The sequence below is a fragment of the Bartonella sp. B1099 genome (genome assembly GCF_944801835.1).
Classification (GTDB): Bacteria; Pseudomonadota; Alphaproteobacteria; order Rhizobiales; family Rhizobiaceae; genus Bartonella.
Genome location: NZ_CALYLN010000001.1, coordinates 1 through 57,671, shown reverse-complemented (window position 1 = coordinate 57,671; position 57,671 = coordinate 1). Strand labels below are relative to the sequence as shown.

Genomic DNA, 57,671 nt, shown 5'->3' with positions numbered 1-57,671 from the left:
TAAGGAAAAGGATAAAACAACGGTTATTTATAACAGCAATATCATAATGACAGATATCCCTCTTGAAGCTTATGAGTATATCGTTAATGGCAAGCCTGCTCTTGAATGGGTTATGGGGCGTCAATGCGTTAAAACTGATAAAAAAAGTGGTATTGTTAATGATGCCAATCGCTATGCTGTTGAAACCGTTGGAAACCCTGCCTATCCTCTAGAATTGTTTCAAAGGGTTATTACTGTAAGTTTAGAGACAATGAAGATTGTTAAGAACCTACCAAAATTAGAAATTAGAGAAACTGAATAGACTTATTAAGGTATGCTCATATAATGGGTATGCTATCTTATAAGGGGTATAGAGCCTTATAATCTATACCTCTTTTATTAAGTTGATTAGATACAATCTTAAAAGGAATAATTTATATGCGTTCTTCTAAAAAAAGAAGCTTTACACTTTTAAACACCCTTATTTGGATTACCTTTAAAAGATTATACCGTAATTTAAAGTGATAGCTTTATCCTTTTCAAAAGCTCTGTTTAAAAAGAGTTACATATATTCATTTTGCTTATAAGTTTTTAAGGTTTCTAACACTCTCAAAATACCTTCAAAACATATTATGAGTTGTGTTTATAGCTTTATAATATCACTATAGGTTGTTATTTTTAAACTTAATAAAAATTAAGGTATTGAAATATAATAACTTTTATTTTTTTGATTTAAAAAAAAATATTATAAGGGGGGGCTAAAAAGAACCTTCAAAATCTTCAAAATACTCAAAACTCATAACCATAATGATTTTAATAGCATGCCTTATGATTATAGGCTGTCTTTTAAAAAGCTTTAAAGGATCACATGCTTTCATAAGACATGTTTTAATCATTTTCTAAAATTATAAATTTATCTATTAAAGTGAAGTGATAAAAATACATTAAAGGGATTTTGAAAATATAATCAGTTTTCACTTTCATGCGCTTTTCATAAAGCACGTTTTAATCACTCACTAAAATGATCACTTGTGTCAGTTCAATTTACTGACAGATAACTGACAGGTTTTAATCAATTTACATCATTGGTTATCTTTAAAGATTGCACTATTGATATGAGTTGTGTTTTAAAGTCATTAATCTATTGAAATATAATAACTTTTATTTTTGATTAAAAAATATATATAAAGGGGGGGCTAAAAAGAACTGACAAAACTGACAACACTGACAAAAGTCTATTAAAAGGGATTTTGCTCATCTCTATAATTAGCAATCTCTCTTTAGATGTTTTCATAAGAAACTATAAATCTCAATTATCCTATTTATCATTTCTCTTATAAACATGAAAAATAATGATGCGGTGGCTATAAAGCAGATAACAGCTATAAAACACCCGTGAAAACAGCAGGCTTTCATAATAAAAATGCAAATGAAAGCATGATTATAAAGACAGTTCCTATAAAAGGCTGTTAAGTTGCAAATGTGTTATTAAAAGAAATTAACAGAAATCTTTAAAACCATTTAGTAAAAAACAAATACGTTATAAAGTTAAAAATACGCATGATGAGAGCGTTTCTAAATATTATAAATGTATAGATTCAAAAAATAACGCAATCGTTTAAGAAAGCCCATAATATATCTTTAAAAGCACATAATACAAAAGAAGAAATTAATAAGCATATGATAAATATTTGCACATAATGCATTTAAAAAAATCATAAAAAATATCAAAAAAGATAAAATATTATTTGACAATAAATAGGTATTTTGTTATATAAATATTCAAGTGATCAAAACACTAAACCATTAGCGAATAGGTTACGATAAACCTAATCCTACTATAAAAACTGACTATCTTTTATGCTCTAGTTAGCGTATATGATGATTTTGTCGGGTGTAGCTATGTTATACAATACCCTTTCGAGGGAAAAGCATAGCAACAGACTAATGGCTGTGTTTTGAGCGCCCGACGCCCTTATAGGGTGTTAATTTCAAAACTCAAACCATTAGGTGTAAAAATGAATTCTATTGTTAATAAACAAAAAACATCTCCAAAATACGAATTTATTGATGATTGTGAATATATAGATGGTCATTTCTTAAAGCGAATTAGAGCTTTAAGAGATTTTGATGATGTCAAAAAAGGCGACCTCGGGGGGTATATTGAAAGTGAAGATAATCTCTCTCATGATGGCAATTGCTGGGTTTATGATAAAGCACGCGTTTTCCAAAATGCTAGGGTTTTTGAGAATGCTAAAGTAAAAAGCTTTTTTGTAGATGTTTATGGCAATGCTAAAATTTATGGCAATGCTATTTTTCAAGGCATGGCAATAAATGATTATTGTGAGGTTTATGGCAATGCTCATATTGAAAATGCCGTTATAATTGAAGGGAATGTTAAAATTTATGATAACGCCCGTGTAAGTGGGCATGCGCATATTTCTGATGAGACTGTCATTTGTGATAATGCTCATGTCGGTGGCAATGCAAAAATAAGTGATGGTGCTTATATATGTGATTATTCTTATGTTATTGATGATGCCGTGGTTTGTGGTTCTTATGTATCAGGTTCTTCTTGTGTTCATAGCGCTGCCTCTTTAACTTCTGATGATCAAATTCATGATGAAGCAATTCCAAGATTTGGTAGTAAAGATGATTATTATCGTCATGAATATTATGATGATTATGGCTATGATGATGACAGCGCATATGAAAGTGACGCTGCTTAAATAAAGCACGGGCGCGGCGGGGGCGCCTGCTTTCTAACCAAATTCTTTCATTTTAAAAATTGAATCTTCTTTATAAAGGAATTGTGCTATGCAAAAAAAGTTTGCACTCACAAATGAGACACGTGTATTAAATAATCAAACTCTTTATCGTATTAAAGCATTAAGAGACTTTGCTGATGTTAAAGCCGGCTCTTTAGGTGGCTTTATTGCAAATGAAAGCAACCTTTCTCATGATGGCAATTGCTGGGTTTATGATAATGCTCTTGTTTTAAATACTGCCTATATTTATGAAAATGCAAAAGTTTCTAATAACGCTATTATCATGGGCTTTGTTTATGGCAATGCGCATGTTTGTGACCGCGCCCGCGTTTATGCAAATGCTCATGTTTATGACAATGCGCATCTTTCTTATAACGCTTGGGTTTATCAATATGCAAGGGTTTATGGGAATGCAAAATTATCAGGAAGTGCTCGTATTCATAGCAATGCCGTGGTTTATGATCATGCTGTTGTGAGTGGCGCTGCAAAAATATATGGCAAGGTTTATGGTAATGCTAGCGTGGGGTCTCATACTGATGTTTATGGCTCTGTTTATGGGAATGCGAAAATCTCTGATTATATCGTGATTAGAGGCAAGGTCTATGGCAATGCAAGGATAAAAAGACATAGCGGTTTATGTTGGGTTCCCATAAATTGTGAGGTTTATGAAAGCGATCACGTTGTCAAGATTATTGAAAACAAAGCAGCATAAATAAAAGCAGCGGCGCGGCGGGGGCGCCCCTTCTTTAAACATTTCATTTAAAAATTTAAATCTCTTTATAAAGGAATTGTGCTATGCAAAAAAAGTTTGCACTCACAAATGAGACACGTGTATTAAATAATCAAACTCTTTATCGTATTAAAGCATTAAGAGACTTTGCTGATGTTAAAGCCGGCTCTTTAGGTGGCTTTATTGAAAAGGAAGCTAATCTATCCCATGATGGCAATTGCTGGGTTTATGATGAGGCTCTTGTGTTTAAAAATGGTCACGTTTATGAAAATGCAAGGGTTTTTGGCAATGCTATCACTTGTGGTCGTGTGTATGGTCATGCGCGGGTTTATGATAATGCTATCGTTGCTGGTCATGTCTATGATAGTGCTCATGTCTATGGCAATGCTGTTATTTCTGATAATTCCCATGTCTATGGCAATGCTCATGTTTATGGCAAGGCTATTATTTATGATAAAGCCTCTGTTTATGATAATGCTAGGGTTTATGACAATGCTCGTATAGCAAATAACGTGCATGTTTGTGAAAATGCTCATATCCATGGCATTGCTGTTATTCGTGAAAATGTCGGTGGGTCTACTGAGATTAAAACCTATATTGAACGGCTTTCCCCTTATGGAGAATTAGAGATTGTCTATGTCTCTCCAAAAATAAAGCAGCATAATTGAATGCTCGGGCGTTGCGGGGGCGCCCTTCTTTTAAATTTTCCATTCCAAATTTTAGCAAACGTTTATCACATTAGATTGTGAGGGTATTCTTATGTCTAAAAAATATGAATTAACCAATCAAACAAAACAAATTAAAGATAGATTAACAAAACAAATTACAAACCTTTATCGCATTCGGGCTTTAAAAGATTTTGATGATGTCAAGGCTGGCGATCTAGGTGGCTATATCGAAAATGAAAGCAACTTATCACACTATGGCAATTGCTGGGTTTATGATGAGGCTCTTGTCTATGGCTATGCTCATGTTTCTGATCATGCTAAAGTAAGGCATCTTTCTCATGTGCGGGGGCGTGTCTATGGCAATGCTGAGGTTTATGGCAAGGCTGTAATCACTCGATATGCAAAAATTTATGACCATGCTTGTGTCTATGACAGTGCTCATGTCGCAGGGAATGTTTATGGCAAAGCTCATGTGAGTGGTTGCGCCCGTGTTTATAGCAATTCCCATATTTATAATCATGCGCGCGTTTCTCATGATGCTTTTGTTTATGATCATGCAAGGATCTATGGTCATTCAAAGGTTTCTGGGTCTGCTTGTATTTACAGCAGTGCAAAAATTTATGGACAAGCTGCTATCAAAGGCTTTGCAAAGATTTATGGCAAGGTCTATGGCAATGCTATAGTGAGTGGTCGTGCCGCGGTTTATGGCTCTGTTTATGGCAATGCGAAAATCTCTGGTTATGTCAAGGTTTGGGGTCGTGCCTATGGAAGAGCAAAAATAGATACACAAAGTAAAATAAGATTGGTTCCCGATAATTATGAGGTCTATAAAAGCGATGAGGTTGTAAAGATTGAGAAATAAAACAAATAATAGTGTGTGAGTGCCTTCTTTATGGCTATAAATGCATTATAAGCATTGTTTAAAACGTATCATAAAAGAGAGAATTCAAAAAGAAAGCCGTGCCATTAATATGACGCGGCTTTTCAATAGAGGTATGTGCAAATAATTCATACAAACGAAATTAACAATGAATGCCTATATACAAAACGTATTATATTGCAAGCGCTTTCTTGTCTTTATGAAAACTTATCAAAAGAACCTTAAATGATGGCTATAATTTTGATAGCATGCATTTAAATGAGAGAGTGAATTTAGAAACTATAAACATTTGTTATAGCTATCAAACGTATAATCATAACGTCCATTTCTTAAAGAGATTCATTTGAAACAAAGCACATTATCAAAACGCTTCTTAAAACGTTTTAATATACTACTAAGCTCAAAATTGAGTTGAGTGAATTCAAATAACGCATTGTCTAAAATCAAAACATATTAAATAAATCAAAACGCTTTTATCAAATCTAAGGCTTTTAAGATTTGCTCTGCTGTGAAATCTAGATCTTTGTTTTTTCGTAAATGAAACGTTCTTAAAAACAAATGATAACTGTTATAAAACATCAGTTTCAAACGTTTAAACATTCACTTAAAGAGGTCCTTATAAGCGTATTTTTACTTTTCATTAAAACCTAATCTTTTTAAAAATTAGCCGGCTCAATTTTGAGTTGGCAAAATCAACCAATCCAATTTTGGAGGCGTTATCTTTAGAATAGAGCATTCTTTAAACAATATCGCTTTTGACTCCAAATTTAGAAAAATCCCATGCCTTTATGATCTTACAATGGTTTTTAACTTTGCTTGCTTACCTTTATCTAAATAGCTGCCCCCAATTTTGGGGTGAGTGCTTTTAAACGATAACTTTTAAAACGTTTTTTATTACCATGTCTAAGGTATATAGTATTCTACTTCTATGGCATTATGCGCCTCCATTTTTTTATGGAAGCGAATATAGTTCTGTTCTTCAAAAAAAAACTGCACTTAATTCATTAAAAGGTTTTCGCATCATAAGACATAACGTTTTGAATTTCATATCTGTTGTGATGATAGTATCTGTATAACGCCTGCCTATCATTTTCTAAATTTTTAGAAAGCGTTTTAAAAACGATTTTGTCTTTAAATCTTTTTATGCGTCCTTAATAAATGAAAATCTATAAGCTTATAAAAGTTTTAAATGATTACTTTTTTAAGGTTACTATAACATTTTTAGATTTTGCGCTCGCCAATTTTGGCGAACGTTAATTTGTTCCCTTTATGTGATTAGCAAACCAATCTTTAAAACAAGCTGTGCTCTTTAAACGTATGTTATTGAAAATTTCAAACGATTAAATTTTAAAACAATGCGATTTTTGAGTGATAAAAACGTATCATAAAATTTATGAACTGTTATGAATGATAACGGCTTTTCATTTCATTTAAATGACGCATGCGTTATAATATTTGCATCATGATTTGCTTTTTATGCTCTATTCATACGTGACAATCCTATATAAAAAATGGTCAAATGAATCACGTATAAAAGTGTGGATTCTTAAGTGGATTCATATAAAATAATTACACTCAACCTATTGACTTTATTGTGTTTTTTGGTATTATACTGCGTATAATTCCAACGGATTTCTAACATGGTTTATTTTCCTATAGCCGATTATCGACCGGATATTTCGGTTGTCAATGGCAGCTTTACAGATAGCCTTGTGAATGTTTTACCGGCAGATGGCGGTTACATTCCTATGCCGAGTGCAACGATTGTTTCTAAGGTTCCTTTGGAAGAAAAGCCGTTGGGTTGTATAGCTTTTAGAAGTGGCAATGGTGTTAAGATTATTGTTGGAGGTAAGCAAAAGCTTTATAGTTATGACAGTCAAACGCAGGGTTGGAAAGACATCAGTCAAAGTGGTGTGACGTATCATGCGCATGAAGATAATCAATGGTCATTTGCTTTGTTTGGTCAAAGAGTTATTGCGGTGAATAAAAATGACAAACCGCAAGTCTTTAATACCCACAGTTCTGAAAGATTTGAAGATTTAGGGGGCAATCCACCGAAAGCCGGATTGGTGAAGGTTTGGGGACCTTTTGTTTGTTTGATGCAATTGACAGATAATCCCAATCGCATTCATTGGTCTGGTTTGGATGATGCAACCCATTGGACTGTTAAGCAGAAAAATTGTGATTTTCAAGATTTTCCGGATGGAGAATATGTCCAAGGGGCAACAGAAACGACCAATCCGCTCATTTTTATGCGTTCTGCTATTTATGCAGGAACCTTTGTTCCAGGTTCTAAGATAGTGTTTACGTTTCAAAAGATTCAAGACAAGCGAGGCGCGCGCAGTGCAGCCTCTATAGCTTGTCGAGGCAGTGACACCTTTTTTGCGAGTGATGGTGGCTTTTATCAGATGAGTTTGGATGGTCAACTTTTGCCGATAGGCTTTGAAAAGGTTGATAGAACGGTTTTTAAAACATTTGATAAGTTTGCTCTTGATGAGATGCAAGGGGTTATAGACCCCGTTGATAACCGGATTTACTGGTCTTTAAAGAGAGGTAACAACGAGCAAACTACCTTTATTTATGATTGGGGTTTGCAAAAGTGGTCGACGATACAAGGAAAGCCTTTCACATTTTTTCCAGTCTTTACGACAGGTTATACTTTAGAACAATTGGATGAGATTTCGATCAATCTTGAGTCCTTACCGGCTTCTTTAGATAGCCCTCGTTGGCAAAGTGGTGCGCCTATCCTTGGGGCTTTTGATGATCAAAATCATCTTGTTATGTTTACAGGAGCCCCAATGGAGGCAACGGTTGTTTCGCAAGAGATGGGGGCACCGGATGGAAGTTTTAGCTTTATCACGAAGATATTTGCAGAGGTTGATACGACGCAAGGTCTTTTAAGTATTGGTGAGAGAAGATTGCGTAATCACGATACGCCGATCACATGGCATAAGGAGAGGATATGTTCTTATGTCACAGGTGCTTATCATGGTCGCTCACGCAATCGTTATCACCGCTTTAAATTGCGCATTCCCGAATATGAATCTTGGACAATGATTACGGGTTTTAATGTTGATTTACGTCCTTTAGGCAGAGGATAATGGCAAAAGTCTATTTGACCAGTTCTTGGGATCTGGAGCGTATAGCGCCGTATTTTGAAGAGATCATTGCGTCATTGAGTGATTATGTAGAGCGTTTCAAACATGAAGTTACGTTACAAGAACTGATTGAAGCCATTTGCAGTGGCAAGAAACAGTTGTGGCTTGTTTTGGATGATGACGAGCGATTTTTAGCGGCTGTTACGACCCAGATACAACAGACAGTTTTAGGAAAGAAGCGCGTTTTGATTTGTGAATGCAGTGGCAAGGGCGTTCTTGATCAAATTGATAATTTAAAAGTTGCAGAAGATTGGGCGCGTGAGAATGGCGCTTTCGAGATAGAAATTTTAGGGCGCTTAGGCTGGAAACGCGCATTGGACAGGCAAGGTTACGGCATAACGATGCTTTATTACAGGAAGGAATTATGACATGGGGAGCAAGACACCGACAACACAAGAACAGAAGCAGGTGCAGACGAGCGCCCCGCCTTCTTGGATGCAGAATGTCTTTAAGCGTGGTGGTGCGGATGCTTATAAAATGTATAACACAGGGATGGGTGGCAATGTTTATGGGGGACCGCGTGTTGCGCCGTTAAGTGATCAGACGCGCTATGCCATTGGTGGACTTGGAAGTATACCTCATCATTATCAAAACCGTTCTTTGATGAATACGATCTACAATCCAACGTTGGCAGCAAATAATCTTGGAAGAATGGCTTCTGGCGGTATGGTTGGACAGAATCCCTCTTTTAATGCCGCTCTTCAAAATAGTTTAGACCGTGTAAGAGATACGATTAACAGTTCTTTTGCAGGTGCAGGTCGTTATGGATCTGGTGCACATACAGATGTATTGGCAAATGAACTTGGTGCTTTGTCTACAAGTGCTACAGCAAACCAGTATAATCAAGATGTACAGAACATGATGCAAGCCAATGCAATGATTGATCAAGCCAATCAAAACCAGTTGGGAGCTTCGAATAACTTCTTACAGGGTTATGGCAATGCCTATTCTAATGCCATACAGGGAGGAGGCGTGCTTGATAATTATAATCAACGGCTTGTTGATGCCAATCGCGAACGTTGGCTGGAGCAAGACAATAGCGGTTGGAACAGACTGAACATGTTGATGAATGCCGGTCATGGTTTTGCAAGAAATTACGGTACGACGACGAATAACAGTACGAATTCTCTGGTGCAAGGCAATAATCCTTGGAGGAATGTAGGAACTGTAGGTTCTCTAGCGCTTCAGGCAGCACCAATGGCTTTTGGTTATATGATGGGTGGTCCAGCAGGAGCGGCAGTAGCAGCAGGAATGTCGAAAGAAGTCATCGAACTTCTTCGTAAGAAACAATAACTGAAGAATAATTAAACAATAGCTTTGTAGGAGAGTGTGATGGTTGCACCGATAATCCCAATGGCTTTAGTGGCAGGAGCGAGATTTGCACCGCATATTATGCGATATCTTTATCCCAGATTGGCTCCAAAAGCGGTTACAGGGGCGCAAAGATTGGGACAATTCATGAAAGCAAATCCAAAGAGTGTTATATCTACTGCTGCGGGGATGACTCTCGCCCCTTTGATGGCACCAGAGGAGGTTCAAGCCCCCTCCAACCCCTATTTACAAAATATGCAGCAGCCATATGGACCATTTATGCCCTCTACGGCTCTTAAAACGGAAATGCCTCTTGGTGTAGGCAATCATCCACCTATGCCAAATCCACTGGAGGAATCCTTACAAGAACTTACACCTAAAGTTGATGTTCCCCAAACACAACCATTGCCACCTACATCACAAACACCGCCTTCTGAACCAACAGATTTAGAAAAGTTTTTACAATCCAATACTTATAAGTTTTTTCAATCAGATGCTTATAAAAAGCTTCAAGATCTTTTTGCAGGCATGTCGGCAGCACCCTCCGGTGGTTCTGGATGGGATGCGCTTGCAAGTGGTGTGAAGCATCTTAATGAAGGCGATAAACAAAGAGGGCAGGTTAACCAAACCGTCGAGTATCTAAAATCCAAAGGCTACAGTGAAGAAGAAGCTGCTGTCATGGCACGTAACCCTCAAATGCTTAGTGCACTGCTAACAGGTGGTGATAAACCTAAAGTTTCTGTTGATTACCAGTTGATTACCAATCCTGAGACTGGAAAGTTTGAAGCAGAAGTCATCAAGGGATCTAAGGCATATCAAGAGATACAACAGCGTGAACAGTTGAAAAAGTTACAAATAGTAGATGCCAAAATTATGAGAGAGAGTACAGCGTATACGATAAATGAAGCACTTGAGATACTTAAGAAAAATCCTAAAGCATCTACTGGTGCTATTGGTCAGTTTTTACAGTATTTGTGGAATACACCCGCATCACGTTTAAAAAATCATCTTGAAGCTATCAGAGGGGGAGTGATGCTTCATAAGTTAGAGAGGATTAAGGCACTATCACCTAATGGTGCTTCAGGATTGGGTAATTTGACTGATAGGGAAGGTAAGACTTTAGAAAGTGTTTATGGTGCTTTGCAACAGAGTTCATCTCCTGAGGATCTTATAAAGAATTTGCAACGTTTACAGGAGATTTATAACAAAGCGACAGATGCTCAAATAGCTATTTTGATGAATGATAATATAACAGCTGCGGATGTGGATGAAGCATTTGGAAGTAGCGCGCAGTATTCTATGGATTCGCGAATGTCACAAAGAGGTAGTGCAAATATACCTAAGATGAGTTTAGAAGAGGCATCTATTAAGGATAACGTACCTTATTTTATCGATAGTTCCAGTGGTAAAATTCTGGTTAAGGAGAAATAGAAATGAATCCTTATAAGACTTCTGGATATGTATACGCTAAGAATGGGACACGTTTTCGCGTGGTTGAAGATGCAGCTGAGATTGAAAAAATTATAAAGCTACATGCTAATAATCCTTCTTCATCTTCTTCTCAATATGTATACGCCAAGAATGGAACACGTTTCCGAGTAGTTGAAGATCCTGCTGAGATTGCGAAATTATCCAATAACTTTGTTGAAGGACTACAAAATACAGCAAATCAATCAAGAGTAACAGATGATTTTTCATTTGATGATAAAGATCTTACGTGGTGGGATGCACTTAGAAGTCATGGTACATCTGGTTTGACAGCAGGATATAGTGATGAGATACAAGCGGCGAATGAAGCGGGTTTTAAGGATTATTGGAGTGGCGATAAACGGGCAGAAGAGATTTACAATAGAAGGGTAGCAAAAGAACGCGCTTACCAAAAAGCCTTGGAAGAAAAACATCCATGGTTGTCTCAAGCTGCTTATCTTGTTGGTTCGCTTGTACCAACAGCACTTTCATTTATTCCTCCGCTTGGACTTTTGAGAGTAGGTGCTGCGGCATCAACATTTGGAAATATTGGTAAGGCGGCAATTTTAGGAGCGGGTTCTGGTGCTTTACATGGTTCTGGTGCGGGAGATGGTCTTTATGACCGCCTTGCTTCGGCAGGGATTGGTGGTGGTATTGGAGCAGTTGCTGGTCCTGTTGGTTCTCTTGCTGGTACAGGAGCTTCTTGGGGATTAAGAAAAGCGGGACATGGATTGCAACAGGTTCCTTTTGTAAGAAGGCATTTTAATCCTGCTTATAAAGACGTTCAAACCAAAGCGGTTAGAGAAGTTGCAAAAACATTATATGATGATGGTGTTGAGAATGTTGCAGAACGCCTTGCAAGTGCGCCGCGTCACGCATTTTTGACAGATATTAGTCCGAATTTAGAAGTATCACTTGCTAATATGGGAAAAACAAATACGCGCGTTTCTGAACTTTTGAAACATGCTCATGGGGAAAGGGTACAGAACGCTATCCGCCGTATTGGTCAATCGGCAGATGAAAACATTACTCCTCTCCAAGATACGAAAGTTTTAAAAAGGTTGCTTGAAGAGCAAGGGAAAAGAGAATATCAACCTATTTATGCGCAAGTGTATCGTACTCCAGTAGGAAAAGAGCATTATCCAGCTCTTAATGATCTTTTTGAACATGAAGCATTTCAAGAAGCAGTTGAACGAGCCGTTAAAATCTTAAAGAAAGACCGTCGCAATGCAAAGCCAGAAATGTTTTATTCTAAAGATTTTCGCCATATTAATTATAAGCCTACGATGGAGTTATTAGATGAAATTAAGAAGTCTCTCGATGACCTTCGCGACAAATATCATAATTCTGGTGATAAACGCATGGCTTCTGTATATCAGTCGCTTAAGAAAGATTTAGTAGAGATAGCGGACCAGATTGCTCCTACTTATAAAGTAGCACGTGGTAGTGTAGCAAAATATGAAGGTTTTGAAGAAGCAATACAACAAGGCAAAAAAATTGCAGAAAGAGATGTATCTGGAGAAGGAATTGCAGAAGGTCTTCGTAAAGGAGCGATGCCGGATGGTCTCAATACCTATCGCGTTGGGATGAGAGATTATATCGATGACATATTAGAAAAATCCCGCCCTATTAATACACTTTCGGATATTTTACAAACAGGTAGCATGTCTAAAAATCTTAGCAGGTCTTTAAGCCCTAAAAACGTTAAAGCGTTCAGAAAAGCTGTAGATGATGAAAGATTTTATGAAGATGCGGCGAAAAGAGCACTAAAGCCATTTCAAGGAACACCAGAGGCTTCTCCTTTAACAGGTGTTAACATTCCGTACGGAAAAGTTAGTACAGCACGTGCTGGGGCAAAAATTACTCAAAATATTTTATCTGATACGATTAGAAAATTGCCTCAAAAAGAGAGACAAATATTTGAAAGTGATATAGCAAAGTTAGCAACTTTTGGCGTTAAAGGTATGACCCAGCAAGAAGTAGCTCAAATGTTACAAAGGTTCATAAATTGGCATAAAAAGGGAGTTTTGACTGAGAAGACAATGCATTTCATTTCTTCGATATTGATGGGAGAAGCGGGCAGATTTGCAAGGAGCAAAATCTATGGCTAGATATAACCCTTCAGTTGATCAAGCGATACGTCAAGCAGCGGTGCGGTATGGCTTGCCGGAAAGCTATTTATACCGTGTTGCGCAAGTTGAAAGTGGCGGTAATCCCAATGCAAGGAATCCCCGTTCTTCTGCGGGTGGGTTGTATCAGTTCATAGACAGCACCGCTAAGCAATATGGCTTACAAGACCGTTTTGACCCCATGCAGGCAGCCGATGCCATGGGGCGGTTTACGCTTGATAATCGCAACCATTTAAGCCGTTTGTTGGGAAGGGCGCCTACAGATGCGGAACTGTATTTAGCCCATCAACAAGGAGCAGGGGGAGCAGCGCGGCTTTTGCAAAATCCCCATGCCAATGCAGCGCAATTGGTTGGGAGCAATGCGGTTGGTTTGAATGCAGGCAATAACGCAATGCGCGCAAGTGATTTTGTTAATCGTGTATTTCAGATGTATGGTGGACAGCCTTATAGAGCAAGCCCTATCGCACGGGGTGGTATGGGCGATAGAGAGAACTTGCTGGAGGTTTTACGGGTATTACTAGCGTCACAGGAAGAGCCTTTGGAAGAAGAAGAGCGTGAAGATGATAATCCTTTGATGACGCAATTCATGCGGGCATTTTACGGAGTTTAGGGGTCACAAATATGTCAACGATTTATGATTGGTCGCTAAGAGCGGCGGATAACACGCGCGCAGATGATTTGATTGATTGGTCAGAGGGACAACACCCTAACACAGTCAATAACAGTGCGCGTGTGATGATGCAGCGTGTCAAGGAATACTTGTTAGACATGGGTGGAACACTTGAAGGGATTGTGACGAATGATCATGTCCAACGAATAAGTACGATAAGGCTTGAAAGCCAATCACAGTTTTTAGAATACAAGAATGGTATCGTTTTACGCTTTATGGCGATGGATAAGAATATTGGAGCGACGACAGTTTTTCTGAATGCTTTAGAGGGCAAGCCGGTTTATAAAGCGACCGCCTTAGGGATTGGTCCTTTATCGGGCGGCGAAATCCAACAGGGATGCATTTATACATTGGTATTTAGTGGAGATCATTGGCACCTTGTTAATCCCACCTCTATCCCTTTAGAAGAAGAACTCAGTCTTTATCCTACTGGTTTTATCGGAACGTTTGCGATGCGTGATCTTCCAACAGGTTGGTTACTCTGTGATGGAAAGGCTTATTCGCGGACTGATTATAGTGATCTGTTTTCTGCGATAGGGACGGTTTGGGGAGAAGGGAATAGTGTTACGACGTTTAATGTTCCGGATTTTCGGGGGATGTTTTTACGAGGTGTTGATAGCGGTCGTCATATTGATGAAGGGCGTTCTTTTGCAAGTGTGCAAACAGATTTAATGGAGTCACACGAACATCAGGGGCAAAGTCTTTCCTTTCCCCATTTTACGAGCAATGAAGATTTTTGGGATGGGAATACGACGGCTGTTTTGGGGTACCGTCTAGGATTGTTTGGAGGGGGGGCTCTTGCAAACTTTATGGGAATAGAGCGTGAGAATTTAGGGAGCTATATTGCAAGCCCCTATGCTCTTGATGAAGATCAAGAGGTTGACTTGAGAAACTCTGGTGAAGGAGAGACGCGTCCAGTGAATGTTTCTGTTCTGTATGCGATTAAGACATGAGGTTTTACGATGTCGACGATCTATGATTGGTCTTTGAGAGCTTCTGAGAATGCCTATTGTGATGATTTGATTGATTGGTCAGAAGGACAGCGTCCTAGCAGCGTGAATAATAGTGCGCGTGTGATGATGCAACGCGTAAAGGAATATTTATCCGATACGAGTGGTATGATTGCAAATACCTTTACGGTTGATGCGGAACAACAAACGACGTTGATAAGACTTGAAAGCCACTGTCAGTTTTTAGCGTATAAGAATGGTATCACGGTTTGTTTTAAAGCGAAGGGCAAGAATGTTGGGGCAACAACAATTGCTTTAAATGCTTTACCCGCCAAGCCTCTTTATAAGGCGACGGAATTAGGCATGCGTGCTTTGACAGGAGGCGAGTTTCAAAAGGGGTGCATTTATCGTTTGGTTTATAGGGATAATGGTTGGCATGTTTTGAATCCTACCCCCTTGCCTTTATTACAAGAACCAATGATTTCAGTTTATCCTACCGGTACGATAGGGATTTTTGGAATGCAAGTTTTGCCAGAAGGCTGGTTAGTCTGTAATGGGGCTGCTTATTTGCGCAGTGATTATCCAGCACTTTATGAAGCGATAAGAACAAGATGGGGTGGCAGTGATAGTTGGACGAAGTTTAATGTTCCCGATTTGCGTGGCGTGTTTTTGCGGGGTGTTGATGATGATCGCGAGATAGACCGTTTTCGTTATCTTGGCACATTACAGCATGACACTATGAGAAAGCATGAACATGGAGGTCAATCGGTTACGATTTTGAATGATGCCAATGAGGAAGAGAGTTGGTATGGAAATATGATGATTATCTGGGGGTATGTGCTGAATGAGCAGCAAAGGGAAAAGCTTGCCGAGCGTTTGGGTGTGCGTGCAGAGGATATACGGTTGCATCATGTGCTTGCCTTTCCCCATTCCCATCTTCACATGCGTGATGTTGTTTGGGCTCGTTCAGGTGTCAGTGAAACACGCCCGATTAATATGAGTGTTGTGTTTGGGATTAAGACGTGAGGTCAAGATGTCAACGATTTATGATTGGTCTTTGAGCGCCTCTGAGAATGGTGGGGCAGATAGCTTGATTAATTGGTCAGAGGGACAGCACCCTAACACGGTCAATAACAGCGCGCGTTTTATGATGCAAAGAGTCAGTGAGTATTTATCCGATACGGGGGGGGGTATTGAGGGTATTATTACAGTTGATCAAAAACAAAAGACGAGTGCGATACGTCTTCAAAGTCAATCGAAATTTTTAGCGTATAAGAATGGTATCACGGTTTGTTTTAAAGCGAAAGGTAAAAACGTTGGGGCGACCACGATTGCTTTGGATAATTTGGCTGCTAAGCCCGTTTATAAGGCGACAGAAAGCGGTTTATTAGCCTTATCGGGAGGCGAGATCCAAGAGGGCTGTCTTTATACTGTTATGTATGATGAAGAGATAAGCGGTTGGCAAATTCTCAATCCAACAAGGGGAAAAGCGTCTTCTTTAAAACGCCTACCGTCTGGTTTTATTGGTCCTTTTGCAATGGAACGCTTGCCGGAAGGCTGGTTAGTCTGTGATGGGCGTGCTTATTTGCGAAGCAGTTATAGAGCGTTGTTTGACGCGATAGGAACGACATGGGGCGCGGGAGATGGCGTTTCGACATTTAATGTTCCCGATTTTCGGGGGATGTTTTTACGGGGCACAGATTATGAACGTGGTCTAGACCCTTGGCGTTTTTGCCAGCCAGCAAGCGTGTTCTTTAAAAGCGCATGAACATTTAATAGGACCGGCTTCTTCGGTTGACCGTTCTTCACGCAAGAAACGAGATGTTTCTTCTTCTGAAGCTTCTTTGCCAAGGCGAAAGAGATCACTGGATGAAGAGGAGTGTTTAGGGTTGAGTGGTGATGCCTTGGAAATGTGTAATCAAGAATTTGATCAAATCGCAGGAAGTTCACAAGTAGAGGTTCCCTTTTGGTTTACCGATAAAGATAAGCCGCCGCGCTTGCCTTGGTTTATTCGAAGCCCCTTTGCGAACTTTTTATATTATTCGACGCCTCTCAAAGAGGGCATTCATGATAGGGCGCATCATGATCATCATCTTATGTCAGAGAGGGTTGGTGGCGCTGAAACGCGCCCCGTTAATGTGAGTGTAATTTATGGGATTAAAACATGAGGAGTTGAAATGACCTTAAAACCGTTTGCGATATCAGAGCTTAGCGACCCGTCCCAAGTACGGGTCGTTTTGTATTCAGGGGGAGGCTTTTTGCATACGCCGCTTCAAGGGATTGTTGATTTAGTGACAACAGCTTTGAAAACAGAGTTTGATGGTTCGCAGAAAGAGATGGAGAAACGCTTAGAGAGCTTAAGCGCAGATCTTGAGGATTTGAAAGAGTGTTCTTTGGATGAAGCTCTTTAGAGGGAGTAAGGAGGAAAGCAGATGAAGATCCCCGATCATAGTCATGAATATTTGATACCGGTGGCAACTGAAGAGGAAATCAGAGAAGGCACCTCGCAAAGTAGCGTTGTTGTTCCGAAGATTTTAGGGACAGCCTCTTTGTATTCGTATGAGACTTTTGCACCGTTAGAACAGGTTGTGAATGCAAGGCAAGAGGCAGAAAAAGCGATGGCGCGTGCAAATGGTGCGCAACAGGTTGCAGAAGAAGCTAAGAGGGGCTCAGATCAAGCGCTCACAGAGGTAACAAAAACGGTTCAAACGGTTAATGTAGCGCTTACAACCTCCAGTGAAGCGAAGGAAGCGATTACAGCAGCAACAGCAATCGCCAATGAAGCAAAAGAGACAGCGGATAGCGCCAAGGGCTTAGCCGAAGAAGCCCAAAATGCCTCTGATGCTGCAAAGCACATAGCAGAAGAGACCAAAGCAGCGGTTGATAGAGCTTCAGGGGAAATCAGTGGTACGAAAGGTTCACTGGCTACGGCATTGGAAAGTTTTGCAGAGGTCAAGCAGGTAAGTGACAGTGCAGTGAATGTCTCGACAGAAGCCAAGAAGTTAGCTGATGAATCGAAATCGATTGCTGAACGTGCAGAACAAACAGCGCGAGAAGCTTCCCAAACAGCGACAGAGACGTCCCAAGTAGCCGCGACAGCGGTAGCAACGTGTCATGAAGTCAAGACGGTAGCGACCCAAGCCAGTCTTAAGGCAGATGGAGCCAAACAGACAGCCGATGATGCCAAGGATATGGCGGAAGAGGCAAAAGGTTTATCGGAACGTGCGACGGCTTCAGTTACAGAACTGACAAAAACAGCAGAGCAAATCCAAACGCGTTCTAATGAAGTGTTGAGGAATGCAAAAGAAGCCAAGAATAAAGCAGAAAGTTTAGAGACTATTGCTAATGCAGCAAAACAAACGAGTGATGATGCAGCACAAACAGCGACAGCAGCAAAGAGTCTATCAGAAGAAGCAAAACGAGAAGCCGGTGTTGCAAAGACCACAGCTTTAGACGCTAAAAGCGCGGCAGATAGTGCAAACACGAAAGCCGAGCAGGCACAACAGGCAGCAACAACGGCATCTCAAATAGCTTCTGAGGCTAAGACAGTTGCAGAGCAAGCCTTACAAGCCGATAGACAAGCGGTTCGTGAAGGGAGTGAAGCATCCAAAAGTTTAGCAGAAGCCGTTCAGAAGAAAGCTGAGGCAGCAGAGAGAGTTGCACAAGAAAGTAAGAGTGTTTGTGAAGAAGCCAAACAGCTCGCAACAGAAGCTAAAAATGCCTCTACAAGTGCGCTTAGAGAATCGAGTGATGCGAAGGAGAAAGCTTCTACAGCGCTTACATCAGTCAATGATGTCAAGGGGATTTCTGAAGAAGTTAAAGGTTTAGCAGAAAAAGCAACGACATCATCTACAGAAGCGCAAAAAACCGCCGATGAAGCATTAAGAGAAGCAAATGCAGCGAAAACAATGGCGGATACGGCATCTAGCACAGCTCATGATGCCAAGGGGATTGCTGAGGAAACTAAACAAACGCTTGGAGATGTTAAAAGCGTTGCAGACACGGCATTATCGACAGCCACTACAGCTAAGCAGAAAGGTGATGAGATAAGCCAGCAAACTTCAGAAGTCTTAACGAAGTCTGGTGAAGCAAAGGCTAAAGCGGAAGAGGCACAACGGTTGGCATCAAGCTCACAAGAGGCAGCAGAAACAGCAAAGGCTAAAGCCGAAAGCGTAGAGGCAGTTGCGAATGAAGCTTCACAGACAGCAATATCTGCGAAGAGCCTATCAGAGGAAGCAAAAGAAGAAGCAAGCAATGCCACAACGATAGCCTTGGAAGCGAAAAGTTCTGCGGATAGTGCGTCGGCGAAATCAGAGCAAGCCCAGCAGAGTGCAACCGAAGCCACGCGAATAGCCAAAGAAGCCAAAGCAGCAGCAGAAGCGGCAGCGCGTTCAGGAGAGGCGGCAGGGCAGGTAAGTTCAGAAGCCGTTAAGGGCATAGCGGAAGCAGCGAAGAGCAAAGCGGAAGCAGCAGAGAAGGTAGCAGAAGAAACGAAAGGAGCTTTGGATAGTCTAAAACAAGTAGCCAATAGTGCGAAGTCGACCGCCGAAGAGGCAAAAAAGGTAGCCGATGGTGCACAAAAGAAGGCATCACAGGTAGAGACAGTAGCGGGTGAAGCTGAAAAGATAGCGAAAGAAGCCAAACAGACAGCAGGCTATGCCAACCATGAGGCGGAACAAGCGCGCAGTGAGGTAGAAAAGGCAAAAAGTACAGCTCATGAAGGGTGGAGTACAGCTCACAAAGCGAAGGAAGTAGCCGATGACGCTAAGACTATAGCAAGTTTAGCGCGTACGTACGCAGATGAAGCCAAGAAAAAAGCCGAAACAGCAGATTCACAATCCTATCAAGCCAAGGGTGAAGTAGACAAAGCTAAGGAAATAGCTAATAGTGCAAAATATACAGCCGAACAAGCACAGAAAGCGGCAGAAACAGCGGGTAAAAAAGCAGATTCTTTAGAAACAGAAGCGCGAGAGGCACAAAAAATAGCTAAGGAAGCCAAGGAAAAAGCAGGCTACGCTGAACATGATGCGCGACAAGCCCGTAGTGAGGCAGAATCCGCAAAAAATATAGCTTATAACGCTAGTAGTACAGCTTATAATGCGAAGGAAGTGGCAGATAATGCTAGGACTACAGCAAGCTTAGCGGAAATGGCAGGTGAAGAAGCCAAGAAAATAGCGGAGAAAGCCGATAACCGCGCGTATGAAGCTAAAGGTGAAGTAGGGAAAGCCAAGGAATTAGCGGAGAGTGCGAAGTCCATAGCCCAATCTGCGGAGAGAGCGGCTGAAGAAGCTAAGAAAACAGCCAATACAGCATGGTCAAAGGCGGATGGAGCGAATGATGCGGTAAAGGCTATAAAAGATACAGCAAGTTATGCAAAACATGAAGCAGGACAGGCGCGGTCAATAGCAGAAAAGGCAGAGAAAACAGCCTCGTCTGCGGTAAGTAGGGTTATCGATATCAATCAAGTGGTTGAGAATTTTAAAGCCCCCGTAAGTTTAGCGCGGATGTATTCAGACGAAGCCAAGAAAAAAGCGGAAGCAGCAGATTCAAAAGCTTATCAAGCCAAGGGCGAAGCCACTAAAGCTAAGGAAACAGCCGATAGAGCGAAAAGGACAGCGGAAGAAGCCAAAGGAGTTGCAGATCAAGCAAAGAAAACCGCCGATACAACGAAGCAAGAGCTTGGAGGTCTCAAAAGTTCTTTAGCAACAGCAACGGCAGCTCAAACAACAGCAACAGCAGCAAAAGCACTAGCAGAAAAGATAAATACTTTACTGAAACAGTCTAATTTAACGATTTTGTCAAATTCTACCCCGTTTCTTGTTGCTACAGGCAAAGCGCAATTAACGGTAAAAAAAGGAACGACCCTAACCTTGGGAGTAGGCAATGATATTTTGGTTGTAAGTTATACGGTAGACACGAGAATAGATATTTCTTCTCTTTCTGCGGGCAAGGATTATTATGTTTATTTGGTTTCTGATGGAGGACAGTCTCATAAATTTGTTGTATCGGAAAACTCTACGTATCCAAGGAATTACACCGTCAATAATTCGCGCAAGATAGGAGGGTTTCACACGCTTTGTGCGGATGTTGGTACGATTTCTGGTCATCTCTTATCGGGTTATCGTGCAGGGGATATATTACCCCACTCTGTTTGGTGTCTCAATCACCGCCCTTATAGTTCACCAGAAGGAATGGTTTACGACTTCTCTACAGATCTTTGGGTTGATATTTATCTTCAGTCAGGCGACGGTGTAAATACGAAATCGGTTTATCGTGCAAATGTAACAACTAACCGTAGTTATATGCAGCATACAACAGATATGATGCTTGTAAATAAGTCATTATTAAGTGATGAAGAATTTGCTTCTGCTATGCATGGGAGTAATGATAAGACAAGTATTCAAGGTAAAAAGGCACCTTCTCCAAAATATTCCGGAGGACATAGGGATACGGCAAATCGTCGTATGATTTCTCATATAGGATGTGAGGATGGTTGCGGCTATATGTGGCAGTTTTTGTCAGGATCTATTTTTTTCTCAACAGCAGATAATGTAGATCTTAAGGCAATGGTAGCTGGAGGGACTTGGAATATTGAAGGGGATAGCCACCGATTTGGTCGAGGATATATATCTATCAATGCTGCAAATGAACAAGTTTCGGCGCGTGGATGCAGCCGCTCACGTAGATTTATTTGAGAGGTTAAAATGTTTTCTTATCCAGAACACTTAAATACGAAGCAAGATTATCTAAATATGCTCGAATTTGATAGGGAAGAAACGGTAAAAAGGCTAGAGCAGCTTTTATCAACGCGTTTTTATTGGGTCTTTATCAAAGAGCTCAGTGAAGGAGAAGAGGGGGTAGAAGATGACACGCATAAGGTTGCTCTCATAACCGAAATGCCGTCTGATCTCAATGGAGATTTTGTCAAAAAGCGTTGTCAGTATGAATTACAGGAAAGCGAATATGCACCGCTTTTTCAACTTGGCTTTCGTGTTGAAGAAGTCGAGCAGTTGATCAAAGAGCATAGCCAATAGAAGATCATAAAAGAAGATTTTAATCCAGCCTCACAGATGTGGGGCTTTTTTTATGGAGGGTCAGATGAGAAAGATATCAAAGGAAGGATTAGAGCTTATCAAACAGTGGGAAGGGTTACGTTTAGAGGCTTATAGAGATGTAGCATGTATCTGGACGATAGGGTATGGTCACACCAGCAATGCCGGTCAACCGCTTGTTAAAAAAGGCATGCGTATCACACAAGAGCAAGCAGAAGAAATTCTTTGTGAAGACTTAAAGCAATTTGAGAAGACGGTAGAGGAATCGGTGACCGTTTCATTAACGGATTGCCAATTCGCGGCATTGGTATCGTTTTGTTATAACGTAGGAACGAAAGCCTTTAGCAAGTCAACGTTGTTGAAGAAGCTTAATCAAGGGGATTATGAAGCTGTTCCTAGTGAATTACAGAAATGGAATAAGATAGGGGGTAAGCCTTTTGTGGGATTATCCAACCGTCGAGCAGCCGAAGCCGGTTTGTGGGCGAAAGGGTCTTACATTGCTTCGAACTATCACAGGGTAGAAACGAAGGAGAGAACAGGTCTTTTCAAGATAGAGGCGCTAGCCCCGATTATAGGGTCTTGTTCAGGATTTGGAGGCTTTTTTGTTGGTAATGGACCAATTCAGTGGGCGTTAGCAGGGATTATGGTTTTAGCGGCGTGTACAGGACTGGTGATTGTTGCCAAACGTTTTAAGGAACAGCGCTTGTGATTTGGGGGCGCAAAATAGGGAGCACGCTTATGTGGTTGGTCAAATGAGTAGAAAGCGTAAACCGGAACAAGATCTCACGGAGACAGAACAACAGCTTCTTCATGAGATGATAGAGACGTATCAAGGCTTAAAGATGATGTCACGCATTATGAAGTGGTTAGCCTTCATTGTCTTTATGTTTGTCATCGATTTATCCCGTTTCATAGATGCGCTAGATAATCACTTCTCACACTTTAAAAAATGGATAACTAAGAGTTAGAGATTTACAAAATCTTTTCTTTAAAATCGCAAAAAAATCACCTCGAAAAGAAGTTTTGATTCGCAATAATTGAGAGCAAGTTGCGAAATCCTATTCCCCAACTTTTATTTATTTATCCCTTACAATAAAAAAGATCTATAAATACAGTAGGTTATTTTTATATAAAACTTGCACTTTATCCGTGAAGGGTATAACGATAAATCCATTGAGCACCACCATCTTTACGTTTGTGGAGTAACAAGCCGGCACCATCGTTATATTTGCCAGCCTCCAATGTTGCGACAGACCTTGCATTAAGACGGTTCATAAGGACCATTTTTACTCCTTTCTTATGCAAATTTGATCCACACACTCATCCCGCTTGTTATGTGCAAATGAGTGGTTTTGATTGATTCAACATACACAGATTTGAAATGAAAGAATCTTACGATATTCGAGACTCTCATTCAACATACAAAACAGTGAATTATCATTATAAATCAAAGACTTGTATAATCTTTACGAATATGGTGATGGAATGAGGGAATATGAAGAATTTGAAGGCGGTCAGTATCATGAGACGCCTGCGAATGTAGATTACAGCACGAAGGCTCAAGTTAAAGCGTGGATATACGGTGGTTTGTTACCAAAAAACATTTTGAATTTTGAAGCATTGATAGACGAGTTAAATGTGAAAATTAAAGAACGTACAAAAGATGATGAGTTGATTTGTGAGATAACGAATGATGGTGAGAGAGGTTATCCATTATCGAGTGAAGAGACGGACAGAGAGCTAGAAAAAGCGCTTGATATTCAATTGAGTAAATATCAGGATAAAAAAGTGAAAAAAAATTGCAAAGGCATGTTGACAGTGAAAGAAAGTTCGTTTAAAAAAGCCCCAAGTGTGTAGAAACACTTAGCGATAAGCGGATAGATCACGATAAGATCTTTTCCATTTTTTAGAATACTGACTGTCTTTTATGCTGTGAATAGTGTATGATGATTTATGTCGGGTGTGGTTATGCCATACAATACCCTTTTTAGGGGAAAGCATACAGCGGACTTATCGCCGTGTTTCTAGCGCCCGGCGCCACATATTACACAAAAATATAAATAAATCAATATGTTGCGTTAAATTATTTTATATGAATCCACTTAAGAATCCACACTTTTATACGTGTTTAAATTGACCATTTTTTATAAACAATTATCACGTATGAATAGAGCATAAAAAGCAAATCATGATGTAAATATTATAACGCATCTGTGTATTCAAATGAAATGAAAAGCAGCTACCATTCATAACAGTTCATAAATTTTATGATACGTTTTTATCATTCAAAATCGCATTGTTTTAAAGTTCAGTTGTTTGAAATTATCGATAACATATGTTTAAAGAGCACAGCTTATTTTAAAGATTGGTGTCTTAATAGCATATCAAGCATAAGATTATGGTTCTCAAAATTGAGAAGCGTAAAATCTAAAGACGTTATAGTATCCTATAAGGGAGTAATCGTTTAAAACTTTTATAAGCTTATAGATTTTAATTTATTAAGGGCGCATAAAAGGATTTAAAGACAAAATCGTTTTTAAAGCGTTTTCTAGAAGTTTAGAAAGTGATAGGCAGGCATTATACAGACATATCATCACAACAGATATGAAATTCAAAACGTTATGTCTTATGAAATCAAAAGCCTTTTTATGTTATATGCAAGCAAGTTATCAATAAACGTTTTAAAAGTTATAGTTTAAAAATACGAAGCCAAATGAGATCACCTCAAATTTGAGGGCATCTATTGAAACAAAGATAAGCAAGCAAAATTCAAAACCATTGTAACATCATAAAGGCATGGGGTTTTATTCAATTTTAGATAAAAGCTATAATGTTTAAAGAATGCTCTATTCTAAGAAACGAGCCCCTAGAATTGGGGTGGTTAATTTTGCCAACTCAAATTTGAGCCGGCTAATTTTTAAAGAAATTAGGTTTTAAAGAAAAATAAAAATACGCTTATGATAACCTCTTTAAGTGAACGTTTAAACGTTTGAAACATAAAATGAGATCTTTATAAGAAACGTTTAAAACCTCTTTTTATAACAATTATAACTCAGTTATCATTTGCTTTTAAAAATGTTTTATTTATCAAAAAGCAAAGATCTAGATTTCACAGCAGAGCCAATTTAAAAGCCTTAGATTTGATAAAAGCGTTTTGATTTGTTTGATAGGTTTTGATTTTAGAATGTCAGTTATTTGAATTCACTCAGCTCTATTTTGAGTTTAGTATTTTAAAACGTTTTAAAGAGGAGTTTTATTGATAGGTTTGATAGCTATAACAAGCGTTTATAGACCCTCTCATTCAAATGAATTCTATCAAGATGATACCCATTATTTACGTTTTTTTGATAAGTTTTCATCAAGAGAATAGAGCACTTGCAATATGATACGTTTTGTATATATGCACTTATTGTGAGTTCATATTTTTTAGTTACATTTCTATAGAAAAGATAAAAGCCGCGTCTCTTAAAGGGGCGGCTTTTTTTTGAATTCTCTCTTTTATGATAGGTTTATAGCTACCAAAAAGCCGCCCCCCATACCGTTCTTTATTCTGTTTTATCAACAATCTTTACGATATGATCATTTTCATAAACTTCACAATTTTTAGGGACCAACCTTACTTTGCTTTGCTTGATTAATTTTGCATTTCCATAGACCTTACCCCACACCTTAGTATAATATGAGACCTTTGCATTGCCATACACAGAGCCATAGACTTCAGAAGAGCCACCAACACTAGCATTGCCATAGACCTTGCCATAAATTTTGGCACGACCATTGATAACCGCATAATTATAGACTTTTGCATGGCCATGAATGCGAGCAAAGCCAGAAACCTTGGCACGCCCATAAATCCTTGCATAACTAAAAACCATAGCATCATAAGAAACATGGGCATGGTCATAAATATGGGCATCAGCATGAACGCGGGTGCCCCCACTCACATGGGCATTGCCATACACATTCCCATAAACATGGGCATTGCCATAGACACAAGCATTGTCAGAAACTCTTGCATATTGAGAGATGAAAGCCCTCCCATAGATCTCACAATTCCCATGCACTTGACCACAGATTTGAGAATAATGACGTATTTTTGCATTGTCAGAAACGCGCGCATAACCATAGGCACAAGCATTATCATAGACCCAGCAATTGCCATCATGAGAGAGATTTGCTCCCTTTTCGATAAAGCCACCAAGGTCACCTTCCTTGACATCATCGAAATCTTTTAAAGCACAAATGCGATAAAGATTGATAGTTTCTCTAGTAAGAGCATGTTTAATTTTTTTGATTTCTCTAGTTAATTCATATTTTTTGCACATAAGAAGACCTCACACAATTGAATGTGTTAAACATTTGTTAAAATTTGGAATGGAAAATTTGAAAGAGGGCTGCCCCCGCCGCACTCGCGTCTTATTTACGCAGCGTCTTTTATGGTGTGATCACAAATGTTGATATGACCATTCAATTTTTTTGTATCTATATATGAATTGCCAAAAACACTCACTTTATCGCAAATGTATGTATAGCCGGTAATTTTTGCATTTTCATAAATACAAGCATCATCACAAATCACAGCAAAAAACCAAACTTGCGCATGGCCATAAATTCTTGCATTGCCATAAGCTTGCGCATAGCCAGTTAATAAAGCATTATCATAAATTTTAGCATGACCTTTTATAACAGCCCTGTCAGATACCTCAGAATGATTCAAAACGCAGGTATGATCATAAACATAAGAGGAACCATAAACTTTAGCATGATCAGAAACTCTTGCATTGTCATAAATTCTTGCACAATCAAAAACTGTAGAATTGCCTTCAATTTTTGCATTATCGAAAACACTAGCGTAATCACAAACTGTAGCATTATCAGAAACATGGGCATTATTATAAACACGCGCCTCATTATACACCCAGCAATTGCCATCATGAGAGAGAGGTTATCTTCCTTTTCAATAAAACCACCAAGGTCCCCCGCTTTGACGTCAGAAAAGTCTTTTAAAGCTTTAATACGATAAAGAGTTGTAATCTCTTTAGTAAACATATTTTTAATTTGTTTGATTTCACTGGTTAATTTATATTTTTGAGACATAAGGATACCCTCACAATTGATATGTGATAAACATTTTCTAAAATTTGGAATGGGAAATTTAAAAGAGGGGCACCCCCGCCGCGCCCGTGCGTTATTTAAGCAGCATCAGTTTCATATTCGCTGTTATCATCATTATCATAATAGCCTTCAAAATCAGCATAATATTCATGACGGTAATAATCATCGTCACTACCAAATTCAGGATATTCATTATCACAGATATCCTCATTCGCTTCTAAAAAGGCATTGCTATGTATATAAGAATTTCCAGAGATAAGAGCATCACAAATAACCGCATCATCAAAAACAAGCGATTCATCACAAATGTAAGCAGAGCCACTTATTTTCGCATTGCCACCGACATGGGCATCATCACAAATAACAGCATTATCGGAAATATGAGCATGATCAGTGACACGGGCGTTATCATAAATTTGTGCATTGCCTTCAATTATAACGGCGTTGCTAGCATGTGCATTGCCAGAAAGCTTTGCATTGTCTTTTAATGTCATTCCTTCAAAAATAGCATTTCCATAAATTTGTGCATTGCCATAAACGTCTACAAAAAAGCTTTTTACTTTTGCATTTCCGAAGACGCGTGCATTTTGAAAGACACGGGCTTTATTATACACCCAGCAATTACCCTCATGAGAGAGATTATCTTCACTTTCAATATACCCCCCGAGGTCCCCTTTTTTGACATCACCAAAGTCTCTTAATGCTCTAATTCGCGTTAAGAAATGACCATCTACATATTCACCATCATTAATAAATTCATATTTTTTTGCAGGCTCTTGTTTATTATTAGATGCGGTTTTATTTGAAATGGAAGAAATAACGGGGGTGTTTTTTGATATAGTTTTCATAACTAAATCCTTATCATAAAATTGTTTGTTAATTGATACCCCTATAAGGGTGCCGGGTGCTAACAAACACGGTGATAAGTCCGTTGCTTACACTTTTCCCATAGGGTATTTTATGGTGTAAGCACACCCGACAAAATCATCATATATGCCAATAAAAGCATAAAAGATAGTCAGTATTTTAAAGGAATGGGAAAGGTTGTATCGTAACCTATCCGCTTATCAAAAGTGTTTGTTAATCACTTGATTATTTATATATCAAAATACGTATTTATTGTCAATTAATTTGTACACTTTTTTGATATTTTTATGATTTTTTTAAATTCATTATGTGTATATATTTATTATATGCTTATTAATTGCTTCTTTTGTATTATATGCTTTTAAAGCTATATTATGGGCATTATAAAACGATTGCGTTATTTTCTGAATTATACATTCATAGTATTTAGAAACGCTCTCATCATGCTTATTTTTAACTTTATAACGTATTAGTTTTTTTACTAAATGGTTTTTTTAAGATTGCTGTTAATTTCTTTTTATAACACATTTGCAACTTAACAGACTTTTATAAGAACTGTCTTTATAATAACGTTTTCATTTGCATTGTGATTATGAAAGCCTGCTTTTTTCAAGCATTCACTATAGCTGTTATATTCTTTATAGCCACCGCATCATTTTTCATTTTCATAAGAGAAATGATAAATAGGATAATTGCGATTTATAGCCTATTATGAGATATCGAGAGAAAGATTGATAACTATAGAGATGAGCAAAATCGCTTTTAATAGACTTTTGTTAGTCTTGTCAGTTTAGTCAGTTGTTTTTAGACCCTATAGTATTTTTTTAAATGAGATAAAAAATTAAAAACATTATTTTTCAATATGTTAAGTTTTATCGATTTTTCAAAATACAACTTATTAAAATAACCATAACAAATAAATACAATCAATAATATATATATGTCAGTTTGTGTCTGTAAATTGAACTGACAAAAGTGATCATTTTAGTGAGTGATTAAAACGGGTTTTATGAAAAGCATGTGATCTTTAAAAGCCTTTCAAAAGACAGTTTATAATCATAAGAAATGCTATCAAGACTATTATGGTTATGAGTTTTGAAGGGGTTTTGAGTTTTGACGGTTCTTTTTACGCCCCCTTACATATTTTTTTTCAATCAAAAAATAAAAGTTGTTATATTTCAATGTGTTAATTTTTATCAAATTTAAAAATAACAATCTATAGTGATATTATAAAGATATAAACACAACTAATGATATATTTTGAAGGTATTTTGAAGGTGTTAAGAACCTTCAAAACTTATAAGCAAAATGAATATACATAGCTCTCTTTAAACAAAGCTTTTGAAAAGGATAAAGCTATCATTTGAGATTACGGTATAATCTCTTAAAGGTAATCCAAATGACAGTGTTTAAAAGTGCAAATGATTTCTTTTTAGAATAACGCATAATAAATTATTCCTTTTAAGATTGTAGATAATCAACTTACAAGAGAGGTATAGATTATGGTTATAAGTTCTATACCCCTTATAAGATTAGCATGCCCATTATGTGAACATGCTTTATAAGTTTATTCAGTTTCTCTTATTTCTAATTTTGGTAGGCTCTTAACAATTTTCATTGTCTCTAAACTTACGGTAATAACTCTTTGGAATAACTCCAATGGATAAGCAGGGTTACCCACTGTCTCAATAGCATAGCGATTAGCATCATTCACAATACCACTCTTTTTGTCAGTCTTTACACATTGACGACCCATAACCCATTCAAGAGCGGGCTTGCCATTTACGATATACTCATAAGCTTCAAGAGGGATATCAGTCATTATGATATTGCTGTTATAAATAACCGTGGATTTATCCTTTTCCTTACTATCCTTAATTTTTGCGAATTTCATTTCATTCACGTAATAAAACTTTTCTGGATTAGAGATATCAGTCTGTTTAGGATTGCCTTTTTTAAAGGTCACTGGATAAGGTTCCACATCTTCATAATTTACGTGCAAATGACCTAATTTACGCCCTGCTGTAACAGACATCCAAAAATCATCAGCGCTTTTTACGCAAGGGATACGAGGTAATTCTTTAGAGAGGTTATCAGCATAACGAGTACGATAATCTTCCGAATGTAAAATTCCGTAAACATAATAGAATAGATCATCTTTCGTGATAATTTCATTAGGATAAGCAGCTTTAAAATGTGCTAGCCCTTCATCCGTAATGGCATCACACTTCTGTAAATCAGCTGTTTTGCTATCTTCTGTAGAATGCGTAAATAAATGGGATTGTTTCTCACTTTTACTTTTTGAAAACATAGTATCTTCATAAATATATCTTGGAAAGCATTGACCTGTATCTATTGCGTGAAGGTTAGGTAAATCCTTACTCATCAGTACAGAAAAACCACTTCTTGCTCCTGTTCCTGTAATTTGTATCACTCTATTTTCAATTGTTTGTCCTATTGGAAATATGCATGGCATTTTGGCGACCATTTCATTAAAGGTTCTATCATAATAGAGCCACTGTTTCGTAAAAGGGCGATATAAGCTCTGAGTGATGCATATCTCTTCAAATTCCAAAACCTTTTCTCTAGCTAAATGTTGTTTAAGATTAAGACTCCAACTGATTTTACTTTCATCGGAATTGACAAAATTATCTACAACTTTTGTAAGTGTTCTACGGTCAGTATGTGGATAACTATTATTAAAACGTTTTACCTCGCTATTATAGAAGGCAATCATGTTATTCATATTTTTCTTTACAGTTTCACGGCTTGAGTTATACGCCCAAGCATCAGGATTGGTTGAAACACCAAGAGAATAAATTTCAAAGAGCTTTTTATCATGCCCCTTTTTGACACCCATAGTTAAGAATGTTTTGAAACTTTCGTCACGTTGCTTTATCCAATCACTATGTTTGTCTGGTGTAATGATTTGCCAGCCCTTTTTATCCGTAATGCCGCCAACACTACCAAAATACTCGAGAGCTGTAAGTTTTTCTTTTGTTGTGAGATTATTACCAATGTCATGATAGTAAATTTTACAATCTCCAGAAACATTGGGATTTTTGATAAATAGCGTTACCGCAATACCCGTCATGCTAGCATTACCAAAAACATTCTCTCCTTCTTGAGCTTTCCCATTGCTTAACATATTTTTACGAATATCCCCCCGTAAATTAAGTACGTAAATACTCGTAAATTCTTTGGCTAAAGATTTTCGTAAACCGTCCATTGTTGGCTTTTCTATGTAACCAGAACCAGAAACAAAGCCGATTACTCCAGCATTATCAATACGATCACTTGCCCAGCGAATAGCGCGGATATAGCTATCATAAAGATTTCGCATATTCACTGCTTTTGATTGAGCTATATAAGTCTCACGGATACGATCATCTAATATAGAATAAGTGATGTTTTTTGCATTGTCATTGGCACTTTTTTGCCCTGTTGAATAAGGAGGATTCCCAAAAATAACTTTGATATTCAGATTTTTCTGATGTTCTAAATATTCACTGTTTTCTTTAAATAATTTTTGTAGCAGATTTTTTTCTTCAAGCATCCGAAACGTATCAGTTAAACCAATATGCTTAAAAGGAATATATTCACCTTTCATAAGACTATGATAAGTCGATTCAATGTTAATCGCTGCTATGTAATAAGCCAGTAAAACAATCTCATTGGCATGGATATCATGACGGAACTTATATTCCATATCCTCTGGTTTTATAAGATTTGATTGTAACAACCGTGTGATAAAGGTACCAGTCCCTGTAAAGGGGTCAAGAATAGAAACACCTCGTGATCCCAAGCTTTTTCCAAATTCATTGCGTAAGACATCATCAACAGAATGAATGATAAAATCCACAACCTCAACGGGGGTGTAAACAATCCCAAGCCTATCGGTGGTTTTCTTAAAAGCCTTGGTAAAAAAATCTTCATAAAGCTTGATAATAAGGTTTTGTCTTGCTTGGGGTTCGGTAATTCCAGAGGCACGGAATTTTACGCTGTTATAAAATTTTTGTAATTCCTTTGACTCTTGCTTGATATTGGTTTTATCCAACTCAGCTAAGATCTTTTCCATGGCTTGCGAGATACTATTGTTCTGGACAAATTTATTGCCTTCAAATAAGGCTTCAAATACGGGACGCGTCACAAGATGTTGTCCTAACATCTCTAGCTCTTCCTCTTGGGTAATACTGTCGTTTAAATTACTCTTTAACTCCCTATGAAAGCTCTCAAAAGCATAATAGGCTTTACTGGTTTTATCAGAAAGGATATCTTTAAGGAGAAAATTAGTTCCTTTATATGAAGTGATCAATGATCGTTCAGGTGATGTGGTGAATTTTTTTCGGGTGTTGCAACGCCATTATTACCCTTTCATGGATCTGTTGGAGTTCCAGGTGAGTAGCCGTGAGGCGTTTGAACGGTTACGCACCCAAGATCCCAAGACCCTGACAGATTTAGAGCGGGCATTGCGGTTTTTATATCTGCAGCGGTTGAGTTTTGGTGGCAAAGTGGCAAAACAGACGTTTGGAGTTGATCCACACCGTGGTGCACGGTTTAATAGTCTCAAACTTGAAGCCTCCTTAAAGCTTATTTACCGTCGTTTAGCAGGTGTGACCATTGAACATTTAGATTGGTTTGAGTTTATTAGGCGCTATGATCGTCCCAACATCTTGTTTTACCTTGTTTTACCTTGATCCGCCTTATTGGGGTGTTGAGGATTACTATGGCAAGGATTTGTTTAAGCGAGAGGATTATCAGAGGATGTCCACACTGCTTGCACAATTAAAGGGAAAGTTTCTTCTGTCACTCAATGATGTGCCGGAGATTTGCAAAAGCTTTAGCCCATTTAAGATAAAAGAGGTCACCATATCTTATACATGCAGTTCAAATAATCCAATTCCAGCTCAAGAGCTCATCATCTCAAATTGCGACTTTTAGCAAAGGAGAAAAAGCTGCCTTAAAGGGTCTTTAAATGATCTTTGAAAGGTCTTTGAAGACCCTTTGAAAACCCCTTTAATTTTTTAAAAAAGACGTGAATTTTAAAAATGAATTGCTGCAAAACCTGCTGACAAGCTACATACAAGACATATAGAATCAATAATTTATAGCACGACAAAAGTGCTGTGGCGGAGGGGGTAGGAATGCTATATTTATATAAAATCAATAGATTATATAGAAGTTCGGGAATTTTGATTCCGTTGATTCTTTTAACTTATTTTCTGCCTATCCCGAACCTTTTTAGAGCTTGTTCTCGATCATTTAGTTCTAAATTTATCTTTTATTTTCTCTTCTTTCAGATATTAAGAAAGATGGCTGTGAGAGAAGGAATTGTGTTAGAGATCTGCTAAGGTTATTGTGTTTCAAAGGTTGCTTTTTAACACCTTTTGAACTATATTACCACCTTATTGTAAGGTAGGAGTATAGTCATGGCTACAACTGTTAAACTGTCTGATGATCTCATTAATGAGGCTAAGCGTTACGCGTCTGTTTATAGCCGCTCGGTTCCTAAGCAAATTGAATATTGGTCGCGTATGGGCAAAATAGCCGAAGAAAATCCAGATCTCTCCTTTCAATTTATTCAAGCAATCTTACTTGGACAACAAGAAAATGCAGATGGCGATGTAACAGCATTCGAATTTGGCTGAATCTATGCAAGTTTTACAAACCCATTCATTTAAAAAAACTGTCAAAAAACTGCATGCCAACCAAAAACAAGATCTAGACCAAGCTGTTCGCGTCATTATGAAAACGCCCACCATTGGTCAAGCCAAAACAGGTGATCTTTCTGGTGTTTTTGTCTATAAATTTAAAATGGCCAAGCAATTGACGCTGCTTGCTTACAGCTATGAAGATCACACGATTACTTTGACCTTGTTAGCACTTGGCTCTCATGAAAATTTTTACCGAGATCTTAAAGCATAATATATTTTACAACTTGATAGAGGCACACAGCATTAATTTTACTAAAGTTCTCCAGTGCTAAAGGTATTAAGCCAAAATTTATAGACATGATCAAGCTATATTGGGCACCTAATTGCGGCGTAATATTTTTAGCTAAACCGATTGGAGGACTTTGCAGCAAAGGAGTACTGCACTCATCTGCTATTACATACCTCTAACTTGAGTTAAAAACAAAGCTCTTCCGTACCCCCCAACAAATGGCTTTGTCATGATAGAACTTTACTAGATTAGAGGTAAGTCAGTAGCATCTGTTATAAATTTAACGCTTCGCACTTTCCTCGGTAAATTCAAACCGCAAAATACTAAATACAACTAAGTCCTATAGCTCAATGCGCACATAATCATGCATGGTGTTTCTACGCTCAACAAGTTACACTTCAGTTCTCTTGCGCAAATACGAATAAGAAGGGTTTAATCTGCTAATTTTAGCTCAGTCTTAAGTACAACGTCTGGAAAGGCTACACGTGCCTGCTGCATCAACGTAATATTAATGCCATAGAAAAATCCCTTACTATCTGCTATAGCTTCATAAGGATTGCCTATAATGTAAAAAATGAAAAATAATATAAAATAAATTTACAAAAATGATTGACTAGGATATTAAAGCACGATAACGATTCATGCAATGCAAGTCCGCAAGAGGAGATAAGGTATTGCATTTTAATTGAAGGTTTAGTTTTTAAGGAAAGTAAAAGCCTTATCCAACTAAGGCTCCGTGGGGAGGGGGCCATTACATGCAAGAACAAACATTTGTAAATTATAAGAAAAATGCTTATGAATTGGGCGTGGAGCGTTTACGCTCCATGGAATTGGTCGAGACCCCTTCAATTCTTGAAGAAATGGCCGATGTTGCCCCTGATCTCGCAAAATTCATCATCTCTTTTGTGTATGGAGAAATTTATGAGCGACCTCACTTAACAAGCCGTATTCGGCAGCTTGCCACCGTTGCCATCTTTGCAACTCTCGGTAATGCAAAACGGCAACTCAAATTCCACCTTACCAGTGCTCTTAATATTGGGTGTAGTCCTGCTGAGCTGATTGAAGTAATGATACAGTTGGCACTTTATGCAGGGGTTCCAGCAGCCTTAAATGGTGTTTTTGCTGCAAAAGAGGTCTTTGATGAAAAGCAACTAGACTTCATATCTAGTTGCGGCTCGCCATTAGTATGCGAGGATCGCTACGAATCTGGACTGAAGGCACTAGAACATATTGATGGCCCCGATGGACAAATGATTATTAAGACACTGGGTAGCATTGCTCCAGACTTAGCTCGTTTTGTTGTTGAGTTTGGGTTTGGTGATATCTACACACGGCCTATCCTCAACTTCTTTGAACGGGAAATTATAACGGTGGCAGCGTTAGGAACGTTAGGAACTGCGATTCCACAGCTGAAGCTGCATATACAGGGTCTGCTTAATGTAGGTGGCACGCCCGAACAGGTGATTGAATTAGCAATTCACATTGCTCCTTATGCAGGCTTTCCTGCAGCGATTAATGTCGTTGAAATTGCTAAAGAAGTTTTTGCCTCACGCAAGGAGACATAGAGAAATTTATTTGCCAGCAACATCATTATTATCAAAAGCGTGATACTTACGAATTTAATGTCTACACCGTATCTTTTAATTACAGAAATATATCCTAAAGAAAACCAAACTCTTACAGTAGCTAAGAAATGGAGGCAGATCACAGCAGAAAAATCTGAGCAGCAGGCTACGGTGTTTGTATCTCTTGATAATAGGACTGTTCTGCAGTTGAGAGCCTTGCCCTCATTAAAACAGATTGAGAGCTTGCCGAGGATATGGGAGCTTGAATTAAAATTATTGGGAGAAGATCTTGTGAACGACTTTCGTCGTCAACTTTTGACCTATGTTGAATCGGTAAAAGTGCTCAAGCAGTCTTTGCCTAGCACACCGTATCTGCAGCTGCGTCATATTGAGGTTCCTCCAAGCCGTTTTACCTCCTACCGCCAATGGCGAGACAAAACCATTTTTGACGTAGTACGCAAGGCATCTGAGGTTGAAGAGTTTATTGCTTATCATTCCATCATTAGTACAGAGCCGGGTGTTATGTTTCTCTCCGGTTTTTCTGTTGATCCTGAGATCTATAAGAGCCTTTTTTCTTCTCCGCGCTATCAAGAGATAATTAAAAAGGCCGGAGACAATTTTATCACGGGTGGAGAAGGTGGACTTTATACAAAAATTTACAAACGCTTTATTAATTAACAACGAACTACGGCGACAGCTGTAAAACTAAGCTGCAGCTTTTGGTTTGAGTGGAGGGTAGTGATTGCTAAAAATGAGCGCTTACTCTTCTATAATATTACCGAAAAGCCATGTATGTTTTAAGTAATGTAATTATTTTGGTAAATTTTTGCTTATATTTGATCAATAACGTAGTTACCGATTTTTAAAGCCATATAATAATTTTATGAAGAGTATGTTTTTATTTCAAATAAATCAAAGAGATATAAAAAGAGAGTTAAAATTAGTTATAATTTTGAGGCAGGGAGCACAATGAAAAATACATCTAATAAGAAAATTTTTATAGTTGGCAATAAATTTCATGAATTTAGTATACATGAAAACGTTAAGACTTTTGGGGAAATTTTAGAGATGATACGTACAAATTCCTTTGCCAATTTACCTAGTAATAGTCAACTTGTTAGCGGTCAAGGGTTAACAGAAGTTCAAGCTCAAGCTCTTTATGACCAAGGACTATATCCACTCGCAGCCCACGGGATTGATATTTCTCCTCTACTACAGCGTCCACTTCGCGTTAGCCGCCTGCAAAGTCATAAGCACTACATCAGAAATGCGATTATCTCTCACCCGAAACGTTTAGATGAGCATAATTTTGAATCTCACTTAATATTGGATGAACGGTCAGAACTAATGAATGATCATCAAACTGGACAACATATACAAGGTATGGTGTTGATTGAAGCAGCTCGTCAAATGTTTTTAGCAGTTACTGAGGAATATTTTATCGGAGATAACTGGACGGAGCCGTATTACTTCGTGTTAAATAGCCTGGCTGCCAATTTTACAGGGTTTGTATTCCCTCTTGACGTTGTTTTTAACTATCGGATTAACTCTAGCGATATATCCAGATTATCTCGCCTTCACTTCGATATAACTATATCAGTTAACCAAGGCGACACGAGCGCCGCTACTCTTTCCTTTCAGTTTACTGCTTATCATGCAGAAAAACTAAAGAAGAATGAACACAAACAAGCAATTAAATTTCTTAACAAGCAAACAGGTAGGGACTCTGTCTCGCGGAAAGCTGAGAACCTTGAAAATGTTTATCTTGCGTAGAGGCATTATCTATGAAAACAATAATGTACGAACTAAGTTTGACTACACAAGGACCGACTTATCCCCCGAGCGAAGTAATGGATGAAAAGGGAAATTTTATTGTTATTGGACAAATCAATCGCATGAATTCCCATGGAGAACTTACCTCAGAGTGGGGAAGAGCTTTGGTATCAACCTCTACTGTAACTCCTGAATTCGGCAAGAATGCTCCCTACGATATCATAAAAGAACTTTCAGATCCTCTTTCTAGTAGTGATGCCTCTCTTGTATTACATACTCTGCCCTTACCATTACCATGCAATAATTATCCAGTAATATTTGCACCAGCGCAATGCCCCAACGCGAAAAATATTTATCTGCCAAGCTATGGCTTCCATGAAGTACCAATACCAGACGCTCGAAACCAAGATGGTAGAAAGATTACTGCGCCGATAACCCTTGAACAATGGTGTAAAGCGAAAGGATCCATGGAAGTTTCCGTCCCTAACGACCAACGAACAGGACATTTTCGTTTTGAATTTTGGGGGTTAATTCCTAACAGTCTTTACACAATTATGGCACTACGGCAACATGATCTGAATCCCCATGCACCTACACGACCCGGCCCACTTGGTCTTCCCAATATAATACTGGCAGATGCTGATGGGCATGCCTTTTATCAAGCAATATTACCCAATCCGTTTCCATCTGTGAACGATCCCTCTGCTAATCGAATAGTAAATATCGTCTTGCTTTGGATGAGTTATCAAATGAATCGAGGCGGTGCGATCGGATGGTATGGCTTAGGAGGGGATGTCCACGCGCAGCTAAAGCTCAAAAAAACAGGTTTCTGGGAATTCACAACACAGGATTAATATTACGAATAAATCATATCCATGCTTATAAAGAACAAACAACATTATAAAGTATTTAATTTTTTTTGAAGGGAGAAATTAATAATGAGCCTTGCGTATGCATTCTTCGATGTAGATGGCACCCTTATTCGGAGCAAAAGTATGCTCGCTTTCCACGATTTCTGGTATAAATCTTGGCTAGGTTTTTCAACCAACGCTCACCAAGAGGAATATGCAGATACTACTGCTATTTTACGTGCACACCATGATAACCAGAGTCCGCGCAGCGTAATAAACCGTCGCTTTTATGAATTTTTTGCCGGACGTGCTGTAGCAGAAGTAACAAGATGTGCAGAAACTTGGGCAAAGCGCGCGTTGATTAATCCTACTTTCTTAATCCAAGAAGTAGTAACAGAACTAAAATCCCATCATAGCCAAAAAATTGAGCCGGTCTTAGTATCCGGCTCTTTTATAGAAATTCTAGCCCCCATTGCAGAACATCTAGGTGTACCTTACATCTTGGCCACAAAACTATTGCATGATGGGCAAAAATATAATGGCCGTTTCGTCCCTCCGCAAACGATCGGCGTTGGAAAAGCGCTTGCGATTCAGGATTTTATTGAAAAACATGGTGGTGACCTTAAGAACTGCTGGGCCTACGGTGATGATATTTCCGATGAGCATATGCTGAAGCTTGTAGGTCATCCTGTCGCTGTTATTGGCGATCCTTTGCTTGAGGCGTATGCTCACAAGCATGGTTGGCGCTGTTTAAATCTACCTAAAGAATCACAAACTCTAGCATTCTCCTCTAAAAAGGTATTTCCTTTTAATGAGACGTCTTTACATGAAATATCAGTTCTTTAGTTATTCAACCTAATCACAATAAACTTTAAGGCTATCTTATTATTTAAACAATTTAATAATATTCAATACATTAAACATAATACAGTAATACATAATGCATGGCTAAAAATAAACTAGCTGAATATTAATGATTACAACTTCAGGTATAGAAAATGCTAAACGAAATGATAAAAAACACGACCGGAATTTACTCACAACAACAGAAACGTATTTTAGTCACAGGAGGCGCTCGCGGCATCGGTAAAGCAATTGTTCTAAACTTATTGAAAAATGGTCATAAGGTAGCAAGTGCAGACATCATTGACATAGAACTACCAACCTCCATCGATACGGCAAGCTTATGTAAATTGATTGTTGATATCCGCGATAAAGAAGCCATTGACTCTTCTGTCCATAAGGTTATCTCAGAATTTGGTGGTCTTGATGTCTTAGTTAATGTAGCAGGCATTTGTTATAGTGGCGATCCAGAAACAATTGATGCTCAAGAATGTGCTGAAACATTTGATGTGAATATTAAAGGAATGTTCTATATAACAGCTGCTACTTTACCCTATCTAAAAAAGGAAATTCGCGCCGATATTATAAATATTTCATCCATATGGGGTGTAGAATACAATCCTTCTTTAATTTCATATTCTTCTTCTAAATTTGCTGTAGAGGGCTATACTGGTGGGTTGCGCTTATGGGGAATGCCACAAAATATTCGTGTTTGTTCAATCCAAGTTGATAAAGTTAATACGGATTTTCGTCGCAATTTTAAAGGATTCCCAGAGATACCTCCAGAGAAGCTTGCCAAAATGCTTCACCCAGATGACATTGCTTCCGCGGTCAACTTTATTCTTTCCTCATCTAATACCGCACAAATTTCTTCTATACGTCTCGATGCTCCACTTTGGTATCAAGTATAAGGATCTATCCAATGAAAATCACGCCCAGAATAGCTCTTGTCTTAACCCTCGTAGGAACCTTTTTTTGGGGTTCCAATTTCCAAGCTACTAAGATAGCTTTAACGACTGTTTCTCCATGGACAGCTTCTTTTGAGCGGTTTCTCATTGCCGTAATCGCCATATTTTTAATTATGATTTTCAAAGAAGGCTTGCGGTGGCATGTTTTATCGCAAAATTTTATTTCTTATATTTTCCTAGGGATTATCGGTGTGGCAGGGTTTAATGGCGCTTTATTTGTTGGCTTGCAAACGTCAAATCCCATAACAGCCTCCCTCATCATGGCGACAACCCCTATTAGTGCTAATATTATTGAAGCTATCATGAATAAATCTTTCCCAACCTGTGAGAGGGTTATAGGGATGCTCATTAGCATGTTCGGGGTCTATTTAGTCATAACAAATGGGAGATTTTTGTCTAACCATGTTTCCTTTGCCAAAGGAGATATTATGATTCTTTTAGGTTCCATTGGTTGGGCGTTCTATACCGTGGGCACGCGGTCATTTGTCAAGAACGCAACCCCGCTTGAAACAACAAGCTGGACGATGCTCTCTGGCACCGTCGCCCTTGGCGTCCTAACCTTTTTATTCGAATCCCCTCTTCAAGAAACGATGTCTATGTCCGGCGCTAGTTTATTCGCACTCCTTTGGATAGGGGTTGCAGGATCAGTTTTAGCCTACCTATTTTGGAATATTGGAATAGCGATCCGAGGTCCGGGTAAGACGGCGATATTTTTCAATTTTGTACCTATTTCAGCCTTATTGGTGCAAATCCTGTTCGGCTTCATCCCTCAAATCATGCAAATCATAGGCGTTTTTGTTACGATTTTTGGAGTTCTAATCGGACAAGGCTATATATTCAGCTTACTAGGATCTAGAAAAGCCGTTCCCAATGCGCATAAAGAGTAATATACTTTTTAAGATGAATGGAAATTGGCGTGTTATTTTTCGCTTTATCGGAACAGATGTGGAGCTTGTTGATTATCAAGATTACCATTGATGAAAGGAATGAAAACAAATGACGCATAACCCCGCCCATTCTAGTGAAGTTCTAAAAGTAGCTTTTTTAGAAGAAATGGGGATAACAATACAAAAATTAGCGTATCGTCTTCATATAACAAAATACGTATTTATTGTCAAATAATATTTTATCTTTTTTTGATATTTTTTATGATTTTTTTAAATGCATTGTGTGTAAATATTTATCATATGCTTATGAATTGCTTCTTTTGTATTATGTGATTTTAAAGCTATATTATGGGCTTTATTAAGAGATTGCGTTATTTTTTGAATCTATACATTTATAATATTTAAAAACGCTCTCATCATGCGTATTTTTAACTTTATAACGTATTTGTTTTTTACTAAATGGTTTTAAAGATTTCTGTTAATTTCTTTTTATAACACATTTGCAACTTAACAGCCTTTTATAAGGGCTGTCTTTATAACCAATGCATTCATTTGCAACGTAATTATGAAAATGCATTATGATTATGAAACCCTGCTTTTTTCACGTGTGCTTTATAGCTGTTATAATCTTTATAGCCACCGCATCATTTTTCATTTTCATAAGAGAGATTATAAATAGGATAATTGTGATTTATTGCTTTTATGAAAGCATCTAAAGAGAGATTGATAATTATAGAGATCAGTAAAATTCCTTTTAATAGGCTTTTGTCATTTTTGTCAGTTTAGTCAGTTCTTTTTAGAGCCTATATTATTTTTTTTAAATGAGAGAAAAATTAAAAACATTATATTTCAATATATTAGCATTTTAATGATACAACCTATATCGACAATACAACCATAAATTCAACTCATAATATATATGTGTCAGTTATTTGTCAGTAAATTGAACTGACAAAAGTAATCATTTTAGTGAGTGATTAAAACATGTCTTATGAAAGCATGTGATCCTTTAAAGCCTTTCAATAGAAAGGGGGTATAATCATAAGAAATGCTATTAAAATTATTATGGTTATGAGTTTTGGAGGTTTAGGGGGTTTTGGGTGTTCTTTTTACACCCCCTCTATATATATTTTTTAATCAAAAATAAAAGTTATTATATTTCAATATGTTAATATTTCAAATAAACAACCTATATTAAACACAATACGTAAATACAATCTTTAATATATATTTAAGAGGGTTTTGTAGGGGTTTTGGGGGTTTTAAACACTGTCAAAACCTATAGATAAAATTCTCTTTAAACAAAGCTTTTGAAAACAATAAAGCTATCATTTGAGATTACGGTATAATCTCTTAAAAGCAATCCAAAAGAAGTGTATTCTATTTAAGATGGGATTTCTTAAAAGTCTTAAAGCAATCCAAATAAGAGTGTTTAAAAGTGCAAAGCTTCTTTTTTTAGAATAACGCATGATAAATTATTTCTTTTAAGATTGTATCTAATCAACTTAATAAAAGAGGTATAGATTATAAGGCTCTATACCCCTTATAAGATAGCATACCCATTATATGAGCATACCTTAATAAGTCTATTCAGTTTCTCTAATTTCTAATTTTGGTAGGTTCTTAACAATCTTCATTGTCTCTAAACTTACAGTAATAACCCTTTGAAACAATTCTAATGGATAAGCAGGGTTTCCAACGGTCTCAACAGCATAGCGATTGGCATCATTAATAATACCACTTTTTTTATCAGTCTTTACGCATTGACGCCCCATAACCCATTCAAGAGCAGGCTTGCCATTGACGATATACTCATAAGCTTCAAGAGGGATATCTGTCATTGTAATGTTGCTGTTATAAATAACTGTCGATTTATCCTTTTCCTTACTATTCTTAACTTTTGCGAATTTCATTTCTGTAACGTAGTAGAATTTTTCTGGATTAGAGATATCAGTTAATTTTGGATTGCCTTTTTTAAATGTGACTGGATAAGGCTCCACATCTTCATAATTCACATGCAAATGACCCAGTTCACGCCCTGCTGTAACAAATTTCCAAAAATCATCAACACTCTTTACACAAGGGATACGAGGCAATTCTTTAGAGAGGTTATCAGCATAACGGGCACGATAATCTTCCGAATGTAAAATTCCGTAAACATAATAGAATAAATCATCCTTTGTTATATTCTCATTTGGATAAGCCGCTTTAAAATGGGCTAGACCTTCATCCGTAATGGCATCATGCCTCTGTAAACCAGTTGTGTTGTTTTCCTCTGTAGAAATTAAAAATAAATGGGATTGTTTCTCACTTTTATTTTTTAAAACCGTAGTGTCTTCATAAATATAGCGTGGAAAGCATTGGCTTTTTTCTATTGAATCCAAGTTAGGTACATCCTTAGTCATAAGTACAGAAAATCCCTTCATTGCTCCTGTACCTGTAATTTGTATGACTTTATTTTCAACCACTTGTTCTATAGGAAATATGCGCGGCATTTGATAAACCATTTCATTGAAGATACGATTATAATAAAGCCACTGTTGTGTAAAAGGACGATACAAACTTTGCGTAAGGCATGCCTCTTCGAAGTTGAAAATCTTTCCTTTTAATAAATCTTGTTTAAGAGCACGGCTCCAACTGATTTTTTTTACATCTGAATTGACAAAATTATTTACAGCCTTTGTACGTTCTTTATGGTCAGCATGTGGATAGATCTCATTAAAACGTTCTACTTCACGGTTATAGAAAGTAATCATATTACTCATGTTGTTAGCTAAAGCTTTACGGCTCGAATTGTATGCCCAAGCATCACGGCTGGTCGTGATACCGCAAGAAAAATTTTCAAAAAGCTTTTTATTATTTCCCTTCTTATCACCTAATGCTAGGAATGTTTTAAAGTTGTCATCACGTTGTCCAAGCCAATCACCATGTTCATCTGGTATAATTATTTGCCAACCTTGTTTACTTCGTGTAATACTGTCAATGCTACTAAGGGATTCAATTATCGTAAGTTTTTCTTTTCTTTTAAGATAATCTCCAATGTCACGAAAATATATCTTACCACGCTGTTGAGATTCTGGGTTTTTGACGAGAATGGAAATAGCAATGGGAGCTCGAGATCCTTCTCCAAAAATTCCACCACTTTCTTTCTTACGTTGTTCTCCAGAAGTTCGTGCATTCCCCCGCAAATGGAAAATATAAAGGCTGCTAAATTCTTCAACGAGACACTTTCGCAAACCATCCATAGATTTCGTATCTACAAAACTTGCATTTGTCACAAAACCAATAACACCACGGTCTTTTATACGATCACTAGCCCAGCGGATAGCGCGGATATAACTGTCATAAAGATTTCGCATATTGGTTGCCTTAGATTGATCCGCATAAGTTTCACGAATACGGTCATCTAGTATGGGATAAGGACTATTCTTTGCATTATCGTTTTCATTTTTTTGTCCTACCGAATAAGGGGGATTGCCAAAGATAACTTTGATATTTAGATTTTTCTGGTGTTCTAAATATTCGCTGTTTTCTTTGAGTATGCCGTCTATCAAGTTTTTTTCTTTAAGCATCTGAAAGGTATCGGTCAAACCAATATGCTTAAAAGGAATGTACTCTCCTTTCATAAGACTATGATAGGTCGATTCAATGTTAATGGCGGCTATGTAATAAGCCAGTAAAACAATCTCATTAGCATGAATATCATGACGGAACTTATATTCCAGATCCTCTAGTTTGATGAGATTGGATTGTAACAACCGTGTGATAAAGGTACCAGTACCCGTAAAAGGGTCAAGAATAGAAACACCACGTGACCCTAAGCTTTTCCCAAATTCATTGCGCAAGACATCATCAACAGAGTGAATGATAAAATCAACAACCTCAACGGGGGTATAAACAATTCCAAGCCTATCCGTGGTTTTCTTAAAAGCTTTGGCAAAAAAATCTTCGTAAAGTTTGATAATAAGATTCTGTTTTGCTTGAGGTTCGGTAATCCCTGCTGTACAGAACGTGATACTTTTGTAGAATTTATCAAGATCTTTTGCTTCTTCCTCAATATTGGTTTTATCCAGTTTCGCTAAAATCTTTTCCATGGCTTGAGAGATAGCATTGTTCTGTACAAACTTATTGCCATCAAACAAAGCTTCAAACACGGGACGCGTTACAAGATGTTGGGCTAACATCTCAACAGCTTCTTCTTGTTTGATTTCACTATTTACGTTGTTTTTTAGTTCCTTATGAAAGGCATCAAAAGCATGAAAAGTTTCACTCTTTTCGTCCACAAGCATATCTTTAAGACGATTGATATGGTTTTGTGCAATCTCAGCAACATTGCCAGCCCATATGCCCCAATAATCCGTGATTTTAAAACTATCCAGAAAAATTGTCTTGATAAAATCAACAAATTCAGAAGGGCGGAATAATTCTCCTTGCTCTGTAGTCGATTGAGAGTTGCTTGCTGCTGTTCCAATAACATGTCCAGAACTTTCTCCTTTTGATTGTATCTGGACCTCATCAACTGTTGTGGTGAGTTCTTTTAATTCATTGTCACGCTTAATCTCTATAATCTCAATCGTATGGCTGCTATCTTGTCCTAAAGACATTTGATTAATCGTTCGAGCCAGCCTCTCATCATGAGAATGTAAAGCATTCAAAACTTGCCAAACAACATGGTACTTCTTATTATTCCGTAAAGCTTTTTTGGCTTCTAAATGCGAGGGAATGATAACAGGTAAAATGATATAGCCTGTCTTTTTTCCCTTGGCACGACGCATCACACGCCCCACCGCCTGTATCACATCCACTTGGCTATTGCGCGGGTGTAAAAACATGATGGCATCAAGAGCAGGAACATCAATCCCTTCTGAAAGACACCGAACATTGCTTAAGATCCGACAAACATTGTGACCAGCATCTTGTTTCAGCCAATCCAATTCTTCATTGCGTTTTTTGACGCTTTGCTTTCCGTCAATATGTCTTACTTCACAATTCAAAAAGGGTACATCTTTAAGGAAATCATTGATATGAGATTCGATAATTTTATTGAAGAGCTTTGTGACATATTTAGAAGTATTGATATCTTTGCAAAAAGCTAAGGCACAATGCATGGGCTCTGTATCATCATCATCAACAGCTGCTTCCTTATCTATTTTAGTCAGTGCTCTATAACAGCCAATAATTTTTGCCGCATCATCTAAATCAATTTCACGGTCTTCATTGGCAATAATCTTCTGTATGGCTGGTGTGATATAGGTTTCATCAATGCCTAAGACCACAATCTTGTAAGGGGTTAAAAGTTCATTCTCGACAGCTTCAGTGAAGGTATAATGATGGAGTTGTTTTCCAAAAAGCGCTTCATCATCCATGGACGCCAAAACGGCATTAATCTCATCAGCCCGTCTTTTGGCAGTCTCACTAAAGATACGAGGCGTTGCTGTCATGTACAGACGTTTTTTACCTCGAATAATGCTGTTATCATGAACTTTGACAAATTCAGATTCATTGTCATCAGTTCCCAATGAAGCACCAGTCGTACGGTGTGCTTCATCACAAATAATCAGATCAAATTCGGGTAAATCATATTCCTTTTGCGCATCGGAAATCACTTGAATGGAATGATAGGTTGAAAAGATGACCGTCATTGCCTCTGCGAAGTTTTCACAAGCTTCTTTGGCAAGGGCTTTTGCATCTGTTGTAGCAGGAAGAACAAGATCTGATGTTTCCATGCCAACCATGTCATCTTGGTTTTTACGACGCTTTCCTACTTTTGTATCCGAACACACCGCAAAGGAACGCAAGGGAATTTGTGTGTCCAGTGTCCATTCACGGATTGTTTGTGAGACTAAAGCAAGAGAAGGCACCAAAAACAACACACGCTTGCCTTTTCCCGCTATGGTCTCTGCTATCTTAAGGCTTGTGAACGTTTTGCCTGTTCCACATGCCATAATTAGCTTGCCACGGTCTGCTTCTTTTAAACCTTCACAGACTTTCTTGATGGCTTCTTTCTGATGGGGACGAGGTTCTTTTGTAACTTTCAGAACAACTTTTTGTTTTGTTGCAAATATTTGCCAATCTATACGACTGTTTTCCATATGACGAAGGTCAATGCGATAAACGGGTATCGCTTGTCCTTTAATCATGGCATTCACATTGTCACTTAATTCACTTTCAGTGCTATCAACGAGAAGGCGATATTTAAAGATGTCTTTTCCAGAGGCTGCGATAAAGCTATCAATATCCTTTTTACTGATCTGATGGTCTGCTTTATAAAACTTACATTGAATAGCCACATAGCCTTCTTGATTGCGAAGTTTTGCAACCAGATCAATGCCGATATCATTTTTATTCCAATCCTCACGCTCTTTAGCCCATTCAAAATAGCTTTCAACCTTTTCATAGCGTCCATAATGGATAGGGTCATGCATAAGATATTTGCTAATAAAATCTTCAAAAATTTTTCCCTTTTTAGCATTTGAAGTTGCTTGTTGACGATAATATTCCAACAGAGAACGTAGCGTGACGTGTTTATTATCAGACTTAACAGATTGCAGCATATTACAATAAAAATCCCTTGCCTTATAAGATGATCAATAACCATCAAAAGAATCAAAACGAATTCAATTAAATGCGTTTAAAACAAATATCGATAAAAATGGGAAAAAACTGCTAAAAAGCCGATAATTTTTTCAAAAGAGTTTTTAAAAGGATACTTATCAACAGCCTATGAGAAAGATCAGATCAGCAAAATAGTGAAATTTGCTATTCATTTGATGTGTTACTCAAGACAAATTCACTATGGGCGCTTAAAATATCATAATGATTATTTTGATAAGTTTTATAAATCATTGAAAAGGGTATTTGTGTCAGTTCAATTTACTGACAGATAACTGACAGGTTTTAATCAATTTACATCATTGGTTATTTTTAAAGATTGCACCATTGATATGAGTTGTGTTTTAAAGTCATTAATCTATTGAAATATAATAACTTTTATTTTTGATTAAAAAATATATAGAAAGGGGGGGCTAAAAAGAACTGACAAGACTGACAGCACTGACAAAACTCTTTTTACAAAGTCATTCAGATCATTTTTTTTGGAAAAAAATTACTTAATGAGAATGCTATAAAAAGAGTTTTGTGTGATTGTTTTAAAAACTTCAAAAGAGGTGTTATTGTTTTATGCTGTTGTTTTTGACCAAAGGATGCCATTCATAATAGGCGCTAGGGTGTCCACTTGTCTGATGTGTTATAAACTTTTTTCGCAGGTGATTAGAACGACATAAAAGCTCTAAAGCTTGCTTCACAGCTTCTTTATCTTTTAAAGAACTCCAACATCGTCTATAGATATCCCTTGCCGTAAAAACATCGGGTAAACAATCACAGCGTTCGACAATCAATTTTGCACGCTCTGCTGTTAATGTATCATGCGCCGCATAAAGACGTTTTGCGTGACTTATCAGATATTTTTCCCAACACAATGCTGTTGTGATGGCATAGAGTCCAATTTCAAAACGCCCACCTTCACACAGTTCAAAAATCAACGCAAGGGTTGGGATAGTTTTATCCATTTTCAAAAGATATGATTGTAAACTTGTAGAGAATTTTCCCCCTTTGATCGTTCTTTGAAAATTTTCCCACCATTCACGAAACATCTCTTGAGCTTCAGAAGAAAAGCGTATAGTCATGGGGTGTTTTGGTGATCCTAAAGGTTTATCATAAAGAGAACGAAAGACCCCTTGATAGTTTTCCCATGCCTTTTGATTGGGAGGTCTATCAACCCAGTTACGCTCTTTTCGTTCATCAGGAAAGACCAGCATTTGAAATCGTTGTAATAAACCGTCATCGTTTATTCCACGGTGCATGGCTTGAATGAGTGGAATAATTCGTGAAGGTTGAATGCCCCCAATGACAGAAAGGGTTGCATTAGGAATAAAAATGGTTCCACGCTCTATACGGTCATAGGTAAATTGATCATCTCCATTAAAAGCTGTTAAATAGAAAGAACGGTCTGTTTGATATTCCTTTCTCTCCAAATTGGCTAAAAACCCAGATAATTCATCACGGACCATTAAGAGACCACGGGGGTTTTCTTTTAACAATTCCCCAAGCTTTTCGACGGTCACATCATTGACAATAAAACGCGAGACATCATCATCATGAGCACTGTCTTTAGAGAGCGTTTCAAACAAGAGAGCACGGGCTGTTTCACACTCTCCTTTTTTAAGCGCTTTATTGGCTTCTCTTTCCTTTTCTCTCTTGTCTAAACTCTCTAGTCTTTCTTTCTGCTTTAACCACTCTTTATACCATTGTTTTTGAAGGCACGTGATTGGAGCTAAAGCGGCTTTCATGGCTGGTGTTTTATATGTTGACGATTGACCAATAAGAGCGCCCCAGAGATTAGGAACAATAGTCCAATCATCATATTGTTTTGGAGCAACTCGCACGCCATTACCAATCACAGCAGCCAAACCACATAAAGCAGAGACAGCCATAAAATCGAGAGGGGCTTGTTGACGCTCTGAAACGTCATAAATATAGTCCATGAATGGCATTGGGAGCTGTAATGGATTAAAAGGTTCGACGGGTAAGAGAGCCGTAGCAATCGGTTTTAATTCCCCCCAACCATTTTGTTGCAAGGCTTGTTCATAAGGAATGGCTTTTAAACAAGTATTATCGTTTAAAGAGGCATTATCGTTATCATTGACGGGGGTATTCTTCTCTAAAATATTTTTATTATCTTGTTTCATATTACTTTACCTTGAATGATAGAGAAAATCGTTAAAATCGGTTCCTTTTGGAGCTTGCATGATAAAGACCTCAAAGCCTTGGCTATAAGCACGCTTTGCTAAAGTAAAATCTGCTTTACGACCCGCATCATCTGCTGGTTTTTGATCTGTTTTGCAGCCATTGGCTTTTAAAAAGGCTTGTTTCCCAAGCAAGCCAATTCTTCTAAGCGCTTGTATGATCTTTCTAAAAGAACAGCCAGCATAACAAGTGAGTAAGAGACGCCCATCATGTCCATTGGCAATGGATAAACTAGGCAATTGATCATCATGGGCTGGACAACGGGCAAGTCCATAACGCCCATGCCAAATCCCATGCAAGGCACGTGTAATGCCCTGCACATTCGTAAAAGAAAACATATTTTTTGATCCTATAATGATTGCATCATAGGACGGACTCTGCACTTCATTAACTTCGTGTGAAAATGAAAAGCCTTGTCCATCCTTATGTGACAAGGTTTTTTTATGCCGCATCACTTTGACGTTGCTGTTTTGCTTGTTCGATAACATTGGTAAGATCCGATTGTAACCAACGGGATAAAAAACCAAATTTTAAAGGTTTTGGAAGAGAGCCATTGGTCACATGACGGCGGAAAGTTGAGACACTCATATGAAGCAGTTTTGCACTTTCACGGTCTGTTAAAAGAATATCATTTTCTATCATACTAAAATCCTTTCAAATATTAAAAAATGAGAACAAATCATGCCTATTTATTAAACACATTTTGGTTTATTTTTGAAGGTATTTTATTCATAGAAAACAGTATTTTATTATACATTTTCTCATGTGATAATTTATGAATTTTATTGAGAGGGAATGAGAGAACAGAGAGATAAAGTTATCCACAGATAATGGGGTTATGCACCCCATATCTTAAGATTGACCTGTGACATAAGCCGCCCATTTATCCATATAAACACGGCGCTGTTCTAAATAATCTGTACGACGATAAGCACGTTCCACTTGCCCTCCAACTGTATGACTTAGAATGGTTTCAGCGACTTCATAGGGGGCATCGGTTGTTTCAGCAAGCCAATCGCGTAAACTAGAGCGAAATCCATGCGGACGTGCTTCAAGTCCAATCTGTTGCATATAGTGTGCCATACACTTATCAGCAAGAGGACCACGACCGGTTGCAGAAAAAAAGAAATCGTTGCGAGAAAGCAAACGCGCTTGTTTTAAAATGTCTAATGCTTCTGATGATAAAGGCACGCGAAATTCTGTTGTAGCATCACGTCTACCTTTCATATTCTCAGCAGGGATAGTCCAGATATCACCCTCAACTTGATCTTCACGAATATGACGCAAGGAATTGGCACGAACCCCTGTAAGGATAAGCAAGCGCAAAGCCAGTTGTGTTAGGGTTGTTTTTTCGCAAAGTGTTTTATAAAAAGCCGGTATATCTCTCCAATCCATGGCTGGTATATTTTGTGCTTTATGGAGTTGCTTTCCTAAGAGAGCGCGTGCTTTTTCTGTTGCTTGTAAATCAACATTCAATCCTAAGGCAGCCGCATGTTTGAGACAAATATTAAGACGATTCAGTGCTTTACGCGCTGTATCAGCTTTTGTATGCCAGATAGGGGCAAGGGTATTGCGTATCTCTGTTTGTGTAATCTCAGAAACGGGCAGACAGCCTAATTTAGGGAGAATATAAAGCCGCAAAGGTGCAAACCAATGTCCATCTTTCCCATCCCCTTTTAATTCAGCTTTACGACTTTCAAAAGTATCCAAAGCGATATCTTTTAAATAATGGAGATTACGCATTGCTTCACGCTTTTGTTTTTCACGTTCTTTAATAGGGTCACGCCCATCATGTAAAACAGAACGCCATTGGTTTGCCAATTCACGGGCTTTTTTTAAAGAGACATGTCTTAAGGCACCCAAGCCCATTTCACGACGGCGCCCGTGAATGGTATAACGATAAAGCCATTGAGCACCACCATCTTTAGCCGGCACCATCACACTATTTGCCAGCTCCCAATGTTGCGACAGATCTTGCATTAAGACGGTTCATAAGAGCCATTTTTAGTCCTTTCTTGTATAAATTTTACCCACACGCCAGCCCCGCTTGTGGTGTGCAAGCAAGTGATTTTTATTGATTCAATCTGAGAGGGTTTGGAATGCGAAAACCTTACTATATTCGGGTCTCTAATTCAATATGAAAAACAGTGAATTATCTATATAAATCAATGTGTTGCTAGCAACCGACGCCCTTGTAGGGTGTCAATAGAAACCTCATTACGATAAGGAAACATTCCAATGAAAAAATATGAAATTACAGACAGAACAAAACAAGTTTACGATATTGAAACTCGTCAACCTAGAAACCTTTATCGCATTCGTGCTTTAAGAGATTTTGATGATGTCAAGACTGGTGATCTAGGTGGCTTTATTGAAAATGAACGCAACCTATCCCATGATGGGGATTGTTGGGTTTATGATAATGCTATGGTTATTATGAATGCTGTCATTTCTGAAAATGCAAAAATACGTAATGACGCTGCTGTTGCTGATAATGCCAAAGTTTATGGCAATGCCAAGATTTATGGAAAAGCTAAGGTTTATGGTAGCGATACCCGTGTTTATGGCAATGCTCATATTTATGATAATGCCAACATTTGTAGTGACGTGTGGTTTCGTAACAAGGGGCGGATTTATGGCAAGTGCGTGGTTAGTGATAATGCTAAGGTTTATGGGGACGCAAAAATTTGTGGTCAAGTTTGTGACAATGCGGTGGTTTATGGCAAAGCCTTTATTTGTATAGAGGCAAAAATTTATGACGATGCAAAAGTTTGGCATAGTGCTCATGTAAAGGGCTCTGTTTATGGCAATGCTAAAGTATCAGGATCTGCTTATGTATACGAGGGTTCTCATATTTTTGATAATGCTAGGGTTTATGGCAAAGCGCTTGTTTACAAAGATGTCAAGATTTATGGCAACGCCCGTGTTTATGAGAATGCTCGTATTTATGGAAAAGTAGAAATTTATGATGATGCATGTATTTCTAACAGGTCTATTATTGCAGAGGGTGTGAAAATTTATGGCAATGCCGTTATTAATGGTAAGCAAAAGATTTGTGATGATATTGACGGTAGTGAACAAACTTTAGATAAAACAGCCTAAATAAGGGGCTGAGGGTTGCCTTATAGAAAAAAAGCCGCGTCTTAAATGGGTGCGGCTTTTGTTTTGCTATAAAAAACAAATGAAAATGCAAGCGATTAAGTGATGTTAAGTTAGTATTAACAGCGTATATTCAGTTACTTATAACTGTTTTTTAACAAAATTAATGCCGTTCATAGCGATAATACTTAAAAAATGTTGTTATCTTATTGAAATAATTGAAAAAATAAACAAATTATGATAGGATTTTACGTATATAAAATGCAAATCAAATGGAACTTACAAACATGTTGAATAAAGTGATCTTAATTGGCTATTTAGGGGCAGATCCCGAAAGCAAAACAATGAATTCTGGTGTTGAAGTCGTCAATTTTCGGTTGGCTACTTCTGAGAGCTATACGGATAAAAATACCAATCAAAAAGTAGAGAAAACTGAATGGCATTCCGTGGTAGTTTTTAATCCACATTTGGCAAAAATTGCTCTTCAATATTTACACAAAGGTTCAAAGGTTTATGTAGAAGGAAAATTACAAACCCGTAAATGGCAAGATAAAAACGGTATTGACCGCTTCACAACAGAGATTGTCTTGTCACAATACAAAGGCGAATTGCAGTTGCTTGATGCAAAAAAAGAGCAATCCACTCCTTCATCTATCGCTTCAGGTGCTGATGATTATGGCATATCTGCTCATGACAGCATGCCGTTTTGATTTAAAGATATAGCAAAAAGAAAAAAATGTGAGTTTCCATAGATGAGGGGATGTATGAGAAAGCAAGATGCTTACATTTCACAAGTAACAGTACGTCAAGATCCTGTTAATCAATTGGCAATTGAAATGCGTGCAAAGCGCTTTGGTTTGACCATAGAAGAGGCTAAAAATCCGCTTTCTGGTACTTATGTTGGGCGGCTGTGTTTAAAAGGTGTGCTTACCCAAGATCAGTATGATGCTGCGCAAAAATATCTTGAAGTGAGAAATGACTATTCGTGTGCAAAAGGTTTGCCAAGCGCTATTTATGACGAAATGCCATCATCTTCTGATGACAAAGCAAGAGAGAAGTGGGTTGAACGTGCAACAGAGAAGTTTTCAAATATACAAGAGGTGGTAAGAGAGGCACAGCGTCTCTATAGACAGTATAATCTTTATACGTCTTTACAATATCTTGTTGTAGAAGAGCAAGAGATACCACATCTTGTAAGTTCATTGCGGATTGCTCTGAATGCTCTCCAGAAGTATTTTGACCAAAAAAATAAATGGTAAGGTTTTACTGGTATTTTTATTAAAGCATTAAAAGCTCTTGAAATAGCTTATAAAATGTTATATTTTTATATAATATTTTAGAGAGGGCGTTTTATGCATACAACAAAATTACGTAAAGTTGGAGGGTCAGTGATGCTTTCCATACCGCCAGCATTGCTTGATGTTCTCCATCTTACAGAAAATACGCAAGTTGGTTTGGCTGTTGATAATGGGCAATTGATTGTGAAGCCACAAACATTTCCAAGTTATACTCTTGATGAATTGCTAACCCAATGTAATCCGTCAGATGATTTTGTAGATGAGGACTTGGAGTGGTTTGATGCTAAACCTGTTGGTAGAGAGCTCTTGTGATGAAGCGGGGCGAAATTTGGCTTGTATCTCTTGATCCATCTTCTGGCTATGAGCAAAAAGGAACGCGTCCTGTACTGATTGTATCACCAGAAGCGTTTAATCGTGTAACGAAAACACCCATTGTCTTACCTATTACAAGCGGAGGAAATTTTGCTAGAACAGCAGGTTTTGCTGTCTCATTAATGGGAGTAGGATTGCATACAACAGGCGTGATACGTTGTGACCAGCCACGTGCTCTTGATATCGGAGCGCGTCAGGGTAAGAAAATGGAAACAGTCCCTCCCATGATTATGAACGAAGTTCTTGCTAAGCTAGCAACATTTCTCACGTAGTTTCTTGCAGCATGGCGTGAAACGTTTTTCCGTACAATACGTTGTATTTGTATTACACTGAACACAAATATGAGGATTGTGTTATGACAATATCTATTCGTTTACCAAATGATCTTGAAACACGTTTGAATAATTTAGCTGCTAAGACAGGACGTACAAAGTCTTTTTATTTGCGTGAGATTATTGAGCGTGGAATAGAGGAAGCAGAGGATTATTATTTAGCTTCACTTGTCCTATAAGTCTATTCCAATAGCTTAACCTATAATAGTATTGATTTAATTCTTTCTATTGCTCCTAGTTGATAAGCCCTCTCAAATGTTGGAATATCTTCAGAATTTTGTAGATTATCTTTTTCTTTATACTCATTTAGTCGCCATTTTACCTCGTCGGCAGAGCAATCCTCATCTAAAGCAATATATCCTTCTGTAACAGCTTCAAGAAGACTCTTATAATAAATAAACTTTTTTCTTGCTGCTTTATAAATATCGGAAATGTTAGTTAACAACACTAGAAGTTCCTTTTTACAAATTAAAAGGGATTCGTACTTAGGGACCAGATGGTATGGGAATTCTAGTATCTCTTCTATCTCTTCATATTCTGTATTTTTAGATATATCACGCCAGTAGATTTCCATAGATGTTAGCTCTTTATATACTCCTTTAGATTTGTCTTCTTGTTGTTGTTCATACAGAGACGCGATCATATCATCAACTACATATAGCCACCAATGCAACAACAACATTGTAGGTTTATGACATGTTTTTTCTGTAAGTGGATCTATGAACTTTTCAGCAACTATCCCACTTTTTTTCATTAGTCGCATTGCTTTTAGATAAGTTTTCTTAAAAATAGGGTGGGTGTGCATCATTAAAGCGTTGATTTTTTCGTTGTACTCAGGAGTAAGCTCTGTTTCTAGAGCTTTCTCATAGAGAGACGATATTTCTTTATATTCTTGAGCACAGATATCTTTTATGATGGGATGGTGGTGTTTACAATCTTCATCTATCATCATTGGATGTTTTATTCTTAGTATATCCCTTTCCCAAAGCCTAATTTCTGTATTCCATTGCTTAATCCATTTTTGCGATATTTCTTGATCCTTCTTTAAAAGACTTCTATCCGATTTCGTAATTTGTTCTTTGTATATTTCTATTTCTCGATCTTTCTGTTCCTGAAGTAACTCGAATTGTTCTTCATAGTCATTTATTCTTAAATAGCTCCTAAAAGACAGTAAAGTTGCTATTATTAGTAATATGTTCACTGAGAATTCAAAATATAAAAACACATCGATTATTATGATTAATAAAATCGTATTTTCAAATCCTACATTCCAACCTTTTTCTCCTACCTTCGAGATGTGGTAGATCATATGTGCTGCTATTAATATTCCTCCTATGACTATGATTATTTCCATTATTTTTCCCCTCTTTTTAGCAGTTCTCAGTTTTGTAATTGATTCGTTTAGAAGATACAATTGTGAGTGGTTAGTTGTTAAAGATACTAGATTTAGGCAAGAAAATAAAAAAATATACAATATCGTGATTTTTTTTGTTGACATGGTGTAAATAATGGTGTTTTATAGCGCTGCTGTAGTGGTCGAATTGCGTCCAAAATTACAGTAGATCGTTTTTTGTTAAACCCCTTTTATTAAATTGGCATGATTAATGAGAGCCCTGCGTTTGCGGGGTTTTTTGTTATCTGGAGAAAATATTGGATGACAACAGAAAATACAGAGGTGATTTCGCAGCCAAAAAGAATGCCACCGAAAGCAGGGCAAGGGCGTGTCAAAGGGGTACCGAATAAGAATACACATTATATCAAAAAAACACAATAAAGTCAATATGTTGAGTTCAATTATTTTACATGAATCCACTTAAGAATCCACACTTTTATACGTGTTTAATTTGACCATTTTTTATAAACAATTGCCACGTATGAATAGACTATAAAAAGTAAATCATAAAGAGGGTTAAGAGGCAAAAACAACTTCAAACTGTCCTTCAAACGTTTTAACTTTTTCCGAACTCACAACAATCTTGATATCATTTCCCAATTTTGCCAAACATTCAAGCATTTTCATTTCACTTATCCCTCGAAATTCTCCACTTAAAAGTTTAGACAATTTTGGTTGCGTCATTTTTAAAAGTTGACTAGCTTGCTTTTGTGTTAAGTTCTTTTCTTTAAGAATTTGACTAATCTTATGTGCAAGTTGCGCTTTAATTAGCATCTCTCTAGAATCTGAAAAGCCAAGATCCGCATAGACATTGGAAGTACCGTGAAAAACATTGACCATTTTAATTTCCTTCTAATTGTTCTGCTAACTTGAGACGTTCTTTAATCAAGTTGATATCTGGTTTTGGGGTTGCAATGCCATGGGTCGATTTTTTTTGGAAACAATGCAACACATAAAGAGACTTTTTATATTGTACCGTATAAACAGCACGATAAGTTCCTTGAATATCACGTTCGATAATTTCTAGAACATTGGCAGATCCAAATCCCTTGAGAACCTTAACATTTTCTCCTTTATCTCCTATCTGAGCAAGATAAAGAGCATAACCAATCCTTTGTTGAATAAGATCTGAAAAACTTTTTATATCTTTTCGTGAAGATCCAAGCCATATGATACGTTTTATTTTACTCATAATTGTTAATATACCCATATGGGTATAATTTCAAGTGCTTATTTAATAATATGAAAATTAGAAATGCTTTATTCTAAAATAATGAGTTCGAATTTAAGCTGGTTAATTTGCAAAGAAATTAGGTTTTAATGAAAAGTGAAAATACGCTTATAAGAACCTCTTTAAGTGAATGTTTAAACGTTTGAAACATAAAATGAGATTTTTATAAGAAACGCTTAAAACCTCTTTTTATAACAGTTATCACTTAGTTATCATTTGCTCTTAAGAACGTCTTATTTACGAAAAAACAAAAATCTAGATTTCACAGCAGAGCAAATCTTAAAACTTAGGTTCTAAAAAGCGTTTGTTTATTTGTCTTATGAAAAGCTGCTTTAAAAAACCAACACGCGTAAATGTAAAAACGGATTTTGTTATAGACATTTCACTTAATACATATTTGCTTTTGATTGGTTTGATAAACCTACCAAGCGTTTTAATACGTTTTTATTTTAGAATGTCAGTTATTTGAATTCACTCAACTCAATTTTGAGCTTAGTAGTATATTAAAACGTTTTAAAGAAGCATTGTGATTATGTGCTTTATTTCAAATGAATCTCTTTAAAGAAA

General features: G+C 37.6%; 42 protein-coding genes and 9 pseudogenes (1 of these 51 running past the window's edge). 38 read left to right on the top strand and 13 right to left on the bottom strand.

Annotated elements, in window-relative coordinates; translation table 11 throughout:
• The 19 genes and pseudogenes from NNJ73_RS00250 to NNJ73_RS00160 all read left to right on the top strand — a co-directional run.
• Positions 1–301 carry the end of a type ISP restriction/modification enzyme gene (locus NNJ73_RS00250; protein ID WP_254492198.1) on the top strand. It extends 4,616 nt beyond the left edge of the window, so 301 of the gene's 4,917 nt are visible here — the last part of the coding sequence; its start codon lies beyond the left edge, outside the window; the stop codon is at positions 299–301.
• Between the two features lie 1,696 nt (positions 302–1,997).
• Complete coding sequence (locus NNJ73_RS00245) at positions 1,998–2,708, top strand: hypothetical protein (protein WP_254492197.1); 711 nt, start codon at positions 1,998–2,000, stop codon at positions 2,706–2,708.
• Positions 2,709–2,796: 88 nt separating this feature from the next.
• Complete coding sequence (locus tag NNJ73_RS00240; protein ID WP_254492196.1) at positions 2,797–3,459, top strand: hypothetical protein; 663 nt, start codon at positions 2,797–2,799, stop codon at positions 3,457–3,459.
• Between the two features lie 83 nt (positions 3,460–3,542).
• Positions 3,543–4,145, top strand: a complete 603-nt coding sequence (locus tag NNJ73_RS00235) for a hypothetical protein (protein ID WP_254492195.1) — start codon at positions 3,543–3,545, stop codon at positions 4,143–4,145.
• A 91-nt stretch (positions 4,146–4,236) separates the two neighbouring features.
• Positions 4,237–5,007: a hypothetical protein gene (locus tag NNJ73_RS00230; RefSeq protein ID WP_254492194.1), complete on the top strand. Its 771-nt coding sequence runs from the start codon at positions 4,237–4,239 to the stop codon at positions 5,005–5,007.
• Between the two features lie 1,658 nt (positions 5,008–6,665).
• Positions 6,666–8,126, top strand: coding sequence for a hypothetical protein (locus NNJ73_RS00225; RefSeq protein WP_254492193.1), 1,461 nt, complete (start codon positions 6,666–6,668; stop codon positions 8,124–8,126).
• The gene (locus tag NNJ73_RS00220; protein WP_254492192.1) at positions 8,126–8,551 is read left to right on the top strand and encodes a hypothetical protein; all 426 of its coding nucleotides are present in this window, start codon (positions 8,126–8,128) and stop codon (positions 8,549–8,551) included. Before NNJ73_RS00225 ends, NNJ73_RS00220 begins: the two co-directional genes overlap by 1 nt.
• A 1-nt stretch (position 8,552) precedes the next feature.
• Complete coding sequence (locus NNJ73_RS00215) at positions 8,553–9,476, top strand: hypothetical protein (protein WP_254492191.1); 924 nt, start codon at positions 8,553–8,555, stop codon at positions 9,474–9,476.
• Between the two features lie 39 nt (positions 9,477–9,515).
• Positions 9,516–10,925 (top strand): hypothetical protein, encoded by a 1,410-nt coding sequence (locus tag NNJ73_RS00210; protein WP_254492190.1) that lies wholly within the window; start codon positions 9,516–9,518, stop codon positions 10,923–10,925.
• Between the two features lie 2 nt (positions 10,926–10,927).
• Complete coding sequence (locus NNJ73_RS00205; protein ID WP_254492189.1) at positions 10,928–13,072, top strand: glycine zipper family protein; 2,145 nt, start codon at positions 10,928–10,930, stop codon at positions 13,070–13,072.
• Entirely contained in the window at positions 13,065–13,700 is a 636-nt protein-coding gene (locus NNJ73_RS00200; protein ID WP_254492188.1) for a transglycosylase SLT domain-containing protein, read from the top strand. The genes NNJ73_RS00205 and NNJ73_RS00200 overlap by 8 nt, the downstream gene beginning before the upstream one ends.
• 11 nt (positions 13,701–13,711) lie before the next feature.
• A complete protein-coding gene (locus NNJ73_RS00195) occupies positions 13,712–14,713 on the top strand; it encodes a phage tail protein (protein ID WP_254492187.1) in 1,002 nt (333 codons plus the stop codon).
• A 9-nt stretch (positions 14,714–14,722) separates the two neighbouring features.
• Positions 14,723–15,736 (top strand): phage tail protein, encoded by a 1,014-nt coding sequence (locus NNJ73_RS00190; protein ID WP_254492186.1) that lies wholly within the window; start codon positions 14,723–14,725, stop codon positions 15,734–15,736.
• A gap of 7 nt (positions 15,737–15,743) precedes the next feature.
• Positions 15,744–16,878: pseudogene (locus NNJ73_RS00185) on the top strand (phage tail protein).
• A 9-nt stretch (positions 16,879–16,887) separates the two neighbouring features.
• A complete protein-coding gene (locus tag NNJ73_RS00180; protein ID WP_254475215.1) occupies positions 16,888–17,121 on the top strand; it encodes a hypothetical protein in 234 nt (77 codons plus the stop codon).
• A 21-nt stretch (positions 17,122–17,142) separates the two neighbouring features.
• Complete coding sequence (locus NNJ73_RS00175; protein ID WP_254492185.1) at positions 17,143–21,405, top strand: hypothetical protein; 4,263 nt, start codon at positions 17,143–17,145, stop codon at positions 21,403–21,405.
• A gap of 9 nt (positions 21,406–21,414) precedes the next feature.
• Positions 21,415–21,744 (top strand): hypothetical protein, encoded by a 330-nt coding sequence (locus NNJ73_RS00170; protein WP_254492184.1) that lies wholly within the window; start codon positions 21,415–21,417, stop codon positions 21,742–21,744.
• Between the two features lie 64 nt (positions 21,745–21,808).
• Entirely contained in the window at positions 21,809–22,471 is a 663-nt protein-coding gene (locus NNJ73_RS00165) for a lysozyme (protein ID WP_254475209.1), read from the top strand.
• Positions 22,472–22,502: 31 nt separating this feature from the next.
• Positions 22,503–22,730 (top strand): hypothetical protein, encoded by a 228-nt coding sequence (locus NNJ73_RS00160; protein WP_254473145.1) that lies wholly within the window; start codon positions 22,503–22,505, stop codon positions 22,728–22,730.
• 178 nt (positions 22,731–22,908) lie between these two features.
• Here NNJ73_RS00160 and NNJ73_RS00155 read toward each other — a convergent pair.
• A pseudogene (locus tag NNJ73_RS00155) lies at positions 22,909–23,046 on the bottom strand (integrase); the annotation flags it as partial.
• Between the two features lie 174 nt (positions 23,047–23,220).
• Between NNJ73_RS00155 and NNJ73_RS00150 the strand changes: the two are divergent.
• Positions 23,221–23,619: pseudogene (locus tag NNJ73_RS00150) on the top strand (hypothetical protein); the annotation flags it as partial.
• Between the two features lie 1,688 nt (positions 23,620–25,307).
• Here NNJ73_RS00150 and NNJ73_RS00145 read toward each other — a convergent pair.
• From NNJ73_RS00145 to NNJ73_RS00130, 4 genes and pseudogenes are all read right to left on the bottom strand, one after another.
• Entirely contained in the window at positions 25,308–26,087 is a 780-nt protein-coding gene (locus NNJ73_RS00145; protein ID WP_254492183.1) for a hypothetical protein, read from the bottom strand.
• A 95-nt stretch (positions 26,088–26,182) separates the two neighbouring features.
• On the bottom strand, positions 26,183–26,680 hold the full coding sequence (locus tag NNJ73_RS00140) for a hypothetical protein (protein WP_254492182.1): 498 nt from the start codon (positions 26,678–26,680) through the stop codon (positions 26,183–26,185).
• Positions 26,681–26,954: 274 nt separating this feature from the next.
• Positions 26,955–27,725, bottom strand: coding sequence for a hypothetical protein (locus NNJ73_RS00135; protein ID WP_254492181.1), 771 nt, complete (start codon positions 27,723–27,725; stop codon positions 26,955–26,957).
• A gap of 1,586 nt (positions 27,726–29,311) precedes the next feature.
• Positions 29,312–32,026, bottom strand: a pseudogene (locus NNJ73_RS00130) (type ISP restriction/modification enzyme); the annotation flags it as partial.
• Between NNJ73_RS00130 and NNJ73_RS00125 the strand changes: the two are divergent.
• The 12 genes and pseudogenes from NNJ73_RS00125 to NNJ73_RS10060 form a co-directional block, all read left to right on the top strand.
• Positions 31,998–32,685, top strand: a pseudogene (locus NNJ73_RS00125) (DNA adenine methylase). The pseudogenes NNJ73_RS00130 and NNJ73_RS00125 sit on opposite strands and share 29 nt — an antisense overlap.
• 488 nt (positions 32,686–33,173) lie before the next feature.
• The gene (locus NNJ73_RS00120) at positions 33,174–33,392 is read left to right on the top strand and encodes a hypothetical protein (RefSeq protein WP_005773872.1); all 219 of its coding nucleotides are present in this window, start codon (positions 33,174–33,176) and stop codon (positions 33,390–33,392) included.
• The gene (locus tag NNJ73_RS00115; protein WP_246054788.1) at positions 33,385–33,669 is read left to right on the top strand and encodes a type II toxin-antitoxin system RelE/ParE family toxin; all 285 of its coding nucleotides are present in this window, start codon (positions 33,385–33,387) and stop codon (positions 33,667–33,669) included. The genes NNJ73_RS00120 and NNJ73_RS00115 overlap by 8 nt, the downstream gene beginning before the upstream one ends.
• Positions 33,670–34,442: 773 nt before the next feature.
• Positions 34,443–35,252: a carboxymuconolactone decarboxylase family protein gene (locus tag NNJ73_RS00110; RefSeq protein WP_254492180.1), complete on the top strand. Its 810-nt coding sequence runs from the start codon at positions 34,443–34,445 to the stop codon at positions 35,250–35,252.
• A gap of 57 nt (positions 35,253–35,309) precedes the next feature.
• Positions 35,310–35,930 (top strand): hypothetical protein, encoded by a 621-nt coding sequence (locus NNJ73_RS00105; RefSeq protein WP_254492179.1) that lies wholly within the window; start codon positions 35,310–35,312, stop codon positions 35,928–35,930.
• Positions 35,931–36,221: 291 nt separating this feature from the next.
• Positions 36,222–37,025, top strand: a complete 804-nt coding sequence (locus NNJ73_RS00100) for an AfsA-related hotdog domain-containing protein (RefSeq protein ID WP_254492178.1) — start codon at positions 36,222–36,224, stop codon at positions 37,023–37,025.
• A gap of 11 nt (positions 37,026–37,036) precedes the next feature.
• A complete protein-coding gene (locus NNJ73_RS00095; protein WP_254492177.1) occupies positions 37,037–37,879 on the top strand; it encodes a hypothetical protein in 843 nt (280 codons plus the stop codon).
• Between the two features lie 84 nt (positions 37,880–37,963).
• Positions 37,964–38,722 carry an HAD family phosphatase gene (locus NNJ73_RS00090; protein WP_254492176.1) on the top strand — a complete coding sequence of 253 codons (759 nt, stop codon included), beginning with the start codon at positions 37,964–37,966 and terminating at the stop codon, positions 38,720–38,722.
• A gap of 152 nt (positions 38,723–38,874) precedes the next feature.
• The gene (locus tag NNJ73_RS00085) at positions 38,875–39,630 is read left to right on the top strand and encodes an SDR family oxidoreductase (protein ID WP_254492175.1); all 756 of its coding nucleotides are present in this window, start codon (positions 38,875–38,877) and stop codon (positions 39,628–39,630) included.
• Positions 39,631–39,641: 11 nt separating this feature from the next.
• Positions 39,642–40,574, top strand: a complete 933-nt coding sequence (locus NNJ73_RS00080) for a DMT family transporter (protein ID WP_012231667.1) — start codon at positions 39,642–39,644, stop codon at positions 40,572–40,574.
• Positions 40,575–40,587: 13 nt separating this feature from the next.
• A pseudogene (locus tag NNJ73_RS00075) lies at positions 40,588–40,665 on the top strand (Killer protein); the annotation flags it as partial.
• Positions 40,666–40,683: 18 nt separating this feature from the next.
• Positions 40,684–40,788 (top strand): annotated as a pseudogene (locus NNJ73_RS10060) (transcriptional regulator); the annotation flags it as partial.
• A gap of 1,372 nt (positions 40,789–42,160) precedes the next feature.
• Here NNJ73_RS10060 and NNJ73_RS00070 read toward each other — a convergent pair.
• From NNJ73_RS00070 to NNJ73_RS00050, 5 genes and pseudogenes are all read right to left on the bottom strand, one after another.
• Positions 42,161–47,128 (bottom strand): type ISP restriction/modification enzyme, encoded by a 4,968-nt coding sequence (locus NNJ73_RS00070; protein ID WP_254492174.1) that lies wholly within the window; start codon positions 47,126–47,128, stop codon positions 42,161–42,163.
• Positions 47,129–47,743: 615 nt separating this feature from the next.
• Complete coding sequence (locus tag NNJ73_RS00065; protein ID WP_254492173.1) at positions 47,744–49,321, bottom strand: YfjI family protein; 1,578 nt, start codon at positions 49,319–49,321, stop codon at positions 47,744–47,746.
• 6 nt (positions 49,322–49,327) lie between these two features.
• Complete coding sequence (locus NNJ73_RS00060) at positions 49,328–49,717, bottom strand: toprim domain-containing protein (protein ID WP_254493174.1); 390 nt, start codon at positions 49,715–49,717, stop codon at positions 49,328–49,330.
• Between the two features lie 103 nt (positions 49,718–49,820).
• Positions 49,821–50,021 (bottom strand): AlpA family transcriptional regulator, encoded by a 201-nt coding sequence (locus NNJ73_RS00055; protein ID WP_254473274.1) that lies wholly within the window; start codon positions 50,019–50,021, stop codon positions 49,821–49,823.
• A 210-nt stretch (positions 50,022–50,231) separates the two neighbouring features.
• Positions 50,232–51,381 (bottom strand): annotated as a pseudogene (locus NNJ73_RS00050) (tyrosine-type recombinase/integrase).
• Between the two features lie 236 nt (positions 51,382–51,617).
• Here NNJ73_RS00050 and NNJ73_RS00045 point away from each other — a divergent pair.
• The 6 genes and pseudogenes from NNJ73_RS00045 to NNJ73_RS00020 form a co-directional block, all read left to right on the top strand.
• Positions 51,618–52,481 carry a hypothetical protein gene (locus NNJ73_RS00045; protein WP_254492172.1) on the top strand — a complete coding sequence of 288 codons (864 nt, stop codon included), beginning with the start codon at positions 51,618–51,620 and terminating at the stop codon, positions 52,479–52,481.
• A gap of 284 nt (positions 52,482–52,765) precedes the next feature.
• The gene (gene ssb, locus NNJ73_RS00040; protein WP_254492171.1) at positions 52,766–53,188 is read left to right on the top strand and encodes a single-stranded DNA-binding protein; all 423 of its coding nucleotides are present in this window, start codon (positions 52,766–52,768) and stop codon (positions 53,186–53,188) included.
• Positions 53,189–53,242: 54 nt separating this feature from the next.
• Positions 53,243–53,737: a hypothetical protein gene (locus tag NNJ73_RS00035; protein ID WP_254492170.1), complete on the top strand. Its 495-nt coding sequence runs from the start codon at positions 53,243–53,245 to the stop codon at positions 53,735–53,737.
• Positions 53,738–53,830: 93 nt separating this feature from the next.
• Positions 53,831–54,088: an AbrB/MazE/SpoVT family DNA-binding domain-containing protein gene (locus tag NNJ73_RS00030; RefSeq protein ID WP_254492169.1), complete on the top strand. Its 258-nt coding sequence runs from the start codon at positions 53,831–53,833 to the stop codon at positions 54,086–54,088.
• Positions 54,088–54,420, top strand: coding sequence for a type II toxin-antitoxin system PemK/MazF family toxin (locus tag NNJ73_RS00025; RefSeq protein ID WP_120122258.1), 333 nt, complete (start codon positions 54,088–54,090; stop codon positions 54,418–54,420). The genes NNJ73_RS00030 and NNJ73_RS00025 overlap by 1 nt, the downstream gene beginning before the upstream one ends.
• A gap of 83 nt (positions 54,421–54,503) precedes the next feature.
• Positions 54,504–54,653, top strand: a pseudogene (locus NNJ73_RS00020) (ribbon-helix-helix protein, CopG family); the annotation flags it as partial.
• Positions 54,654–54,679: 26 nt separating this feature from the next.
• On the opposite strand, the gene NNJ73_RS00015 reads toward NNJ73_RS00020, so the two are convergent.
• The 3 genes from NNJ73_RS00015 to NNJ73_RS00005 form a co-directional block, all read right to left on the bottom strand.
• Positions 54,680–55,834, bottom strand: a complete 1,155-nt coding sequence (locus NNJ73_RS00015) for a hypothetical protein (RefSeq protein WP_254492167.1) — start codon at positions 55,832–55,834, stop codon at positions 54,680–54,682.
• A 555-nt stretch (positions 55,835–56,389) separates the two neighbouring features.
• Entirely contained in the window at positions 56,390–56,713 is a 324-nt protein-coding gene (locus NNJ73_RS00010; RefSeq protein ID WP_254492166.1) for a helix-turn-helix domain-containing protein, read from the bottom strand.
• A gap of 1 nt (position 56,714) precedes the next feature.
• Complete coding sequence (locus NNJ73_RS00005) at positions 56,715–57,065, bottom strand: type II toxin-antitoxin system RelE/ParE family toxin (RefSeq protein WP_254492165.1); 351 nt, start codon at positions 57,063–57,065, stop codon at positions 56,715–56,717.
• Positions 57,066–57,671: the final 606 nt, after the last annotated feature.

Coding starts and splice junctions, on each gene's coding strand:
- NNJ73_RS00245 (WP_254492197.1), top strand. CDS start 1,998: ATGAATTCTATTGTTAATAAACAAAAAACATCTCCAAAATACGAATTT.
- NNJ73_RS00240 (WP_254492196.1), top strand. CDS start 2,797: ATGCAAAAAAAGTTTGCACTCACAAATGAGACACGTGTATTAAATAAT.
- NNJ73_RS00235 (WP_254492195.1), top strand. CDS start 3,543: ATGCAAAAAAAGTTTGCACTCACAAATGAGACACGTGTATTAAATAAT.
- NNJ73_RS00230 (WP_254492194.1), top strand. CDS start 4,237: ATGTCTAAAAAATATGAATTAACCAATCAAACAAAACAAATTAAAGAT.
- NNJ73_RS00225 (WP_254492193.1), top strand. CDS start 6,666: ATGGTTTATTTTCCTATAGCCGATTATCGACCGGATATTTCGGTTGTC.
- NNJ73_RS00220 (WP_254492192.1), top strand. CDS start 8,126: ATGGCAAAAGTCTATTTGACCAGTTCTTGGGATCTGGAGCGTATAGCG.
- NNJ73_RS00215 (WP_254492191.1), top strand. CDS start 8,553: ATGGGGAGCAAGACACCGACAACACAAGAACAGAAGCAGGTGCAGACG.
- NNJ73_RS00210 (WP_254492190.1), top strand. CDS start 9,516: ATGGTTGCACCGATAATCCCAATGGCTTTAGTGGCAGGAGCGAGATTT.
- NNJ73_RS00205 (WP_254492189.1), top strand. CDS start 10,928: ATGAATCCTTATAAGACTTCTGGATATGTATACGCTAAGAATGGGACA.
- NNJ73_RS00200 (WP_254492188.1), top strand. CDS start 13,065: ATGGCTAGATATAACCCTTCAGTTGATCAAGCGATACGTCAAGCAGCG.
- NNJ73_RS00195 (WP_254492187.1), top strand. CDS start 13,712: ATGTCAACGATTTATGATTGGTCGCTAAGAGCGGCGGATAACACGCGC.
- NNJ73_RS00190 (WP_254492186.1), top strand. CDS start 14,723: ATGTCGACGATCTATGATTGGTCTTTGAGAGCTTCTGAGAATGCCTAT.
- NNJ73_RS00180 (WP_254475215.1), top strand. CDS start 16,888: ATGACCTTAAAACCGTTTGCGATATCAGAGCTTAGCGACCCGTCCCAA.
- NNJ73_RS00175 (WP_254492185.1), top strand. CDS start 17,143: ATGAAGATCCCCGATCATAGTCATGAATATTTGATACCGGTGGCAACT.
- NNJ73_RS00170 (WP_254492184.1), top strand. CDS start 21,415: ATGTTTTCTTATCCAGAACACTTAAATACGAAGCAAGATTATCTAAAT.
- NNJ73_RS00165 (WP_254475209.1), top strand. CDS start 21,809: ATGAGAAAGATATCAAAGGAAGGATTAGAGCTTATCAAACAGTGGGAA.
- NNJ73_RS00145 (WP_254492183.1), bottom strand. CDS start 26,087: ATGTGCAAAAAATATGAATTAACTAGAGAAATCAAAAAAATTAAACAT.
- NNJ73_RS00135 (WP_254492181.1), bottom strand. CDS start 27,725: ATGAAAACTATATCAAAAAACACCCCCGTTATTTCTTCCATTTCAAAT.
- NNJ73_RS00120 (WP_005773872.1), top strand. CDS start 33,174: ATGGCTACAACTGTTAAACTGTCTGATGATCTCATTAATGAGGCTAAG.
- NNJ73_RS00110 (WP_254492180.1), top strand. CDS start 34,443: ATGCAAGAACAAACATTTGTAAATTATAAGAAAAATGCTTATGAATTG.
- NNJ73_RS00105 (WP_254492179.1), top strand. CDS start 35,310: ATGTCTACACCGTATCTTTTAATTACAGAAATATATCCTAAAGAAAAC.
- NNJ73_RS00100 (WP_254492178.1), top strand. CDS start 36,222: ATGAAAAATACATCTAATAAGAAAATTTTTATAGTTGGCAATAAATTT.
- NNJ73_RS00095 (WP_254492177.1), top strand. CDS start 37,037: ATGAAAACAATAATGTACGAACTAAGTTTGACTACACAAGGACCGACT.
- NNJ73_RS00090 (WP_254492176.1), top strand. CDS start 37,964: ATGAGCCTTGCGTATGCATTCTTCGATGTAGATGGCACCCTTATTCGG.
- NNJ73_RS00085 (WP_254492175.1), top strand. CDS start 38,875: ATGCTAAACGAAATGATAAAAAACACGACCGGAATTTACTCACAACAA.
- NNJ73_RS00080 (WP_012231667.1), top strand. CDS start 39,642: ATGAAAATCACGCCCAGAATAGCTCTTGTCTTAACCCTCGTAGGAACC.
- NNJ73_RS00070 (WP_254492174.1), bottom strand. CDS start 47,128: ATGCTGCAATCTGTTAAGTCTGATAATAAACACGTCACGCTACGTTCT.
- NNJ73_RS00065 (WP_254492173.1), bottom strand. CDS start 49,321: ATGAAACAAGATAATAAAAATATTTTAGAGAAGAATACCCCCGTCAAT.
- NNJ73_RS00060 (WP_254493174.1), bottom strand. CDS start 49,717: ATGTTTTCTTTTACGAATGTGCAGGGCATTACACGTGCCTTGCATGGG.
- NNJ73_RS00055 (WP_254473274.1), bottom strand. CDS start 50,021: ATGATAGAAAATGATATTCTTTTAACAGACCGTGAAAGTGCAAAACTG.
- NNJ73_RS00045 (WP_254492172.1), top strand. CDS start 51,618: ATGAAAAAATATGAAATTACAGACAGAACAAAACAAGTTTACGATATT.
- ssb (WP_254492171.1), top strand. CDS start 52,766: ATGTTGAATAAAGTGATCTTAATTGGCTATTTAGGGGCAGATCCCGAA.
- NNJ73_RS00035 (WP_254492170.1), top strand. CDS start 53,243: ATGAGAAAGCAAGATGCTTACATTTCACAAGTAACAGTACGTCAAGAT.
- NNJ73_RS00030 (WP_254492169.1), top strand. CDS start 53,831: ATGCATACAACAAAATTACGTAAAGTTGGAGGGTCAGTGATGCTTTCC.
- NNJ73_RS00025 (WP_120122258.1), top strand. CDS start 54,088: ATGAAGCGGGGCGAAATTTGGCTTGTATCTCTTGATCCATCTTCTGGC.
- NNJ73_RS00015 (WP_254492167.1), bottom strand. CDS start 55,834: ATGGAAATAATCATAGTCATAGGAGGAATATTAATAGCAGCACATATG.
- NNJ73_RS00010 (WP_254492166.1), bottom strand. CDS start 56,713: ATGGTCAATGTTTTTCACGGTACTTCCAATGTCTATGCGGATCTTGGC.
- NNJ73_RS00005 (WP_254492165.1), bottom strand. CDS start 57,065: ATGAGTAAAATAAAACGTATCATATGGCTTGGATCTTCACGAAAAGAT.